This is a genomic window from Mesorhizobium maamorense (assembly GCF_044998965.1).
Taxonomy (GTDB): domain Bacteria; phylum Pseudomonadota; class Alphaproteobacteria; order Rhizobiales; family Rhizobiaceae; genus Mesorhizobium.
The window spans coordinates 5,785,418-5,839,693 of the sequence record NZ_CP173356.1 but is presented as its reverse complement, the minus strand read 5'-3'; the positions used below and the strand labels follow the sequence as shown (position 1 = coordinate 5,839,693).

At 64.0% G+C, this 54,276-nt stretch carries 57 protein-coding genes and 1 pseudogene (2 of these 58 only partly in view); 29 read left to right on the top strand and 29 right to left on the bottom strand.

What is annotated here, in order from left to right; genetic code table 11:
* Positions 1–90, top strand: partial view of an ABC transporter ATP-binding protein gene (locus tag ACIU1A_RS29210; RefSeq protein WP_140897855.1) — the 3' end only. The gene continues 636 nt to the left of window position 1, outside the view; the window shows 90 of its 726 coding nt (coding positions 637–726); its start codon lies beyond the left edge, outside the window; its stop codon occupies positions 88–90.
* Entirely contained in the window at positions 87–809 is a 723-nt protein-coding gene (locus ACIU1A_RS29205) for an ABC transporter ATP-binding protein (RefSeq protein WP_140628679.1), read from the top strand. Before ACIU1A_RS29210 ends, ACIU1A_RS29205 begins: the two co-directional genes overlap by 4 nt.
* 49 nt (positions 810–858) lie before the next feature.
* On the opposite strand, the gene ACIU1A_RS29200 is transcribed toward ACIU1A_RS29205, so the two are convergent.
* Positions 859–2,241, bottom strand: a complete 1,383-nt coding sequence (locus ACIU1A_RS29200) for a sodium:proton antiporter (protein ID WP_404928031.1) — start codon at positions 2,239–2,241, stop codon at positions 859–861.
* A gap of 73 nt (positions 2,242–2,314) precedes the next feature.
* Positions 2,315–2,929: a bifunctional nicotinamidase/pyrazinamidase gene (gene pncA, locus ACIU1A_RS29195; RefSeq protein WP_404925906.1), complete on the bottom strand. Its 615-nt coding sequence runs from the start codon at positions 2,927–2,929 to the stop codon at positions 2,315–2,317.
* Positions 2,930–3,261: 332 nt separating this feature from the next.
* On the opposite strand from pncA, the gene ACIU1A_RS29190 reads away from it, so the two are divergent.
* Genes ACIU1A_RS29190 through ACIU1A_RS29165 form a run of 6 tightly spaced genes read left to right on the top strand, consistent with a single transcriptional unit; the run spans position 3,262 to position 10,395 of the window.
* Positions 3,262–4,122, top strand: a complete 861-nt coding sequence (locus ACIU1A_RS29190; protein WP_404925905.1) for an FAD binding domain-containing protein — start codon at positions 3,262–3,264, stop codon at positions 4,120–4,122.
* Positions 4,119–6,938, top strand: coding sequence for a molybdopterin-dependent oxidoreductase (locus tag ACIU1A_RS29185; RefSeq protein WP_404925904.1), 2,820 nt, complete (start codon positions 4,119–4,121; stop codon positions 6,936–6,938). Before ACIU1A_RS29190 ends, ACIU1A_RS29185 begins: the two co-directional genes overlap by 4 nt.
* Positions 6,935–8,476, top strand: coding sequence for a 6-hydroxynicotinate reductase (locus ACIU1A_RS29180; RefSeq protein ID WP_404925903.1), 1,542 nt, complete (start codon positions 6,935–6,937; stop codon positions 8,474–8,476). The genes ACIU1A_RS29185 and ACIU1A_RS29180 overlap by 4 nt, the downstream gene beginning before the upstream one ends.
* Positions 8,477–8,478: 2 nt before the next feature.
* The gene (locus tag ACIU1A_RS29175) at positions 8,479–9,360 is read left to right on the top strand and encodes a UPF0280 family protein (protein ID WP_404925902.1); all 882 of its coding nucleotides are present in this window, start codon (positions 8,479–8,481) and stop codon (positions 9,358–9,360) included.
* Positions 9,353–9,937 carry an amino acid synthesis family protein gene (locus ACIU1A_RS29170; protein WP_140662415.1) on the top strand — a complete coding sequence of 195 codons (585 nt, stop codon included), beginning with the start codon at positions 9,353–9,355 and terminating at the stop codon, positions 9,935–9,937. The genes ACIU1A_RS29175 and ACIU1A_RS29170 overlap by 8 nt, the downstream gene beginning before the upstream one ends.
* The gene (locus ACIU1A_RS29165; RefSeq protein WP_404925901.1) at positions 9,934–10,395 is read left to right on the top strand and encodes a MarR family winged helix-turn-helix transcriptional regulator; all 462 of its coding nucleotides are present in this window, start codon (positions 9,934–9,936) and stop codon (positions 10,393–10,395) included. The genes ACIU1A_RS29170 and ACIU1A_RS29165 overlap by 4 nt, the downstream gene beginning before the upstream one ends.
* Before the next feature lie 239 nt (positions 10,396–10,634).
* On the opposite strand, the gene ACIU1A_RS29160 is transcribed toward ACIU1A_RS29165, so the two are convergent.
* The 3 genes from ACIU1A_RS29160 to ACIU1A_RS29150 are packed head-to-tail and all read right to left on the bottom strand — an operon-like array spanning position 10,635 to position 14,490.
* Complete coding sequence (locus ACIU1A_RS29160) at positions 10,635–11,603, bottom strand: substrate-binding domain-containing protein (protein ID WP_140491405.1); 969 nt, start codon at positions 11,601–11,603, stop codon at positions 10,635–10,637.
* The gene (locus ACIU1A_RS29155) at positions 11,600–12,910 is read right to left on the bottom strand and encodes an ABC transporter permease (RefSeq protein WP_140554626.1); all 1,311 of its coding nucleotides are present in this window, start codon (positions 12,908–12,910) and stop codon (positions 11,600–11,602) included. Before ACIU1A_RS29155 ends, ACIU1A_RS29160 begins: the two co-directional genes overlap by 4 nt.
* Positions 12,907–14,490: a sugar ABC transporter ATP-binding protein gene (locus tag ACIU1A_RS29150; protein ID WP_140514447.1), complete on the bottom strand. Its 1,584-nt coding sequence runs from the start codon at positions 14,488–14,490 to the stop codon at positions 12,907–12,909. The genes ACIU1A_RS29155 and ACIU1A_RS29150 overlap by 4 nt, the downstream gene beginning before the upstream one ends.
* A gap of 220 nt (positions 14,491–14,710) precedes the next feature.
* On the opposite strand from ACIU1A_RS29150, the gene ACIU1A_RS29145 reads away from it, so the two are divergent.
* Positions 14,711–15,730, top strand: a complete 1,020-nt coding sequence (locus ACIU1A_RS29145; RefSeq protein WP_140491411.1) for a LacI family DNA-binding transcriptional regulator — start codon at positions 14,711–14,713, stop codon at positions 15,728–15,730.
* Positions 15,731–15,778: 48 nt separating this feature from the next.
* On the opposite strand, the gene ACIU1A_RS29140 is transcribed toward ACIU1A_RS29145, so the two are convergent.
* From ACIU1A_RS29140 to ACIU1A_RS29125, 4 genes are all read right to left on the bottom strand, one after another.
* A complete protein-coding gene (locus ACIU1A_RS29140; RefSeq protein WP_404925900.1) occupies positions 15,779–16,780 on the bottom strand; it encodes an LLM class flavin-dependent oxidoreductase in 1,002 nt (333 codons plus the stop codon).
* A 23-nt stretch (positions 16,781–16,803) separates the two neighbouring features.
* Entirely contained in the window at positions 16,804–17,052 is a 249-nt protein-coding gene (locus ACIU1A_RS29135; RefSeq protein WP_140524216.1) for a hypothetical protein, read from the bottom strand.
* A gap of 73 nt (positions 17,053–17,125) precedes the next feature.
* A complete protein-coding gene (locus ACIU1A_RS29130; RefSeq protein WP_404925899.1) occupies positions 17,126–18,292 on the bottom strand; it encodes an AI-2E family transporter in 1,167 nt (388 codons plus the stop codon).
* Positions 18,293–18,443: 151 nt separating this feature from the next.
* Positions 18,444–19,502 carry an LLM class flavin-dependent oxidoreductase gene (locus ACIU1A_RS29125; RefSeq protein ID WP_140563643.1) on the bottom strand — a complete coding sequence of 353 codons (1,059 nt, stop codon included), beginning with the start codon at positions 19,500–19,502 and terminating at the stop codon, positions 18,444–18,446.
* Between the two features lie 220 nt (positions 19,503–19,722).
* On the opposite strand from ACIU1A_RS29125, the gene ACIU1A_RS29120 reads away from it, so the two are divergent.
* Positions 19,723–20,151: a DUF6481 family protein gene (locus ACIU1A_RS29120; RefSeq protein WP_140551615.1), complete on the top strand. Its 429-nt coding sequence runs from the start codon at positions 19,723–19,725 to the stop codon at positions 20,149–20,151.
* 186 nt (positions 20,152–20,337) lie between these two features.
* Here the strand turns inward: ACIU1A_RS29120 and sugE are convergent, their stop codons facing one another.
* Together sugE and ACIU1A_RS29110 are read right to left on the bottom strand one after the other, a co-directional pair.
* A complete protein-coding gene (gene sugE / locus ACIU1A_RS29115; RefSeq protein WP_140524218.1) occupies positions 20,338–20,652 on the bottom strand; it encodes a quaternary ammonium compound efflux SMR transporter SugE in 315 nt (104 codons plus the stop codon).
* Between the two features lie 234 nt (positions 20,653–20,886).
* Positions 20,887–21,012, bottom strand: a complete 126-nt coding sequence (locus tag ACIU1A_RS29110; RefSeq protein ID WP_404925898.1) for a hypothetical protein — start codon at positions 21,010–21,012, stop codon at positions 20,887–20,889.
* 273 nt (positions 21,013–21,285) lie between these two features.
* Between ACIU1A_RS29110 and ACIU1A_RS29105 the strand changes: the two genes are divergently transcribed.
* Positions 21,286–22,239 (top strand): cation diffusion facilitator family transporter, encoded by a 954-nt coding sequence (locus tag ACIU1A_RS29105; RefSeq protein ID WP_140524219.1) that lies wholly within the window; start codon positions 21,286–21,288, stop codon positions 22,237–22,239.
* 123 nt (positions 22,240–22,362) lie between these two features.
* Complete coding sequence (locus tag ACIU1A_RS29100; protein ID WP_404925897.1) at positions 22,363–22,767, top strand: GFA family protein; 405 nt, start codon at positions 22,363–22,365, stop codon at positions 22,765–22,767.
* Between the two features lie 19 nt (positions 22,768–22,786).
* Here ACIU1A_RS29100 and ACIU1A_RS29095 read toward each other — a convergent pair whose 3' ends face one another.
* Positions 22,787–24,073, bottom strand: a complete 1,287-nt coding sequence (locus ACIU1A_RS29095) for a DNA recombination protein RmuC (protein WP_404925896.1) — start codon at positions 24,071–24,073, stop codon at positions 22,787–22,789.
* A 103-nt stretch (positions 24,074–24,176) separates the two neighbouring features.
* On the opposite strand from ACIU1A_RS29095, the gene def reads away from it, so the two are divergent.
* Genes def through truA form a run of 4 tightly spaced genes read left to right on the top strand, consistent with a single transcriptional unit; the run spans position 24,177 to position 26,919 of the window.
* Positions 24,177–24,707, top strand: coding sequence for a peptide deformylase (def, locus tag ACIU1A_RS29090; protein WP_056573548.1), 531 nt, complete (start codon positions 24,177–24,179; stop codon positions 24,705–24,707).
* Between the two features lie 6 nt (positions 24,708–24,713).
* Positions 24,714–25,649 carry a methionyl-tRNA formyltransferase gene (fmt, locus tag ACIU1A_RS29085; RefSeq protein ID WP_404925895.1) on the top strand — a complete coding sequence of 312 codons (936 nt, stop codon included), beginning with the start codon at positions 24,714–24,716 and terminating at the stop codon, positions 25,647–25,649.
* On the top strand, positions 25,646–26,152 hold the full coding sequence (locus ACIU1A_RS29080; protein WP_140514323.1) for a GNAT family N-acetyltransferase: 507 nt from the start codon (positions 25,646–25,648) through the stop codon (positions 26,150–26,152). Before fmt ends, ACIU1A_RS29080 begins: the two co-directional genes overlap by 4 nt.
* A gap of 17 nt (positions 26,153–26,169) precedes the next feature.
* The gene (gene truA, locus ACIU1A_RS29075) at positions 26,170–26,919 is read left to right on the top strand and encodes a tRNA pseudouridine(38-40) synthase TruA (protein WP_404925894.1); all 750 of its coding nucleotides are present in this window, start codon (positions 26,170–26,172) and stop codon (positions 26,917–26,919) included.
* Here truA and ACIU1A_RS29070 read toward each other — a convergent pair.
* Together ACIU1A_RS29070 and dapE are read right to left on the bottom strand one after the other, a co-directional pair.
* Positions 26,907–27,536 carry a transporter gene (locus tag ACIU1A_RS29070; RefSeq protein ID WP_140514320.1) on the bottom strand — a complete coding sequence of 210 codons (630 nt, stop codon included), beginning with the start codon at positions 27,534–27,536 and terminating at the stop codon, positions 26,907–26,909. The genes truA and ACIU1A_RS29070 overlap by 13 nt on opposite strands.
* 5 nt (positions 27,537–27,541) lie before the next feature.
* A complete protein-coding gene (gene dapE / locus ACIU1A_RS29065) occupies positions 27,542–28,735 on the bottom strand; it encodes a succinyl-diaminopimelate desuccinylase (protein ID WP_404925893.1) in 1,194 nt (397 codons plus the stop codon).
* A 129-nt stretch (positions 28,736–28,864) separates the two neighbouring features.
* Here dapE and ACIU1A_RS29060 point away from each other — a divergent pair, with 129 nt between their 5' ends.
* Positions 28,865–29,902, top strand: coding sequence for a 2-dehydropantoate 2-reductase (locus ACIU1A_RS29060; protein ID WP_404925892.1), 1,038 nt, complete (start codon positions 28,865–28,867; stop codon positions 29,900–29,902).
* Positions 29,903–29,975: 73 nt separating this feature from the next.
* Here the strand turns inward: ACIU1A_RS29060 and ACIU1A_RS29055 are convergent, their stop codons facing one another.
* The 3 genes from ACIU1A_RS29055 to dapD all read right to left on the bottom strand — a co-directional run bounded on the left by ACIU1A_RS29055 (position 29,976) and on the right by dapD (position 31,596).
* Positions 29,976–30,353 (bottom strand): DUF805 domain-containing protein, encoded by a 378-nt coding sequence (locus ACIU1A_RS29055; protein ID WP_224646216.1) that lies wholly within the window; start codon positions 30,351–30,353, stop codon positions 29,976–29,978.
* On the bottom strand, positions 30,346–30,669 hold the full coding sequence (locus tag ACIU1A_RS29050) for a DUF805 domain-containing protein (RefSeq protein ID WP_404925891.1): 324 nt from the start codon (positions 30,667–30,669) through the stop codon (positions 30,346–30,348). Before ACIU1A_RS29050 ends, ACIU1A_RS29055 begins: the two co-directional genes overlap by 8 nt.
* A gap of 72 nt (positions 30,670–30,741) precedes the next feature.
* Positions 30,742–31,596 (bottom strand): 2,3,4,5-tetrahydropyridine-2,6-dicarboxylate N-succinyltransferase, encoded by an 855-nt coding sequence (dapD, locus tag ACIU1A_RS29045; protein WP_404925890.1) that lies wholly within the window; start codon positions 31,594–31,596, stop codon positions 30,742–30,744.
* A 146-nt stretch (positions 31,597–31,742) separates the two neighbouring features.
* Between dapD and ACIU1A_RS29040 the strand changes: the two genes are divergently transcribed.
* Positions 31,743–32,588, top strand: a complete 846-nt coding sequence (locus ACIU1A_RS29040) for an LOG family protein (protein WP_404925889.1) — start codon at positions 31,743–31,745, stop codon at positions 32,586–32,588.
* A gap of 108 nt (positions 32,589–32,696) precedes the next feature.
* Here ACIU1A_RS29040 and ACIU1A_RS29035 read toward each other — a convergent pair whose 3' ends face one another.
* Entirely contained in the window at positions 32,697–33,407 is a 711-nt protein-coding gene (locus ACIU1A_RS29035) for a pyrimidine 5'-nucleotidase (protein ID WP_404925888.1), read from the bottom strand.
* Positions 33,408–33,568: 161 nt separating this feature from the next.
* Between ACIU1A_RS29035 and ACIU1A_RS29030 the strand changes: the two genes are divergently transcribed.
* From ACIU1A_RS29030 to ACIU1A_RS29020, 3 genes and pseudogenes are all read left to right on the top strand, one after another.
* On the top strand, positions 33,569–34,330 hold the full coding sequence (locus ACIU1A_RS29030; protein WP_404925887.1) for a GGDEF domain-containing protein: 762 nt from the start codon (positions 33,569–33,571) through the stop codon (positions 34,328–34,330).
* Positions 34,331–34,519: 189 nt separating this feature from the next.
* Positions 34,520–34,690, top strand: a complete 171-nt coding sequence (locus ACIU1A_RS29025) for a hypothetical protein (protein WP_181165184.1) — start codon at positions 34,520–34,522, stop codon at positions 34,688–34,690.
* Positions 34,687–36,127, top strand: a pseudogene (locus ACIU1A_RS29020) (GMC oxidoreductase). The gene ACIU1A_RS29025 and the pseudogene ACIU1A_RS29020 overlap by 4 nt, the downstream one beginning before the upstream one ends.
* A 131-nt stretch (positions 36,128–36,258) precedes the next feature.
* Here the strand turns inward: ACIU1A_RS29020 and ACIU1A_RS29015 are convergent.
* The 3 genes from ACIU1A_RS29015 to ACIU1A_RS29005 all read right to left on the bottom strand — a co-directional run bounded on the left by ACIU1A_RS29015 (position 36,259) and on the right by ACIU1A_RS29005 (position 39,480).
* A complete protein-coding gene (locus ACIU1A_RS29015) occupies positions 36,259–37,233 on the bottom strand; it encodes an amino acid ABC transporter permease (protein WP_404925886.1) in 975 nt (324 codons plus the stop codon).
* The gene (locus ACIU1A_RS29010; RefSeq protein WP_404925885.1) at positions 37,230–38,534 is read right to left on the bottom strand and encodes an NAD(P)/FAD-dependent oxidoreductase; all 1,305 of its coding nucleotides are present in this window, start codon (positions 38,532–38,534) and stop codon (positions 37,230–37,232) included. The genes ACIU1A_RS29015 and ACIU1A_RS29010 overlap by 4 nt, the downstream gene beginning before the upstream one ends.
* A gap of 181 nt (positions 38,535–38,715) precedes the next feature.
* Entirely contained in the window at positions 38,716–39,480 is a 765-nt protein-coding gene (locus tag ACIU1A_RS29005; protein ID WP_224519058.1) for a transporter substrate-binding domain-containing protein, read from the bottom strand.
* A 324-nt stretch (positions 39,481–39,804) separates the two neighbouring features.
* Between ACIU1A_RS29005 and ACIU1A_RS29000 the strand changes: the two genes are divergently transcribed.
* Positions 39,805–40,416 (top strand): Lrp/AsnC family transcriptional regulator, encoded by a 612-nt coding sequence (locus tag ACIU1A_RS29000; RefSeq protein ID WP_404928030.1) that lies wholly within the window; start codon positions 39,805–39,807, stop codon positions 40,414–40,416.
* Between the two features lie 41 nt (positions 40,417–40,457).
* On the opposite strand, the gene phhA is transcribed toward ACIU1A_RS29000, so the two are convergent.
* Positions 40,458–41,294: a phenylalanine 4-monooxygenase gene (gene phhA, locus ACIU1A_RS28995; protein WP_140559072.1), complete on the bottom strand. Its 837-nt coding sequence runs from the start codon at positions 41,292–41,294 to the stop codon at positions 40,458–40,460.
* A 137-nt stretch (positions 41,295–41,431) separates the two neighbouring features.
* Between phhA and ACIU1A_RS28990 the strand changes: the two genes are divergently transcribed.
* Both ACIU1A_RS28990 and ACIU1A_RS28985 read left to right on the top strand, forming a co-directional pair.
* Positions 41,432–41,908, top strand: coding sequence for an Lrp/AsnC family transcriptional regulator (locus ACIU1A_RS28990; protein ID WP_140491470.1), 477 nt, complete (start codon positions 41,432–41,434; stop codon positions 41,906–41,908).
* 323 nt (positions 41,909–42,231) lie between these two features.
* Positions 42,232–42,690 carry a RidA family protein gene (locus ACIU1A_RS28985; protein ID WP_140559074.1) on the top strand — a complete coding sequence of 153 codons (459 nt, stop codon included), beginning with the start codon at positions 42,232–42,234 and terminating at the stop codon, positions 42,688–42,690.
* Between the two features lie 25 nt (positions 42,691–42,715).
* On the opposite strand, the gene argB is transcribed toward ACIU1A_RS28985, so the two are convergent.
* Positions 42,716–43,609, bottom strand: coding sequence for an acetylglutamate kinase (gene argB / locus ACIU1A_RS28980; RefSeq protein WP_140491474.1), 894 nt, complete (start codon positions 43,607–43,609; stop codon positions 42,716–42,718).
* A gap of 166 nt (positions 43,610–43,775) precedes the next feature.
* Complete coding sequence (locus tag ACIU1A_RS28975; RefSeq protein WP_404925884.1) at positions 43,776–45,269, bottom strand: amidase; 1,494 nt, start codon at positions 45,267–45,269, stop codon at positions 43,776–43,778.
* A gap of 145 nt (positions 45,270–45,414) precedes the next feature.
* Between ACIU1A_RS28975 and ACIU1A_RS28970 the strand changes: the two genes are divergently transcribed.
* The 4 genes from ACIU1A_RS28970 (at position 45,415) to msrB (ending at position 48,131) form a co-directional block, all read left to right on the top strand.
* The gene (locus ACIU1A_RS28970) at positions 45,415–45,954 is read left to right on the top strand and encodes a sigma-70 family RNA polymerase sigma factor (RefSeq protein ID WP_140554637.1); all 540 of its coding nucleotides are present in this window, start codon (positions 45,415–45,417) and stop codon (positions 45,952–45,954) included.
* The gene (locus ACIU1A_RS28965) at positions 45,951–46,649 is read left to right on the top strand and encodes an anti-sigma factor domain-containing protein (RefSeq protein ID WP_404925883.1); all 699 of its coding nucleotides are present in this window, start codon (positions 45,951–45,953) and stop codon (positions 46,647–46,649) included. The genes ACIU1A_RS28970 and ACIU1A_RS28965 overlap by 4 nt, the downstream gene beginning before the upstream one ends.
* A 222-nt stretch (positions 46,650–46,871) precedes the next feature.
* Entirely contained in the window at positions 46,872–47,429 is a 558-nt protein-coding gene (locus ACIU1A_RS28960; RefSeq protein WP_140491483.1) for a fasciclin domain-containing protein, read from the top strand.
* A 198-nt stretch (positions 47,430–47,627) separates the two neighbouring features.
* The gene (msrB, locus tag ACIU1A_RS28955) at positions 47,628–48,131 is read left to right on the top strand and encodes a peptide-methionine (R)-S-oxide reductase MsrB (protein WP_140491485.1); all 504 of its coding nucleotides are present in this window, start codon (positions 47,628–47,630) and stop codon (positions 48,129–48,131) included.
* Between the two features lie 166 nt (positions 48,132–48,297).
* Here the strand turns inward: msrB and ACIU1A_RS28950 are convergent, their stop codons facing one another.
* Positions 48,298–49,890, bottom strand: a complete 1,593-nt coding sequence (locus tag ACIU1A_RS28950) for a DHA2 family efflux MFS transporter permease subunit (RefSeq protein ID WP_140491487.1) — start codon at positions 49,888–49,890, stop codon at positions 48,298–48,300.
* A 22-nt stretch (positions 49,891–49,912) separates the two neighbouring features.
* Positions 49,913–51,097, bottom strand: coding sequence for an HlyD family secretion protein (locus ACIU1A_RS28945; protein ID WP_404925882.1), 1,185 nt, complete (start codon positions 51,095–51,097; stop codon positions 49,913–49,915).
* Between the two features lie 127 nt (positions 51,098–51,224).
* Here ACIU1A_RS28945 and ACIU1A_RS28940 point away from each other — a divergent pair, with 127 nt between their 5' ends.
* Positions 51,225–51,959, top strand: a complete 735-nt coding sequence (locus ACIU1A_RS28940) for a TetR/AcrR family transcriptional regulator (RefSeq protein WP_140514299.1) — start codon at positions 51,225–51,227, stop codon at positions 51,957–51,959.
* 17 nt (positions 51,960–51,976) lie between these two features.
* Here the strand turns inward: ACIU1A_RS28940 and yihA are convergent, their stop codons facing one another.
* The 3 genes from yihA to yidC all read right to left on the bottom strand — a co-directional run.
* Positions 51,977–52,636 (bottom strand): ribosome biogenesis GTP-binding protein YihA/YsxC, encoded by a 660-nt coding sequence (gene yihA / locus ACIU1A_RS28935; protein WP_404925881.1) that lies wholly within the window; start codon positions 52,634–52,636, stop codon positions 51,977–51,979.
* The gene (locus ACIU1A_RS28930) at positions 52,633–53,271 is read right to left on the bottom strand and encodes a CatB-related O-acetyltransferase (RefSeq protein WP_404925880.1); all 639 of its coding nucleotides are present in this window, start codon (positions 53,269–53,271) and stop codon (positions 52,633–52,635) included. The genes yihA and ACIU1A_RS28930 overlap by 4 nt, the downstream gene beginning before the upstream one ends.
* 248 nt (positions 53,272–53,519) lie before the next feature.
* Positions 53,520–54,276 carry the 3' end of a membrane protein insertase YidC gene (gene yidC / locus ACIU1A_RS28925; RefSeq protein ID WP_140554640.1) on the bottom strand. It continues 1,064 nt past the right edge of the window, so the window shows 757 of its 1,821 coding nt (coding positions 1,065–1,821); its start codon lies off the right edge, out of view; its stop codon occupies positions 53,520–53,522.

The following is a 54,276-nucleotide window of genomic DNA, read 5'->3' as shown; positions in this document are numbered from 1 at the left end:
AACGCCGGCAAGATCCTGGCAGAGGGCACGCCGGAGGCGATCCGCGAAAATGCGGCGGTGCAGGAAGCCTATCTGGGGACCGCCCCATGACCGAGACGAGCAAGACGCAAGCGTTGCGGATCGCGGGACTGGACTGCTTCTATGGCGAAGTTCAGGTGCTCTATGGGCTCGACCTGGCGCTGAACAAGGGCGAGGTGCTGTGCCTGTTCGGCCGCAACGGCGCCGGCAAGACGACGACGCTGAAAGCCATCATGGGGCTGGTCCGGGCGAGTGCCGGTTCGATCAGCCTCGCAGGCCAGGAATTGACCGGTCTGGCCGCCCACGAGGTGCCTAAAGCCGGCATTGCCTATGTGCCGCAAGGCAGGCGGCTGTTCGCCGAAATGACGGTGGCGGAGAACATCGAGATCGGGCTGATGGCGCGCGGCAAGGGGAAGGCCGTGCGCGAAAACGTGCTCAACCTGTTCCCGCTGCTGCGTCAGCGGCTCAGGCAGCGCTCGGGCACCTTGTCGGGCGGCGAGCAGCAGATGCTGGCCATGGCACGCGCGCTCTGCCTGGAACCGCAGGTGCTACTGCTCGACGAGCCGACCGAAGGGCTGATGCCGTCGATGATCGCAAAAATCCGCGAGACGGTGGCCAAGCTGCGCGAACTGGGCGTTTCCACCATCCTGGTGGAGCAGCGGGTCGATGCCGTGCTGTCGGTCGCCGACCGCGTCGCCTTCATCGAGAATGGCCGCAACCGTGAGACGGTCGACGTAGAGGCGTTGCGCGCCGACCCGTCGGCGGTCAGGCGCTATGTCGGCGTAGGCTGAGGATTTGCCCTCCCCTTGTGGAAGGTAAGGGCCTGGCGTCCTCGCCGGCTCACCCGAAGAACAGGAAGCCCGCCATCAAGAACGTGGGGATCAGCACCGCGCCCGACCATGCCGTGTAGCCGAAAAAACCCGGCATGTTCACGCCGCGGTGCCGGGCAATGGCGTAGACCATGAAGTTCGGCGCGTTGCCGATATAGGTGTTGGCGCCCATGAACACCGCACCCGCCGAGATCGCCGCCAAGGTCGAAGCGAGCTCCGTCATCAGATGCCGGGGAGCGCCGCCGGCCAGCTCGAAGAACACCAGGTAGGTCGGAGCGTTATCCAGGAAGGACGACAGCGCTCCGGTCAGCCAGAAATAGGCGAGATCGTTGGGCATGCCCTGCGCTGACGTGACGAGCGCGACCAGCGGCGCCAGCGCGCCTTCGTGGCCGGCCCTCAGGATGGCGACCACGGGCACGATGCAGACGAAGATGCCGGCGAACAGTTTCGCCACTTCCGCGATCGGCCCCCAGTTGAAACCGTTCGCCTGCCGATACTCCTTGCGCGAGACGGCCAGCGAAACGAAGGCAAGCGCCAGGATGACGACATCGCGCACAAGGTTCTGCAACTCGAGGTCCACCCCCTGAATGGAAAGACTGATGCCGGGCTTCCATGTGGCCGAAAGCAGGATCGCACCGATCACGCCGGCCAGCAGCGGCAGGTTGGGCAGGCCGCGGATGCGCACTTTCGTGTCCGGCGTCGGGTCCTTGATCTTTGGCGCGCCCATTTCGCGGCGATGCAGCGTGGTGTCGATCGCCAGGAAGACGGCGAGCACGACGACGCTGACGAACAGGGTCTCGCGCCAGAGGTTGGCAGTGGTCCAGAAGAAATCGACGCCGCGCAGGAAGCCGACGAACAGCGGCGGGTCGCCGAGCGGCGTCAGCGAACCGCCGATGTTGGACACCAGGAAGATGAAGAAGATGATGACATGGGCGTTGAACGGCCGGTTGTCATTGGCGCGGATGAGCGGCCGGATAAGGATCATCGAGGCGCCGGTAGTGCCGATGACGGAAGCAAGCAGGGCGCCGATGAGCAGCAGCCCGGCATTGACCAATGGCGTGCCGTGGATGTTGCCGGCCACGAGAATGCCGCCCGAAATGGTGAACAGCGCGAACAGGAGAATGATGAACGACATGTATTCGGTGAGCAGCGCATGCAGCACCGCTTCCGTTGCCACCGTCGTGCCGAAGGCCGATGCGAGCGGCACCACCACGAGAGCCGCCCAAAATGCAGCAATCTTGCCGTAATGATGCTCCCACACATGGTTGAAAAGCAGCGGTCCCGTGGCGATCGAAAGCAACAGCCCGGCAAAGGGCAGCGCCCACCACAGCGACATCGTCCGGCCTGGCAGGCCGTGCTCTTCCGCGGCGAAGGCCGTTCCCGGTAACAGCATCGCGACAGCCACCACGGCACTTGCCGTCAAAGCCGTCGCCCCTATCGACCCCTTCTCTTCTCCCACGATGAGGTCAGTCCGCCGCGTGGTCTTCGAGCGTCACGCCTGCTTGGCGCATCCTTGCCAACATCGTCTCGACCGAACCGTTGAGGTCGATCCCGCGGCAGGCATCGAGCCTGACAGTGGCCCTGAACCCCTGCTTGACCGCGTCGAGCGCCGAGAAGGCGACGCAGAAATCGGTCGCCAGGCCGACCAGGGTCAGAGTGTCGATGCCGCGCTCCCTGAGATAGCCGGCAAGGCCGGTCGGCGTCGTGTGGTCGTTCTCGAAGAAGGCCGAATAGCTGTCAATATCAGGCCGAAATCCCTTGCGGATGACGAGCTCGGCCTTGGTCCAGGCAAGACCCGAGTGAAAATCCGAGCCGAGGCTGCCCTGGATGCAATGGTCCGGCCACAATGTCTGCTGGCCGTAGGGCATCTCGATGGTTTCAAAAGGCTGGGCGCCTGGATGGCTTGAGGCAAAGCTCGAATGGCCGGCTGGATGCCAGTCCTGCGTCAGCACGACATGATCGGTTCGCCGGATCAGGTCGTTGACCAGCGGCACGATCTCGTCGCCGCCGGTCACAGCCAACGCGCCGCCAGGGCAAAAGTCGTTCTGCAGGTCGATGACGACAAGCGCTTCTTCGGCCATGGGGTTCCTTCCTGTCGGTATCGGGCGCGGGCTCCCAGGGGGATCCCGGCGAAAGAAAGCCGCTGGCGCGACCGGAGGGAGAAACTTGACCAGATGGCGGGCCGCGTCAACCATTAGAGCGCCGGGCGCAACCCCGAACGCGCAAAGGGCGCCCCAGCACCTAGATTTTGCGGAGAACAAATGCGTGGCGGCGGCAGCCGTGCGGGTGCTGCGCAAACTCCGGCTTTGACAATTTCCGCCGACTTGATATCATTTGCATACGAATGAATTTAAGCCGGGCCCGGACGCCGGCAAGTTCCCTCGGAAAGGCCCTTTTTCTGGGAAGGCAAAGCGTGATCCGTTACGCGAAACCCACCACGGTCGACGAGGCGCTCGCCCTGCTTGGCGAAGCTTCGTGGCGCATCCTTGCCGGCGGCACCGACTTCTACCCGGCGCAAGGCAACAAGCCTTTCCGCGACAATGTGCTCGACATCAACGGGCTGGCCGCGCTGCGCGGCATTGCGGAAACGGAAACGCACTGGCAGATCGGGGCGCGCACCAGCTGGACCGATATCGTTCGCCATCCCTTGCCGCCGGCCTTCGATGCGCTGAAAGCGGCCGCGCGGGAGGTCGGGTCCGTTCAGATCCAGAATGTCGCCTCGATCGCCGGCAATCTCTGCAACGCTTCGCCGGCCGCGGATGGCGTGCCGGCGCTGCTGGTGCTCGACGCCGAGATAGAACTGCGCTCGGCGCAAGCGGTGCGCCACCTGCCGCTCCGGGAATTCGTCCTCGGCAATCGCCGCACGGACCTGCGGCCCGGCGAGATGGTAACCGCCATCCGCGTGCCGAAAGCGGCCGGCGCGGGTATGTCGGCTTTCGTCAAGCTCGGCGCGCGGCGCTATCTCGTCATCTCGATCGCCATGGTGGGGGCACGCCTGGTCGTGCAGGACGGCATCGTCGAGCAAGCGGCGGTCGCCGTCGGTTCCTGCTCGGCTGTTGCAAAGCGGCTCGGCGGGGTCGAGGCGGCCCTGCGCGGACTGGCGGCGGATCATGGGCTGGCCACAGCGGTCCTCGCCGCGCCGATGGAAGAGCTGTCGCCGATCGGCGACGTGCGCGGCAGCGCCGAATACCGGCAGGACGCGGCGCGCGAAATCGTTGTCCGCGCCGTGCTTGCGGCGGCGGGGCCGATGAGCGGTGACAGGGTGGCGGCATGAACAAAGCTCAGCCTCACATCAGCCAGGCTCGACCCGGCGGGGCCCTATCCGGCAGTGATGCAGTTGGCCTGGCACGCGCGGAGATCACCTTCGCGGTCAATGGCGCCGCCGTCTCGGTCAACGTGCCGCCGCTGCGCCGGCTGTCCTCGGTGCTGCGCGACGAATTGCTGCTGACCGGGACCAAGGTCGGCTGCGACGCCGGCGACTGCGGCGCCTGCACGGTGCTGGTCGATGGCGATCCGGTCTGCGCCTGCCTGATGCCTGCGGCGTCGGCCGCCGGAGCGTCGGTAACGACGGTTGAAGGGCTCGCCAATGGCCGGCTGTCGGCACTACAGGCCTCCTTCCTGGCGCATGGCGCGGCGCAGTGCGGCATCTGCACGCCGGGCCTACTGGTGGCGGCGACGGCCCTGCTAGAGAAGAAAGCCAGGCCGAGCGAGATCGAAGTGCAGGACGCGCTTGGTGGTGTCCTCTGCCGTTGCACCGGGTACCGGAAGATCGTCGCTGCTGTGATGGATGCCTCCGCCCAGGCTGCAAGCCTGGATTTCCGTCTGCCTCGGTCCGGTCACGCCATTGGTTCCTCCCCGATCCGGCTCGATGGCGTGCCGAAGGTGACCGGCAGTGAGAAATTCGGCGGCGATTCGTTCGCGGCCGATGCGCTGGCGGTGCTGGTAATCCGCTCGCCGCACTACCATGCCAGCTTCGCCTTCGGCGACCTCGATGGCTGGGCAAAAGCTCGTCCCGGCATCGCCGGTATCTTCACGGCGGCCGATATCCCGGGAAAGAACTGTTTCGGCGTCATCGGTCCGTTCGCCGACCAGCCGGCTCTCGCCGAAGGCTTGGCGCGGTTTCGCGGCGAGGCGGTGGCGCTTGTGGCCGGCGAGCGCGAGGCGATGCTCGATCTCGACCTGTCGGATTTTCCGGTGCGCTGGACCGAATTGCCACACCTGTTGCAGCCTTGCGAGGCACAGGCCGAAGGAGCGGCGCTGATCCATGCGAACCGTCCGGCCAACCTTCTGACCAAGGGCTTCGTCGAACGCGGCGATCCCGAGACGGCGCTTGCCGATGCCGCTGTCACCGTGACCGGTGCGATCGAGACGTCCTATGTCGAGCATGCCTATATCGAGCCGGAAGCCGGCCATGCCTATATGGATGGCGACACGCTGGTCGTCGTCGCCTGCACGCAGGCGCCCTATATGGACCGCGACGAGACGGCGAAGGTGCTGGGCCTGCCCGTCGACAAGGTGCGCATCGTGCCGACCGCGACTGGCGGCGGTTTTGGTTCCAAACTCGACGTGTCCCTGCAACCGCTGATCGGCCTGGTGGCGATGAAGACCGGGCGGGCGGTGGCGCTTGCCTACACGCGCAATGAATCGATGATGTCGACCACCAAGCGCCACCCCGCGCAGATGCAAGCGACCATCGGCGCCGACGCCGAGGGCCATGTCACCGGCATGATTTTCTCAGGCGATTTCAACACCGGGGCGTACGCGAGCTGGGGACCGACCGTCGCCAACCGTGTGCCGGTGCATGCCTCGGGTCCCTATGCCACCCCGAACTACCGCGCCGAAGGCCGCGCCATCCATACACATGGGCCGATTGCCGGCGCTTTCCGCGGCTTCGGCGTGCCGCAGGCGACCATCATGCAGGAGACCTTGTACGACGAGCTGGCCGGCAAGCTCGGCATCGACCGGCTCGACTTCCGCTTGAGAAACTGCCTTCGTAACGGATCCGAAACAGTTACCGGACAGAGGCTGGAATCGGGCGTCGGCATTGCCGAATGCCTCGATGCCCTGCGGCCGCATTGGGCGCGTGCAGTGGCTGACGTGGATGCCTTCAACAGTGCCAACACGGATAAAAAGCGCGGCGTCGGCATCGCCTCCTGCTGGTACGGCTGCGGCAACACCTCGCTGCCCAATCCATCGACCATCCGGGTCGGCATCGCGGCGTCAGGCGAGATCATCCTGCACCAGGGCGCCGTCGACATCGGCCAGGGCTCCAACACCGTCGTCACGCAGATCTGCGCCGACGCGCTCGGCCTGCCCCTGGAAAAGTTCCGGCTGAAAGGCGCCGACACCGCGATCACTCCCGATGCCGGCAAGACCTCGGCCTCGCGCCAGACCTTCGTCACCGGCAAGGCGGCCGAGAAGGCCGGCCGCGCCTTGCGCGAAAAAATCCTGCGCTTTGCCAATGTCTCGGAAAAAGCGTCGCTTCAGCTCGAAGGTCCGGCGATCGTCATCCGTGAGGGCGAGGCGGTCCGCCGTGTCGATCTTGGCACACTCGAAGCGGATATCCACGGCTTCGTCTTCCGCGCCGAGGAGACTTACGACCCGCCGACGCTGCCGCTCGACGCCAAGGGCCAGGGCAAGCCCTATGCGGTCTATGGTTACGGCGCGCAGATCGCCGAGCTCGAGGTGGACCTCAAGCTCGGCACGGTCAAGCTGGTCAAGATCACCGCCGCGCACGATGTCGGCAAGGCGATCAACCCGCTGCTGGCCGAGGGCCAGATCGAGGGCGGCATCGCGCAAGGCATCGGCATGGCGCTGATGGAAGAGTATATTCCCGGCCGCACCGAGAATTTGCACGATTATCTCATTCCGACCATCGGCGACGTGCCGCCGATCGAGACGATATTGATCGAGGTGCCAGACCCGGAGGGGCCGTTCGGCGCCAAGGGCCTGGGCGAACATGTGCTGATCCCGACCGCGCCGGCGATCCTCAACGCCATCCGCCATGCGACCGGCATTACGATCACAAAAGTTCCGGCAACGCCGACGCGCATCCGCGCCGCCATCCGCGAGAAGGAGGCATGCCAATGAGCGAGCTTGCCGAACGCTTCGAAACCCATGATCCCGGCGAGAAGCTGGTGGCGGAGAAGATCCGCTGCGATGCCTGCCCTGTGATGTGCTACATATCAGATGGCCGCACCGGCGCTTGCGACCGCTACGGCAATGCCGGCGGCCGGATCGTGCGCATGGACCCGCTGACCATTCTCGATCATACCGCCGAGATCGGCGGCGCTGTCGTGCCCTTGGTCGCCGAGGGCGAGGCCTGGGACGGCGAACTGGTCAACACCGGCCGCCGCTTCGTCACGGCGATCGGGGCAGGAACCACCTATCCCGACTACAAGCCGGCGCCCTTCATCGTCAGCCAGCAGGTCGAGGGCGTCGATCTCGTCACCGTCGTCACGGAGGGCATCTTCTCCTATTGCGGCGTCAAGGTGAAGATCGACACCGACCGTCATATCGGACCCGAAACGGCTGTCGTGCGGTCGCAAGGCGAGGCGATCGGTCATGTCACGACGGGCGAATATGGCTCGCAGATGCTGTCGCTGGGCGGCGTGCATCATCTGACCGGCGGCTCCAAGGCCGAAGGCCGCGCCACCTGCGATGCGCTGCTCGGTCTGTGCAACCGCAAGCCGGTGGAGCTGACCATCGACGGCGGCGCCACCATAACGGTCGAAGCCGGCAAACCGCCCGTCATCGACGGCAAGCAGGAACACCGCATGCGGGTCGGCTGCGGGTCGGCGACCATCGGCATGTTCGCCACGCAATGGCGCGGCCTGGTCGACGAGGTGGTGGTGGTCGACGACCACATAACCGGCGTCGTCTCGGAGCATCAGGCCGGCAAGGTGCTGGGCTGGCAGGACACGGGGATAAAGATCATCGGCCGCCGCTCGACCCCTGGCCGCTATTTCAAGGTCTCCGAGCCCGGCCCCGGCTGGGGCGGCACCAGCATATCCGACCCGCTGTCGATCCTGGGCGAATGGAACGCCAAGAAGGGCGCGCGCCCCGGCCTGTCGCTGCTGATGGTTTCGACCACCGGCGAGCAGTTCGCCTATTACGAACTCGACGACCAGTTGAAGCCAGTCGAAAAACCTTTTCCCGAGCGGTTGCAGAAATCCGTGGGACTGATCGAGGACAATTGCGAACCGGCGCTGTGCACCGTGCTGTTCATCGGCGGCGCCGGTGGTTCGCTGCGCGCCGGCGTCACCGAGAATCCCGTCAACCTGACGCGTTCCGTGCAGGGCCTGACCACTTATGTGACGGTCGGCGGCGCGCCGGTCTATGTCTGGCCGGGCGGCGGCATCACGCTGATGGTGGATGTGACGCGTGTGCCGGAAGGCGCCTTCGGCTATGTGCCGACGCCGGCGCTGGTGGCGCCCATCGAATTCACGCTGCTCCGCGACGACTATATCAGGCTCGGCGGCTACGAAGCCGAGATCCGCAGCGTCGAGGATGTCGTCGCCAAAGGCGGCGAGTACCTGAACGCGCGCCGGGGCGGCGGTGCGCCGGCCGGCAACCCGTGGCCGCCGCTGGCGCAGTTGTGGCGCACGCCCGCGAACGGGGCCGCGTGACGATGAACGGCCCGCAAGCGCATTGGCTCGGGGATGGCAGGCGGCTGCACCTCAACCACGGGCCGATCGACCTGATCGTCGAGGCCTTTGGGACACCAGGCGAATGCCGGCGAGCTTATGAGCAGGCCGTGGCGCGGTTCCAGACCATCCTGCCGGAACTGGTGGAGGAATTGCCCGAGTTGCGCCGGCCGGCCACGTTGCGCCCGCGCGCCTTCGCCGGCCCGACGGCGCGGCGCATGGAAGCGGCAGTTACGCCATTGGCGGACGACTTCATCACGCCGATGGCAGCCGTCGCCGGTTCGGTAGCCGACGAAATACTTGCCGCGCTGATTGCCGGGCGAAAACTCGATCGCGCCTATGTCAACAATGGCGGCGACAGCGCGCTTCATCTCGGTACCGGCCAGTCGATCACTCTTGCCATTGCCGGCACCGGCCATGGCCTTGCCGACCGCATCGTCATCCGCGCCGAGGACGGCGTGCAAGGCGTTGCCACCAGCGGCTGGCGCGGGCGCTCGTTTTCGCTCGGCATCGCCGACGCCGTCACCGTGCTGGCGAGGACCGGCGCCGAGGCCGATGCCGCGGCGACATTGATCGCCAATGCCGTCGACTTGGCCCACCATCCCGCTATTCGGCGTGTGCCCGCGCATGATCTGGCGCCGGATAACGACCTTGGCGACAGGCTGGTGACGCAAGAAGTCGGGCCGCTTTCTGCCGAAGAGATTGCCACGGCGCTGGACAGCGGACTTGCCGTCGCCGAAGATTTCCGCCGCAGGGGACTGATCGCCGCATCGGCGCTGTTCCTCGCCGGCCAGACCCGCATCGAGGGCTCCATGGCGCTTGCCGCGCCCGACAAAAGTCCAGGGAAGGAAGTTGCCCATGCCTGAGTTTCCGCTCCGCAAGATCGTGGTGCTGACCGAAGAGATCTTTCATGAGGGCGGGCCGGCGCCCAAGGTGCCGCGCCGCCGTGCCGCCGCCATGGCACTGGTGAAGAACCCGTTCGCCGGGCGCTATGTCGAGGAATTGCAGAGCGCCATGGACGATCTGAAGCCGCTTGGCCTCCTGCTCGCCGACCGACTGATCGCGGCATTGGGTGGCGACGTGAAGCAGATCGACGGCTATGGCAAAGGCGCCATCGTCGGCACATCGGGCGAGCTCGAGCATGGCGCGCTTTGGCATGTGCCGGGCGGCTACGCCATGCGCGAGCGGCTCGGCGACGCCAAGGCGATCGTGCCGTCGGCCAAGAAGGTCGGCGCCTTCGGCTCGCGGCTGGATGTGCCTCTCGGCCACATCAACGCCGCCTATGTGCGCAGCCATTTCGATGCGATGGAAGTCGGCGTCAGCGACGGACCGCGTCCCGACGAGATCCTGTTCTGCCTCGCCATGACCTGCGGTCCGCGCGTGCACAATCGCATGGGCGGCCTGGCCGCCGACGACATCAAGGCATGGGACGGGCTGCGGTGAGCGGCGAAGACAATCTGCTGAAGCTGGTCGAGGTCGAGGAGGCGGACGATCAGGACTACCACCTGCAGGAGCAGGTCGGCTTCATCCTGCGCAAGGCGCATCAGCGCCACGTCTCGATCTTCGCTGCCCATATCGGCGACCTGACGCCACCGCAATTCGCGGCATTGGCCAAGCTGCGCGATGTCGGCGAGACTTCGCAGAACCAGCTCGGCACGCTGATCGCCATGGATGCGGCGACGGTGAAGGGCGTGATCGACCGGCTGAAGGCGCGCGGCCTTGTCGAGCTTTCCAAGCACGAGGGCGACAAGAGGCGGCTGCTGGTCAATTTGACCGCCGAAGGGCGCGAGGCGATCGAACGCCTGATCCCGCTGGCGCGCGAGATTACCGAGGAAACCTTGGCACCGCTCACGGCCAAGGAGATCGCCACCTTCATGAGGCTGCTGGCGAAATTGGCGTAGGGGCCGACGACGAGGTCCTTTCCTCTCCCTCCGGAGGGGAACCACCTGGCCACCGCCGACGACGGATATTGAGAGGGGACCAGGGCGCAAGAATCTTCCTGCACCGCGCCAAGGGTCGACCCCACTCCGTCGAGCTTCGCTCGACACCTCTCCCCCGATCGACGGGGGAGAGGAAGGCGCTAAGCTGTCCTGGGACGAAGAACCTGGACCTTGGGCCGGCGCTTATCTCCGGCGAAATCTCAGAGGCCGTTGTCCTTCAGCACCTGGGCGGCGTTTTCCTTGGTGATCTTCTGCGTCGGCAAGGTGATGGTCTTTTCGACCTTCTCGCCATTGAGGAACTTGATCGCCTGCCGAAGGCCCTCGGCGCCCGGGGTGACATAGGTGAAGGTCGCCGTCAGCTCGCCCTTGTTCACCATCTGCACGCCTTCGTTGGGCAGGCCGTCGATGCCGATGAACTTGATGTCCTTCTCGCGGCCGACATCCTTGGCGGCAAGATAGGCGCCATAGGCCATCGGGTCGTTGTGGCCGTAGACGAGATCGATCTTCTCGTTGCTCTTCAGCGCGTTGGCCATCAGATTATAGGCCTGGTCCTGCTTCCAGTCGCCCGACTGCTGGTCGAGCAGGTACTTGATGCCCGGCTCCTTGTCGGTGAACTCATGGAAGCCGTCATGGCGGTCATGCGCCGGCTGGGTGCCCATGCCGCCCCAGATCTCGACGACATTGCCCGATGCCTTGCCCTTGCCGCCGAGCAGCTCGACGGCATATTCGCCGGCCGCGCGGCCGATCAGCTTGTTGTCGCCGCCGACGAACTGGGTGTAGTCCTTGGTGTCGACATTGCGGTCGAGCACGAAGACCGGGATCTTGGCGTCGATCGCCTGCTGCACGACGCCGGTCAGGCCGGCCGATTCCTTCGGCGACACCAAGAGCGCATCGACCTCCTGGCGGATCAGGTTCTCGACATCGGCAACCTGCTTCTCGGTCTTGTCCTCGCCGTCGGTGATGATCAGCTCGACCTCGGGGTGCTTGGCGGCCTCGGCCAGTATGTCCTTGTTGAACTGCGCGCGCCAAGGCTCGATGGTCGTCACCTGCGAGAAGCCGATCTTCCACTTCTTGTCCTGGGCCATGGCGTGGCCGGTGGAGAGCAGCGCGGTGGTGGTCAGCAATGCCGCGCCAAGGGCGGCAAGCTTCAGCGTGTCACGTCGTTTCATTTCTTGTTTCCTCCGAGATTGAGAGACCGGGTCTCTTGCGACGGCCGTTTTGCCGCGGCCGTTTCCTTGTGCGCCGCTCCGGGCAGGCGCAGATAGGCTAGGAGATCACCGGCATTGCGCTCCTGCACGAGCACTGTGCCGATGATGATCATCCCCTTCAGCACCAGCTGAAGGTTCGAATTGATGTTGTGGAGCTGCAATATGTTGGACAGCAGCCCGAAGATCAGCACGCCGCAGAATGTCCCCGTGAGGCTGCCGCGCCCACCCATCAGGCTGGTGCCGCCGATGACCACGGCGGCGATGGCGTCGAGCTCCAGGCCGGCGCCGGCATCGGGCTTGCCTTGCCGGTACTGCGCGACATAGAGCACCGCGGCAATGCCGGCGAGCAGGCCCGAAACGGCGTAGGTGACGATCTTGACCCGGCCGGCGGCGATGCCGGAAAGCCTGGCCGCCTCCTCATTGCCGCCGATGGCGTAGACATAGCGGCCGAACGGCGTGAAGCGCAGCACCGCGCCATAGATCAGGATGGCGCCGAGGAAGAACAGGCCGGGCATCGGAATGACGCCGAACACCATCGAGCGCAGCAGCTCGAAATCCTCGGTGGCGTTCGAGCCGGTATAGACCGGCAGCACAGCATTGTTCTGGCCGGCGGTCAGCCGGGCGATGCCCAACGCCGTCACCATCATCGCCAGGGTGACGATGAAGGGCTGCAGCCGCCCGGCAACGATGATGAAGCCGTTGAGCGCACCGAACAGCAGGCCCACGCATGGCGCGACCAGCAGCACGCCGAGGACGCCGAATTTGGGCTCGACCTGCGGCAGCAGGTACCACAGGGAAAGACAGCACAGGACCACGCCGACGATTGCCGGCGTGACCAGGCCGCGGGCGCGGTCCAGCCTTGCGTCGCGCGAGGCATCGGCGCCGGCGCGCGACTTTTCGATATTGAGGAAGATGAAGCGGGTGACGATGAAGCCGAGACAGAGCGCCACCACGGCGACGGTGGGCACGCCAAGCACCACTCCCGGCGTCACGCCCGGAACCGTCAGCAGCATGGCGCAGACCACCGAACAGATGGCCATCAGCGAACCGACGGAAAGATCGATGCCGCCGGTGATGATCACCGCCGTCATGCCGGTGGCGATCAGGCCGGTGGTCGACACCTGGCGCAGCACGTCGAGCAGATTGCCGTAGGACAGGAAGATGTTGTTGCCCTTGGAGCTGACCGGCGAGCCCAGCACGCCGATCAGGAAAATGGCGATCAGGCCCCAGTAGAGCTTGGTGCGGGACAGGAGTTTCAAGGCGGTCATGCGGCAGGTCTCGAAATCGTGCGGCGCGGCGCGGCGAGACGCATGATGGCCTCCTCGCTCGCCGCATCGCGGGAAAGGATGCCGGTCTGGCGGCCATCGGCCATCACCAGAATGCGGTCGGAGAGGTGCAGCAGTTCCGGCAATTCGGAGCTGATGACGGCAATGGCCAGCCCGTCGCGCGCAAGCTTGAAGATGAGATCGTAGATCTCGCGCTTGGCGCCGACGTCGATGCCGCGCGTCGGCTCGTCGAGAAGAAGCACGCGCGGCCGTGTCGCCAGCCATTTGCCGATGACGACCTTCTGCTGGTTGCCGCCCGACAGCGTGCCGGCTGGCTGGTCGATGTCCTCGCAGCGTATGCCGAGCGCCCGGACCGCGTGGCGCGCCAGCTCCTGTTCGCCGGCCAGCGAACGGATGCCGAAGCGCGCCAGCGATCCGACCAGCGGCAATGCGACGTTGTCTGTAATGGAGGCCTGGAGATGCAGGCCTTGCGTCTTGCGGTCCTCGGTCACCAGCGCAATGCCGAGGCGCCTGGCATCGCGCGGCGAGCGGATCTCGACCGGCGCGCCGTCGAGCCGGACCTCGCCGCCGGTGCGGCCATCGCTCGAGCCGAAGATCGCCTCCAGGATCTCGGTGCGCCCTGAACCCAGCAGCCCGCCAATGCCAAGGATCTCGCCTTCGGCGAGTTCGAAGTTGACGCCGTCGATCACGGTGCGCCAGCCATGGGCGTCGGGTTTCGTCAGCGACAGGTTCTCGACGGAAAGCACGACTTCGCCGCCGGAACGGCGCTCCTCTTCCGAGGAGGCCAGCAGGTCTCGCCCGACCATTGCCGAAATGATGGCGTTCTCGTCGAGCTCGCCCATGGGCCGCGTCAGCACGTGGCGTCCGTCGCGAAACACCGTGACCCTGCCCGCCAGGTGCATGACCTCGTCGATGCGGTGCGAGATGTAGACGATGGCGACGCCGCTGTCGGCAAGCTGGCGGATGATGCGGAACAGCCTCTGGCATTCGGCTGGAGAAAGCGCCGAGGTCGGCTCGTCCATGATCAGGATGCGCGCCGACATCGACAGCGCCTTGGCGATCTCGACCAGTTGCTGTTCGCCGACGCGCAAGGCGCCGACACGGGCTTCCGGGTCGAGCTCGATGCCCAGCCGCTGCAGAAGGGCGCTGGCGGCGCGGCTGCTCGCCTTGCGGTCGACGATCAGCCCGGCGATCAGCTTCTCGCGTCCGAGAAAGATGTTGTCGGCGACGCTGAGTTCGGGAACCAGATTGAGCTCCTGGTGGATGATGGCAATGCCGGCGGCCTCGGCGTCGCGCACGCCGGCGAAATTCGCGGCTACGCCGTCGACGCGAACCGTGCCTTCATAACCCGTGTAGACACCGGAAAGGATTTTCATCAGCGTCGACTTGCCGGCGCCGTTCTCGCCCATCAAGGCGTGGACTTCGCCGCGCCGCAGCTCGAAACCGACGTCGACCAAGGCGGCAATGCCGCCGAAGCTCTTGGATACGTGCTCAGCGCTTAGGACGACATCCGAACGATCCGCCGCAACATCCCGACGCGCGATGGAATTTCCGTGCTCCATGACAAAGGCGGCCTCCCTTCCGTCGTCGTCTGACCTCATGAACGCTATTCTAAACGTTTCGATCCTGTCAAGCTTCTATCTGGTTAAGCGAGATTGCCTCATTTCAATTCTTGCGAAAAACCGCGATGTTCCGTAGGTATGAGGTATAGTGAGGCGGCGAAACGTTTCGAAAATGGCAGGGCCAAGCAAGACAAGGCAGCGAAAATCGACGGCGCCGACCATGCTTCACGTGGCCGAAGCGGCGCGCGTGTCGGTCGCCACCGTTTCGGCGCTGATCAACGGCACGGCGACCGTCAGCCCGGAGCTCAGCCAGCGCATCGAGCAGGCGATCCGCGATATCGGCTACAAGCGCAATGCGATCGCCCGCAGCCTGAAAATGGGCACCACGCGCACCATCGGATTGACTGTCCCGCACATCACCAATCCGTTCTTCACCGATGTCGTGTCAGTCATCCAGCAGGCCTTCGACCGCGCCGGCTATGCGGTCATGCTGTGCTGCACGGACGAGGACCTCAACACCCAGGACGACCAGATCAGGCTGCTGCTCGACCGTATGGTCGACGGGCTGATCGTGGCGCGCGTCGGCGATGGGACGATCCTCAAGCGCATCGTCGACGACGCCAACGTGCCGGTCGTCCTGCTTGACCGCATCTGTGACGGCGTCGACACGGATGCCGTGGTGCTCGACAACCAGCGGGCCGTGTTCGACGCCATCACCTACCTGATCCATCTCGGGCACCGGCGCATCGGCTACATCACCGGAACGTCGGATATCTCACCGATGCATGATCGCATGGCCGGATATCGCGAAGCGCTTCAGGCAGCCGGCCTGCCGGTCGCCGAAGAGCTGGTACGTTCCGGCAATTTTCACGAGATCGACGGCTATAACGCGGCCATGCAGTTGTTGTCGCTGCACGACAGGCCGAGCGCGATCTTCTCCGCCAACAATCCGATGGTGATCGGCACCATGAAGGCAATCCGCGATATCGGCCTGTCCTGCCCGGAAGATGTTTCAATCGCCTGTTTCGACGATTTTCCGTGGTCGGACGTGTTTGTCCCGCAACTGACCACGGTGGCACAGCCGGTGCAGGCGATCGGCGAACAGGCGGCCAATTTGCTGCTCGACCGCCTTGCCGGAAATCGCGACGCGCCGCCGCGCAAGCTGGTGCTCAAGGGCCGGCTGATGATCCGCAATTCATGCCGACCGCTGGGAGCGGTGGCGCAGAGTGTGAGTGCGTAGAGCGGTTCAGTGGTTGAATCGCTATCGGCAAGCGCCGAGCTGGAAATCTCACGCCGCTTGCGACAGCGATTTGTGGGCGTCGGCCAGGATTTCGAAGGACCTCACCCGAGCCGCATGATCGAATATCTGCGCGGTGACCATCAATTCGTCGGCGCCGGTGCGGCGAACGAAGGCGTCGATGCCTTGCCGCACCGTTTCCGGCGAGCCGACGACGGCGCAGGACAGCGCCTGGCCGAGCATGGACTTGGCCATCGGATCGAGGTCGCGGTCATAATTCTCGACCGGTGGCGGCAATTTTCCGGGGCGGCCGGTGCGCAGATTGACGAAAGCCTGTTGCAGCGAGGTGAACAGCAGCCGCGCCTCAGTGTCGGTCGGCGCGGCAAAGACGTTGAGGCCGAGCATGACATAGGGCTTGTCGAGCTGTTCCGACGGCTGGAAACGCGAGCGGTAGATTTCCAGCGCCTGGTCTAGCTCGGCCGGCGCGAAATGCGAAGCGAAGGCGTAGGGCAGGCCGAGCATGGCGGCAAGCTGCGCGCCATACAGGCTGGAGCCGAGGATCCAGACCGGCACGGTCTGGCCTTCGCCCGGCACGGCCCGCAGCCGCTGGCCCTCTTCCGCCGGCGGGAAATAGCCCATCAGCTCGACGACGTCCTGCGGGAAATTGTCGGCACCGGCCTCGAGATTGCGGCGCAAGGCGCGCGCCGTGTTCATGTCCGTGCCGGGCGCCCTGCCGAGACCGAGATCGATGCGGCCGGGGAACAAGGCGGCCAGCGTGCCGAACTGCTCGGCGATGACCAGCGGCGAGTGATTGGGCAACATGATGCCGCCGGCGCCGACGCGAATGGTCTTGGTGCCGCCCGCGACATGGGCAATGACGACCGAGGTGGCGGCACTTGCGATGCCCGGCATGTTATGATGCTCGGCCAGCCAATAGCGCTTGTAGCCCAGCCGCTCGGCATGGCGGGCAAGATCGAGCGAATTGGCCAGCGACTGCGAGGCATCGCTGCCTTCGACGATCGGCGACAGGTCGAGGACGGAAAGGGCTGCCATGTCAGGTCTCCACGAGGTTTATCTCAAGCACCCTGCCTCGAAGGCCGTGCGGTCGGGAATGAGGATGCCAAGCCGCCCCCGAGCGCATCGGCAAATCCGCTGGCCGCGGCCATGCGTTTCTGCTCGGCGGGGCTGCCGCGATGATGGACAGGAAATGCAAGCCCGGATCTGTCGACGCCAAATGTTGGCGACGCGCCCAGCCGCGCATCGCGCAAGCCGGCATGGCCGATGCGAGCGAAACAGTCGTCGAGGTCGAAGGAAGCATCGCTCATGGGAAGGGCACCGGCCATTGGACCGGCCGGATATAGGCATTCGAGCCAGGCGCCGCAAACCAGACGCGCGGCTTTATGCCGGAGCCTTACCTTCCTCGGTGGCCTCATCTTCCACCGCCGAGAGATGTTGTGCCGCCAGGAAGTTGCCGACATGGCTCAGACCATCGAAGTGATCGCAGAACACCTTGATGAGGACCAGCAGCGGCACCGCCATCAGCGCGCCGACAAAGCCCCATAGCCATGACCAGAAGGCAATGGCGATGAAGATCGCCACGGCGTTGATCTCGAGCCGCCGGCCGACAACCATCGGCGTTACGAATTGGCCTTCGACGATGTCGCACAAAAGCAGGAAGGCAGGCGCCAACAACGCATAGGAGATCGTGTCGAAGCTGATCAGCGCGATGATCGTGACCACGATGAGCGTGATCATGGCGCCGACATAGGGCAGAAAATTAAGCAGAGCGGCCGTGGCGCCCCAGACGAGCGGGTTGGGCATGCCGAGTGCCCACAGACCAAGGCCAATGATCGTGCCGAGGCCGATATTGATGATGGTGACGGTGAGCAGATAGTGCGAGATTTCCCGTTCCACGTCGTAAACGACCCGCAGCGCCCGCTTCTTCTCGGTGAGGCTGGCGAAGGACTGGATGATCTTTTCATAGAACATCGTGCCTGAAGCGAGCAGGAACAGCGACAGCACGAAGATGATGGTCAGGCTTGTTCCCGCCGAAAGAATGTTCGAGGCCGCCGACGACAGGAAGCCAGACTGGGCTACCGCGACTTTCTGTATGCCCGGCTCCTGCGACGTCTCGGTGAGGCCTTCGATCTGATGTGTAACCTCCATGATCCTCTCGAGCGGAGGTCGCAAATGCGCCAGCCGCTCGGTCAGCCGCTGGCCGATCGACGAAGTGTTGTTGATGAGATCGATCACCGGGCCGCTCAGCAGGTAGCCGGCGCTGGCGAAGAGGCAGAGGGACAGAAGCACCAGAAGCGTCGCCGAAATCACCTCGGGTATGCCGCGCTTGCGCAGAAGCCTGACGATCGGCGTCAGCGTCAATGCCAGCAGAAAGGCCAGTATGACCGGCATGAAGAAGGCACGGGCGAAATAGAGCGCGTAGATGGCCATGAAGATGAAGATGCCGACGAGCAGCGAGCGTATCAGATGCGTGTCGGCGCGGGCGGCGAGGCGCGCCTCTTCTGCTTCGGAAACGCCCGCGACCGAAGCGGTGGGGTCAGCTTTCATCACGGTCCCTCGGCGGCGCACCGCAATTGGCGCAACCGCTGAGAAAACGCCCCTGCCGGTCCAAGGTTCCGTGAGCCGGCGTTGACGGCGAGCCCACGAGGCCCGCCGTCGCGGTTATTGTTCCCGCGCAATTTTTCGCGGAAGTGCAATACTACGCGGCAGGCGCCGGGGCCGGGACGGCGTCAGCCGTTTCCTTGCGCACGATCGGCGCCACCCTGGTGCCGTAGAGTTCAATCGCCTTCATGATCTTGGCATGCGGCATGATGCCGATCGCCATCTGCAGCAGGAAGCGGTCGTTGCCGAAGATCTTGTGCTGGGCGACGATCTTCTCGGCCACCTGCTCGGGATTGCCGACGAACAAGGCGCCGCCCGGGCCGCGTGACTGGTCGAAATGCGCCCGCGAGGTCGGCCCCCAGCCGCGCTCGCGGCCGATGCGGTTCATCACCTCGGCCTGTGGGCCATAGAAATCGTCGGCCGCCTTCTCGGTCGTGTCGGCGATGAAGCCGTGGACGTTGATGCTAGTGGCAAGACCCTTCGGATCGGCGCCCGCGCGCCTGGCGGCCTCGCGGTAGAGGTCAAACAGCGGCGCGAACCGCGCCGGCTCGCCGCCGATGATGGCGAGCGCCAGCGGCAGGCCGAGCGCGCCCGCGCGGGCGGCGGACTGCGGCGTGCCGCCGATGGCGATCCAGATCGGCAGTTTTTCCTGCAAGGGGCGTGGGTAGACGCCGCGATCGTTGATCGGCGCGCGCAGATTGCCCGACCAGGTGATCTTCACCTGATCGCGGATGGCGAGCAGCAGGTCGAGCTTTTCGGCGAACAGCTCGTCATAATCCTCAAGATTGTAGCCGAACAGCGGAAAGGACTCGATGAACGAGCCGCGCCCGGCCATGATTTCGGCCCGGCCGCCGGAAAGAAGGTCGAGCGTGGCGAATTGCTGGAAGACGCGGACCGGATCGTCCGAGGACAGGACAGTGACGGCGCTGGTCAGTTTTATGCGTTTGGTGTGCTCGGCCGCCGCGGCCAGAGCCACGACAGGCGCGGACGCGGCATAGTCCGGCCGGTGATGCTCGCCGAGGCCGAAAACGTCGAGGCCGACCTGATCGGCCAGTTCGATCTCCTCGATCAGGTTGCGCAGCCGCTCGTGCGGGCCGATTGCGCCGGGGCCCGGCTGCGGGCTGACGTCGGCGAAAGTGTAGAGACCGAGTTCCATCTGGTGTCATCCTGGCGTTTGATTTTCGCGCTAGAGGTAGCGATCAGCCCGTATCACCACCAGAGGGTCTGACTGCGAACAGTGCGTGTCCGTTTCGGCCGCGAAGGCGTCTCCCGGCTGCAACAGCACGGAATTTCATGGCTGGCATACCGTTTTGGCGCTTGAACTCCCGGTTTTCGCGCGTATGTAAGCGTCGCGAATTGACTTCAGGGAAGTGGACTTGGCTATCTACAGGGAAAAAGACATTTTCGAGCGGCGCAACGCCGCGAACGAGGCAAAGAAGGCGCTTCTGGAGCGCTTCAAGTCGAAGCCGGCGGCGGACGATCCCGCAGTGCTGGCGCGACAGGCCGAACGCAAGGCTATCCTTGCGGCGCGTGAGATACGCGAGGCCGAGAAGGCGAGGCTGAAGCAGGAAAGGCTGGCACGCGAGGCAATCGAGAAGGCCGAGCGCGAGGCCGCAGCCGAAGCCGCGCGGATCGCGGCCGAAGAGGCGGCGCAGGCGGAAGCCAGGATTCGGGAAGCCGAAGAGGCCGAGCGTATCGCGCGTCTGCTGGCCGACGAGGCCGAGCGCAAGGCGAAGCGCGACGCGCGCTATGCGGCGCGCAAGGCGCGCACCGGCAGGACACCGCCAGGCTTTACCGGCCGCTAGCCTCAGACCGCCGGAGCAATCTGCTTCGAGGATCAGGGTCGCTGCGAAGCGGCCCTGCATGCGTTTGTCCGCGCGCCAATTCATGCGATTGCCGACGCCGTTCGTGATACGACTTTCGCGGAATTGCTCTGTTTGCTTCGACGCAATTCCGGACGGAAAACCGCTTCGCACCTTTCCTGGATTGCTTTACGCCGCGAATTTCAGCCCCATAATGCCACAGACGATGAGTGCGATGCAGGCGAGCCTGATCACGGTCGCCGGCTCGCCGAGCAGCCAGATACCGAGCAGCGCCGTGCCGACCGTGCCGATGCCGGTCCACACCGCATAGGCGGTGCCGACGGGCAGCGCTTTCAGCGCCAGTCCAAGCAGCGAGAGACTGACGATCATCGAGGCGACCGTGAGCACGGTCGGGACGAGCCGGGTGAATCCGTCGGTGTATTTGAGGCCGATTGCCCAGCCGATCTCGAACAGGCCGGCGAAAAACAGAAAAATCCATGACATGGGGAACGCTCCATCCAAGCATCGCACCAATGTCCGTTTCAAGACGATGCAATGCGCGATCGACCGAGCACCGCGGCAGCCGATGCCCTATCAGACAGTGGGCGGGTCGTCCCGACCGGATTTCAGGAGATGTGGGGTCGTCCCCGCACCAGATATAGGGTGTCTTAACGCCCGATCAACAAACTGCCGGCGGTGTTCCGAACGCCGCCGGCGAACTCCATCCGAGGCACGCGACTATTTTTCCTTGAGCCTCGTTGCCTTGACCGGCGGCGTCTTGAGCGTGGGAGCAGCGGCCGGCTTCTTGGCGTCCTTCTTTGGCTTGCGGGCCTCCTTGCCTGCCTTCATCGCACCTTTTGCCATGATTCGTTCCTCCAGTTGCGGGAAGTGAAGTGAAACAAGAGAAATGCCTCTAGGCAAGGGCCGTTCGCGGTCACGGCCGCGAAAACCGGCAACCTGTTTCGGCGGCCTTATGAATCCGAACCGGCGCGCAGCGACTTGAACGGACGGGGTGTTGGTGCGTCGCGATGGCCGCGGAATTTCGGCGGGCCCGCAGCATGATCTCAAGGAAATCGGCTCCCACTTTTCCTGCAATTACTCTAGACTTCGCGTGTCGGACAGGACGACAGGGAAGCAATGGCGGGGCATGGCGGCTCTCGAACGGTCATTTACGCGGCGCTCGCCGGCAATCTCGCGATCGCGCTGACCAAATTCGTCGCAGCCTTCTTCACCGGCAGTTCGGCGATGTTTTCGGAAGGCGTGCATTCGCTGGTCGATACCGGCAATGGCAGCCTGCTGCTTTATGGCATGCATCGCGCCGCACGCCCGGCCACCCGCGCGCATCCGCTCGGCCATGGCCGCGAGCTCTACTTCTGGAGCTTCATCGTGGCGCTTCTCGTCTTCGCGCTCGGCGCCGGCGTATCGTTCTACGAAGGCGTGACGCACATCATTGCGCCCGAACCGGCCGCCAATGTCAGGGTCAACTATATCGTGCTCGGCCTGTCGTTTCTGTTCGAGGGCAGTTCATGGCTGGTGGCGCTGAGGGAATTCCGCCGGCAGAAGGGCCAGCAGGGCTGGCTGCAGGCCGTGCAATCGAGCAAGGATCCAAGCGTCTACACAGTGCTATTCGAGGACAGTGCCGCGCTTCTCGGCCTGATCGTCGCCTTTGCCGGCATATTGGCGGCGGAGATTTTCGAGATGCCGGAACTGGACGGCGCCGCCTCGATCGGCATTGCGCTGATCCTGGGTGCGACCGCGGCCTTCCTGGCGCGCGAGAGCAAGGGGCTGCTCATCGGCGAGCCTGCTTCGCCCGCGGTGCAGAAAGAAGTGCTGGCGATCGCGCAGCAGGATCCGGCGGTGCAGCGGGCGAACGGCGTCCTGACGGTCCACCTGGGGCCGGAAGAAATCGTTGCCGGCCTGAGCATCGAATTCGAGGACCATCTGTCCGCGCCGGAAATCGAAGCCTGCGTCGAGCGCCTCGAAGCGCGGCTAAGGAAGGAAATGCCCGAGATCACCCGGCTGTTCGTCAAGCCGCAGACGACAGGCACCTGGGAACAGCGGCGCAAGCTGATCGAATCGGCATCCGAGTAGAGTTTTGAGCAGGTCTCGAAACCACATTCCACTCCTCGGGATTATGTCTTGGACCAGCGTCGCGTCGTTGCCTTGCGACGCTGCGCCGCTAAAATCAGCCGATCGAGTTTTGGAGGACTGATTATGAAGATCGACGGCGGCTGTCATTGTGGTGCCATCACCTATGAGGCGGAGGTCGAACCGGAAAAGACCTCGATCTGCCATTGTACCGATTGCCAACAGTTGACCGGTACGGCCTTTCGCGTCACCGTTCCGGCGCCTGAAGATCACTACCGGGTCACAAAGGGTACACCGAAGGTCTACATCAAGACCGTGGCAAGCGGCGCCAAGCGCGTCCAGGCCTTTTGCGCCGACTGCGGTTCGCACCTTTACGCCACGTCGGTCGGAGATGGCCCAAAGGTCTACGGCATTCGAGTGGGAACCGCGCGGCAACGCCAGGATTTGATTCCGACACTGCAAAAATGGCACCGCTCGGCGCTTCACTGGCTACCTGAATTTCACGGCATGACCACAGTGGAGGAGCAGTAGCGCCGTCCGGTGCGGCGCCTCATTCGTCGCCTTCGACGACCCTCAGCCTGAGCTGGCCGGTCTTTGAATCGGCAACGCGTGGGGAATCGACAACGCGCGGGCCGGGTTCCGGCTTCGCAGGGGCTGGTGACGCCATGTCAGGGTGGGCATCGCCTCCGGGCTGCGCCCCAAACTCCAGAGCTTCGATCTTCTGGCCGCGTTTGGTCACCTTCGACGTCGAGACGAGGATGTCGTCTATATCCTTGGCCGACTGGGCAAAATGGCCCTGCAATTTGCGCACCCGCTCGTCGACGCGCGAAACGTCCTCCATCAGCCGGATCACCTCGCCCTGGATCAGGTGTGCCTGCTCGCGCATACGGGCATCCTTCAGGATCGCCTGGATGACCTGGATCGACAGCATCAGGAGCGACGGCGAGACGATGACGACGCGGGCGCGGTGCGCCTTCTGCACCACCGCCTCGAAATTTTCGTGGATCTCGGCAAACACCGATTCCGACGGCACGAACATGAAGGCGGTATCCTGCGTCTCGCCCTGGATCAGATATTTATCCGCGATATCGCGGACATGCACCTCGATGTCGCGGCGGAAGGCCTGCGACGCGACCTTCTGCTGTTCGGCGCCTTCGGCGGCGCGGATGGCGTTCCAGGCTTCCAGCGGAAACTTGGCGTCGACGGCAAGCGCCGGCGCGCCGTTGGGCATCTTCACCAGGCAATCGGGACGGCTGCCGTTGGACAAGGTCGCCTGGAACTCGTAGGCGCCGTGCGGCAGACCGTCGGCGACGATCGCTTCCATGCGCGACTGGCCGAAGGCGCCGCGCGTCTGCTTATTGGAGAGGATCGCCTGCAATTGCACGACCTGGCCGGCGAGCGACTGGATGTTGCCTTGCGCGGTGTCGATGACGGCCAGCCGCTCCTGCAATTTGGCCAGGCTCTCATGAGTGGATTTGGTTTGCTCGGTCATGGTCTGGCCGAGGCGGCCGGTCATGGCATCGAGGCGCTGGCCGATCGATTGCGTCAGTTCCGCCTGCCGCGCGCCGAAGACTTCCGCGATGGCGCCCATGCGGCCCTGCATCTCGGCTTGGCTTTGCAATATGCCGGCCATCCGCGCCTCGGCGTCGCGGGCATGGTCGGCGGCTTCGGCAGCGGCCACGGCGCGCGCCTTGGCCGAGCGCCACAGCGCGACGACAAGCGCCACGAACAGGCCAAGAAACACAAAGGCCCCGAACGCCAGCGCATGGCCGAGCGTGATCGTGGTCGCGCCAAGCCGGGCGACAGGTTCCGAAAGGATGGATGTCAGGTCGTTCATGCACACAGCATAGACGATTCGGCCGGCCAGCACAGATCAAAACGTGAACGATCCCCCGGCGTACCGGTTGACGCCCTTTATTCAAGGTCTTAGGTGAGACGCCATGCCGATCAAGCCGCTCATCATTCTTCCCGACCCCATCCTGCGCCAGGTTTCCAAGCCGGTGGAGCGCGTCGACGCGCCCTTGCGCAAACTGGCCGACGACATGCTGGCGACCATGTATGACGCGCCCGGCATCGGGCTGGCCGCGATCCAGATCGGCGAGCCGCTGCGCATGCTGGTGATCGACCTCGCCAAGGAGGACGAGACGCCGGCGCCGCATGTCTTCATCAATCCCGAAATCCTGGAAAGCGCCGACCAGCGCTCCGTCTACGAGGAAGGTTGCCTGTCGATTCCCGACTATTATGCCGAGGTCGAACGCCCGGCTTCCGTGCGGGTCAAGTATCTCGACCGCGATGGCAAGCTGCAGGAAATGGAGGCCGAGGGGCTGATGGCAACCTGCCTGCAGCATGAGATCGACCATCTCAACGGCGTGCTGTTCATCGACCACATTTCGAAGCTGAAGCGCGACATGGTGGTGAAGAAGTTCAAGAAGCTGGCCAAGGACAAGGCTCCGGGCAAGCTGGTGGGATAGGGGACAATGCCCCTTCGCGTCATTTTCATGGGGACGCCGGAGTTTTCCGTGCCGACATTGCGCGCGATTGCCGATGCCGGACATGAGGTCGCGGCCGTCTACACGCAGCCGCCGCGAGCCGCCGGCCGGCGCGGCCTTGAGCTGACGCCGTCGCCGGTACAGCGCGAGGCGGAACGGCTGGGCATCGAGACGCGCACGCCGACGTCGCTCAAGGGCGAGGCCGAACAGGCAGCTTTTCGCGCGCTGCAAGCCGATATCGGCGTGGTCGTGGCTTACGGCCTGCTGCTGCCCAGGGCGGTGCTTGAGGCGCCGCGACTGGGCTGCATCAACGGCCATGCCTCGCTGTTGCCGCGGTGGCGCGGTGCGGCGCCCATCCAACGGGCGATTATGGCGGGCGATAGCGAAACCGGCATGATGGTCATGCGCATGGAAGAAGGCCTCGACACCGGCCCGGTGGGGCTGGTTGAAAAATGCGTCATCGAACCCGATATGACCGCCGGCGATCTGCATGATCGATTGATGAGCGTCAGCGCCGCACTGATCGTGGAAGCGCTGGCGCGGCTGGAAAGGAATGGCCTAGCCTTCACCGCCCAAGCGGTTGAGGGGGTGACCTATGCCAAAAAGATCGGTAAATCCGAGACGCACGTGGATTGGACGCGACCCGCGGCCGAAGTCCACAATAATATTCGCGGCCTGTCGCCCTTCCCCGGCGCCTGGTGCGAGGTTGAAATTGGTGGCCGGGTGGAACGGCTGAAACTGCTTCGCTCGACGCTTGCGCAAGGCATGGGCGAACCGGGAGGAATTCTCGACGACCGCCTGACGGTCGCCTGCGGAGCGGGCGCGATCCGGCTGGTCGAAGTTCAACGGGCGGGCGGAAGGCCCGCCGCCGCGCAAGAATTCCTGCGCGGGACCAAGATCGAAAAAGGAATGAAATTGTCATGAGCATGATGTCGATACGCGCGGCGACGCCGCGGGATCGCGAGGCCATCCGCCTCGTCGAGGAACACGCTTTCGGCCAGCAGGCGGAGGCCGGGCTGGTTGACGCGCTGGTTTCCGGCGGCGACGCCGTTGTCGAACTGGTGGCGGAAGAAGACGGGCAGGTGGTTGGCCACATCCTGTTTTCGCGGCTTTTCGCCCGCACCGGCGGCAAGGATTTCCCGGCGGTGGCACTGGCGCCGCTGGCGGTGGAGCCCTCCTTTCACGGCACCGGCATTGGCGGCGCGCTGATCCGCGAGGCTCACATTCGCCTGCGCGACGCCGGCGAGATGCTGGCCGTGGTGCTGGGCGACCCCACCTACTACGGCCGTTTCGGCTACAGCCACGCGCGCGCCGAAGGATTCGAGAGTGAATACCAGGGCGAGGCGCTGCAGGCGCTGGCCTGGGGCGACGCTCCCGAAACCGGCCGGCTGGTCTACGCCTCAGCCTTCACCGCACTCGCCGCCTAGTCGTATAGCCGCCCGGCATGCCGCGTTTTCGCCTCGACATCGAATATGACGGCAGCCTGTTTGCCGGCTGGCAGCACCAGGCGGACCAGCCTTCGGTGCAGCAGGCGATCGAGCAGGCGATCGAAAAATTCTGCGGCCAACAGGTCCGCTTGCGCGCTGCCGGCCGTACCGATGCGGGCGTGCATGCGACGGCCCAGGTGGCGCATGTCGACCTGGCTAAGGCCTGGCCGGACGACAAGGTGCGCGACGCCGTCAACGCGCATCTGCAGGCCGCCGGCAACCGCATCGCGATCTTGAAAGCAACGACCGTCGTCGACGGCTTCGATGCCCGCTTCTCGGCCATCGGCCGTCACTACCTCTACCGCATCCTCAACCGGCGCGCGCCCTCGGCGCTGGAAAAGGGCAAGGTATGGTGGGTGCCGAAGCAGCTCGACGCCACTGCCATGCACGAAGCCGCCAAAGTGCTGCTTGGACGGCACGATTTCACCACCTTCCGTTCCACGCAATGCCAGGCCGAGAGCCCGGTGCGCACGCTCGACCGTCTTGACGTCAGCCGTTCGGGCGACATGATCGAAGTCAGAGCCTCGGCGCGTTCCTTCCTGCACAACCAGGTGCGCTCGATGGTCGGCTCGCTCAAGCGCGTCGGCGAAGACGCCTGGACGGCCGGCGATCTCAAGGCGGCGCTCGAGGCGCACGACCGCGCCGCCTGCGGTCAGGTGGCGCCGCCCGACGGGCTTTTTCTGGTCGGCGTCGATTATCCCGGATAGAGTCCCGAAAGGCTCTGAGCTCCGGTGTCCGGAACCGTGATGCCAAGCAGTGCCTGCAGCCCGAACAGCACGATCAGCGAAGCGATGAACATGCCAACGAAGACAGCGGTCCCGATTGCGGCACCCCTGCCGATGGTCGCGTTGGTCATGCGCCAGGTCAGCACCATCGACAGCGCGAACAACAGCAGCGACACAAGGCTGGAGATCTGGCTCGCCGAGGTCAGGAAAAGCCTGATCAGCGCGGACGGCAGCATCAGCCAGGCCGTGATGGCCGAAGCCCAGTTCGAGGCCACGACATAGTGCACGAAGCGGCCGCCGATGCCGGCGCGCGGCGCGACCAGAGCGAGTGCGACCAGAGGCAGCACCCAGGAACCGATATCGACTGTCGCCAGCCGCAACAGCATGCTGAAGCGGCCCGCGAAGGCATCGGGATCGCCGATCTCGTTGGCGATGCCGACCCAGCCGACGATCAATGCCGGCGCCGCGACGACGATGGCGAAAAAGGAATTCCAGAAACCATCGGCAGACAGGTCGAGCAGACGCAGGCCATCGGCCCTGCCGAGCATCAGTCGCCAGGCGCCGGTCAGCGAAACTTGGGTCTCGTCCGCCGAAAGCATGCTGCTCAGTCCTGTCCGAACCAGTCTTCGATGAAGCGCTGATAGATTTGCGTCAGCGTCTCGAGATCGGCAAGGGCGACGCGCTCGTCGACCATGTGCATGGTCTTGCCGACCAGGCCGAATTCGACCACCGGGCAATAGTCCTTGATGAAGCGCGCATCCGACGTGCCGCCGGAGGTGGACAGCGCCGGTTCTCTGCCGACCACCGCCTTGACCGAGCCGCTCAATGTCTCGATCAGCCTGTCGTCGCGGGTCAGGAAGACATGGCTCGGCCGGTCGCGCCAGACGAGTTCGTAGTCGACCGGCATCTCCTTGCCGGGCCGGTATTTCTTGCGGCCCGCCGCCTGGTCGAGACGGTTGTGGATTTCGGCCTGTATGGTCTCGGCGGTCCAGCTGTCGTTGAAGCGGATGTTGAAGGTGGCGGTTGCCTTGGCTGGAATGACGTTGGTGGCCGGGTTGCCTACGTCGATGGATGTCACCTCCAGATTGGTCGGCTGGAAATCCTTCGTGCCCTCATCGAAGACGGGATGCAGCAAAGCATCGACCAGGCTCATCAACCCGCGTACCGGATTGTCGGCAAGCAAGGGATAAGCGACATGGCCTTGGCGGCCATTGACGGTGATGTCGCCCGACAGCGAGCCGCGCCGGCCGATTTTTATCATGTCGCCGAGCGCAGCCGGGTTGGTCGGCTCGCCGACGATCGATGCGTCCCATTTCTCGCCCCTGGAAGCCGCCCATTCGAGCAGCTTCGTGGTACCGTTGATGGCCGGGCCTTCCTCGTCGCCGGTGATCAGCAGCGAGACCGAGCCCTTCGGGCCGCCATTCGCCTCGACATGGCGCGCTACCGCGGCGATGAAACAGGCGATGCCGCCCTTCATGTCGACCGCACCCCGGCCATACATCTCGCCATTGGCGATCTCGGCGCCGAAGGGCGGATGCGTCCAGGCGGCTTCGTCGCCGACCGGCACCACGTCGGTGTGTCCGGCGAACATCAGATGAGGGCCATTGCCGGAGCGCCTGGCATAAAGGTTCTCGATATCGGGCGTGCCGTCTTCCGAAAACACCGGGCGATCGACGAGGAAGCCGAGCGGTTCCAGCATCGTCTGCAACGCGGTCAGCGCACCGCCTTCGGCCGGCGTCACGGAGGCGCAACGGATGAGGGCGGCGAGGTTTGCGGCGGGATCGGTCGGCAGCGTCATGGCAAAAGCGATAGTCGAAAGCTGAAGGCCTGTCACGGCCAGACGTAGGGGCCAGTCCTATGACCGGCGATACCGCCGACATTATGGTTTTCATGTCGTATAGTCGTGGGCCCCGTGCGGAGCGACAGGATGGCAAACGGGGGCAAGAGAATCGTCATTGCCGGCGCCGGCAGCATCGGCTGCTATGCCGGCGGCTGTCTGGCGCTCGCCGGGCGCAAGGTCATCCTGCTGGCCCGGCCGCGCGTCGAGGCGGCTCTGCGGCAAGGCGGATTGCGGATCAGCGACCTTGAGGGCCGCGATCGAGGCCTCGAGCCGCAAGCGCTTGCCGTCACCACCGAACCAGCCGCTGCCTTGCCGCAGGCGGGCGTGATCCTGGTCACCGTCAAGAGCGGCGCGACGCGGGAGATGGCTGCGCTCATCGCCGCCCACGCCCCGCCGGACGCCGTGGTGGTGAGCCTGCAGAACGGCATCGACAATGCCGACAGGCTGCGCGCCGGTGTCGGCGGGCGACCAGTGCTGGCCGGCATGGTGCCGTTCAATGTCGTGCAATCGGCCGACGGCGAATTACCGCTGCGTGTCCACCGCGCCAGCGACGGCAAGGTCATGATCGAGGACAGCGATGCCGGTCTGATCAGCCTTATCGGCGTCGAAGGGTTCCGGGTTGAAGTCCATGCCGACATGAAAGCCGTGCTGTGGGGCAAGCTTTTGATGAATTTGAACAATGCGCTGGTGGCGCTTTCGGGCCTGCCGCTGGCGAGCGAGCTTGCCGACCGGCGCTGGCGGCTGATCCTGGCAAGACAGATCGACGAGGCACTCCAGGCCATGAAGGCGTCGGGCATCGAGCCGGCGCGGATCGCCGGCTTGCGGCCGGCGCTGTTGCCGATAGTGCTCCGCCTCCCCGATTGGCTATTCAGGCTGCTGGCGCGGCGGATGCTGGCCATCGACCCGGAGGCGCGTTCCTCCATGTGGGACGATCTGCAGCGCGGCCGGCCGACGGAGATCGGCGATTTGCAAGGCGCCGTTCTTCGCCTGGCGCAAGAAGCGGGCACGCCGGCGCCGACGGTCCGACGAATCATCGCCCTGGTGCGTGAAGCGGAAGCGGCCGGCCGCGGATCGCCCGGTTTCGGCGCGGATCAGGTCGCCGCGCCTGAAGCGCGTCGCGTCTGAATGAATTCAGGCGACGCGGATCAGGCCTTCATTTTCATGCATACCGTCAGTAGCGCATCGCGATGATGGGCGCTCAGGGTTCGGCCGGTGCATTGGTGCGCTTGCCATAGCGGTTGGGTCCGGGCTTGCCCGGAAACAGGCAAAGCACGACGAAGGCGACGATCGAGACGACCGGCACGAACAGGATCAACGCCGCGATGCCGGGCTTGTCGAGGTCGTGCAGCCGCTTCACCGCCAGTGCGATGTTCGACCACAGCGAGGCGATGAAGGCGATGAAGAAGACGAACGACCACATGTTGCTCTCGGGCGAGCCTTCCGGCACCAGCGTGAAACGATAGAGCGGGAAGGCCTGGATGATGGCCACGAGCAGCCCACCAAGAAAATAGGCCGCGCGGCTGACGCGGCCCGATGTCTTGAAGAAAAGCCAAGTAAGGTTGGATCTGTCAGGCAAGCGGGTCCCGTCCATATTGATTGACACCCTGGGCGCCTTCGAGAACGCCGAGACCGATCAGCGTCCACCAGCCCGACTTGTCGCGGTCGTGCCAGCGTTTTCCATAGAGAGCAATCGCGAAATAGATCGACGCCAGCGCGACGAGCATGCCGATGATGCCGATCCTGCCGCCGCCTGCGGTCGTGAAGCGCGTGCCGAGAATCGCATCGAGAATGAAGGCAACAATACCGATGACGATGAATATATCGATGCCGGCCCAGAACTTGGCGTGATCGATGCGGCCGTCGAAGCTCGTCAGCAGAGATTTCCAGTCCATGTCACCCCTCCATGCTGAACCGGCGCGACCGATCGTCGCGCCCGCGGAAGGTGCGCCCGCTTTCCAAAAAGATCAATCGCGCAGCAATTCGTTGATCGACGTCTTGGACCGGGTTTTGGCATCGACCCGCTTGACGATGACCGCGCAATAGAGACTTGGACCCGGCTCATTGTTCGGAAACGGCTTGCCAGGCAGCGAACCGGCTACGACGACGGAATTCGGCGGCACATCGCCGTAGAAAATCTCGCCTGTGGCGCGGTCGACGATCTTGGTCGACTGGCCAATGAAGACGCCCATGCCGAGCACCGAGCCCTCGCGCACGATGCAGCCTTCGACCACTTCCGAGCGCGCGCCGATGAAGCAATTGTCCTCGATGATGGTGGGACCGGCCTGCATCGGCTCCAGCACGCCGCCGATGCCGACGCCGCCCGACAGGTGCACATTCTTGCCGATCTGGGCGCAGGAGCCCACCGAAGCCCAGGTATCGACCATGGTGCCCGAATCGACATAGGCGCCGACATTGACGAAGGACGGCATCAGCACGGCGCCCGGCGCGACATAGGCCGAGCGGCGCACGACCGACGACGGCACGGCGCGGAAACCGGCCTTCTCGAAATCGACGGCGCTCCAGCCGTCGAACTTCGACGGCACCTTGTCCCACCACACGGCCTGGCCGGGACCGCCCTTGATGATCTCCATCGGGTTCAGCCGGAAGGACAAAAGGACGGCTTTCTTCAGCCATTGGTTGACATGCCACTGGCCATCGGCCTGGCGCTCGGCAACGCGGGCGGTGCCGCGGTCGAGCAGATCGAGCGCCGACTGGATGGCATCGCGTGTCTCGCCTCTGGTCGCCGTCGAAATCGCGTCACGTTCCTCGAAGGCCTTGTCGATGGTCTTTTCGAGGCTCGCCAGATCCGGCTTCGACATGAATTCGCTCCATTACCAGGCTGTTAAGGGGCTGAGCCTTAACCTGTTTTGAAAATCGCGCGGACCCTATGTGAAGGCAGAGTAGGGGTCAATCGCGACCGCGCCATGGGACGGCGCAAGTGAATGAAATGGACGGACCTGACATCATGACACCCATGGAAAAGGCGGGCTGGACGCCGCTGCCGCATTCGGACGAGGATCTGGAGCGGGCCAGGAGCGTGCCGGACACGCCGCAGACGCGCGCCGAGACCTACCGCCTGGCGTGGAACGATCCCGCCTTCATGACGCGGCGCGAATTGCGCGCGGTCAGGCTTCAGCTCGAACTCCTGAAGCCGGAGATGATCCTGGCCGAGCGCGGTATCCGCTCGACCGTGGTCCTGTTCGGGGGCGCGCGGCTGCCTGAACCCGGCGGCGAGGCCTGGGCGGCCAAAAACGAGACGCAGAAGAAGAACCTTGAGGAAAACAGCAAATATTACGAGGAAGCGCGCAAATTCGCCCGCCTCTGCTCGCAGCAATCGGCCAGTTCATATTACCGCGAATATGTCGTGGTGACCGGCGGCGGGCCCGGCGTGATGGAGGCCGGCAATCGCGGCGCCGACGATGTCGGCGCGCCCTCCATCGGCCTTAACATCGTTCTGCCGCACGAGCAGGCGCCCAACGCCTATGTGACGCCGGAACTCTGTTTCAACTTCCACTATTTCGCCATCCGCAAGATGCATTTCGTCATGCGCGCCAAGGCTGTCGCGGTGTTTCCCGGCGGCTTCGGCACGATGGACGAATTCTTCGAGACGCTGACGCTGATCCAGACCGGGCGCATGGAGCGCGTGCCGGTGATCCTGTTCGGCAAATCCTTCTGGAAACGGGCGATCGATCTCGACTTCCTCGCCGAGCAAGGCACGATCAGTCCCGGCGACCAGGACATCATCGATTTCGTCGACACCGCCGACGAGGCCTGGGGCATCGTCAGCCGGTTCTATAAGTTAGGGGAGTAAGGGAATAGGGCAGTAAGGCAGTATATCTAGAATCAAGGGCTGAGAGCGCCCCTCATCTTCCTACTGCCCTACTGCCCTACTGCCCTACTGCCCTACTGCCCTACTGCCCTACTGCCTTATCCCCACGACTATCTCCGTCAGAAACCCGGCCAAATCGTCGGTGACGAAGTCGACATCATCTTCCTGCGCCGGATCGCGCTCCCAGATTTCGGAGAATGTCGGCTCGAAATTGCGCGGCACCACCAGGACCGTCGTCATGCCCAGTGACTTCGGCACGGACAGGTTGCGCGCGAGATCCTCGAACATCACCGCATTGTGGCCGGTGACGGCGTGAAGTTCGGCGAATTTCTCGTAGGTCTGGCGCGCAGGCTTGGGGTTGAGCCCGGCAGCGACGATATCGAAGATGTCGTCGAAATGATCAAGGATGCCAAGCTGGCGCGCAGTGCGCTCGGCATGCCTGCGGTCGCCGTTGGTGAAGATGAACTTGCGGCCGGGAAGCTGGCGAATGGCGGTGCCGAGGACGGGATCCGGCACCAGCCAGGAATAGTCGATGTCGTGGACCTTCTCGAGGAAATCGTCGGGGTCTATGCCATGGCGCGTCATCAGCCCGTTCAGTGTCGTGCCATATTCCCGATAAAGTTCCTTTTGCAGCTTGCGCGCGTCCTCGCGCGGCAGCGACAGCAGTTCCCCGACATAGGCGGTCATCTTGACGTCGATCTGCGAGAACAGATTCGAATGGTGCGGATAGAGCGTGTTGTCCAGGTCGAACACCCAGTCGGTGACATGGGCGAAGCGAGCGGGTTCGGGGTGTGTAGCCATGCGCCCCTTATGGCACGAAACGGACAATCTTGAAGGGGCTTTATCCACAACTTCTACGGGCCGAAAGTAGCAGAAACAGTCTCACCATTCAAATTTTAGGCATCCTGGAAAGGTGGCCTTCAGGGCTTGCTGGCACAGAGGCGGTCCAGTGGGAGCCAGCGATGAGCAGTATAATTCTGAAGTCCGCCACCATTGCTTTCGTCTCTGTCGCGGTTTCGCTCCTTCTGACCCTGATCATCGTCCCCGCCATGGGATTCCCGGTCAACCGCATGATCTGGCTGACCTCGACATTGTGTCCGCTGGTCCTTGCATGGGCGGCCTGCGCAAGCACGTTCTGGCACAGCGACAGGCTGAAGTCGGCGCATCGCGACCTTGCCCGCACCCATGCCCAGCTTGCCGCAGCGCATCGCCGGCTGGCGGAAAAGGCCAGCCGCGACGACATGACGGGCATGCTCAACCGGGAAAGCTTCTTTGCCGTGCTCAACGGATCCCGGCACAAGCCCGATCGCGGCGCCTTGCTGATCATCGATGCCGACCATTTCAAGATGATCAATGACAGCTTCGGCCATCTGACCGGCGACGACGCGCTGCTGCTGATCGCCAGCGCAATCAAGCGCGGGGTGCGGGACGGCGACGTCCTCGGCCGCATCGGCGGCGAGGAGTTCGGCGCATTGCTGGCCGGAGCCACGGAACGGGAAGCCAAGCGCGTCGCCGAGCACATCCGCCGCGAGGTCGAGCTGATCCGCTTCCGGCCCGTGGACGAGCGGACCATTCCGCTGACCGTCAGCATCGGCGGAACCCTCTGCGACGAAAGCGCCAGCGTGTCGGAGCTGATGCGGGCCGCCGACCGGCGCCTCTACCAGGCCAAACATCGGGGACGCAACCTGGTGATCCTCGACACCGACATCTCCGAGGCGGCCTGAACGGGCCGATCCAGCATATCGGCCTGTTAAGGAGTCTCTAACCCTGTTTGCACTCGGCTGCGCATTGTTCCGGCTTGCAACCAGTTTTGGCACGCTTCTGGCTTCGATGATGAAGCATGTGCCGTTCAGGGACCATGCCTGGATGTTCAGGGAACATGCCTGGATAGAGACCCCGTCGAGAGACCTGTCATGAGTTTCCTTATCAAGAAGATATCGCGCCGAATGATCATGCAGACGCTGATCGCGGTGCCTGCCCTGTCGCTGTTCCGCAAATTGCCCGATGCGGGTTCTTCCGAAGCCGCCCCCGATGAGATCGTCGAGGTCAATGGCTGGATCCTGAAGCGGAGCGACCTGGCATGATCTTCGACAGTTATGAGGCGTTTCGCGCCGCGAATTTCACGCCCAGGGTCTGCGTTCTCGGCTCCGGCCCGGCCGGCACCACGATCGCCAGAAAGCTTGGTGCCGCCGGCATACCGGTCGTGGTGCTGGAGGCCGGCGGCAGAGAGTTCAGCGACACCTCGCAGGATTTCTACCGCGGCACCACAGTCGGCGATTTCTATTTCGATCTCGATATCACCCGGCTGCGGTTCATGGGCGGCAGCTCGAACCACTGGGCCGGCTGGTGCCGCGTGCTCGACAAACAGGATTTCGAGCCGAAGGCGTGGGTGCCGGACACGGGCTGGCCGATCCGGCGCAGCGACATCGAACCGTATCTGAGCGAAGTGCGCGACATCCTGGAACTGCCAGATTTCCGGCCGGACGCGCCGATCTCGGACGACATCCGCTGGGTGCAGCTGATCAAGAGCGGTGCGGTGCGCTTCGCTGAAAAATACGCCGACGAGCTCGACAAGAGCAGGAACATCGCTGTCGTGCTCAACACCTGCGCCACCGAGCTTGCCGGCGACGGCAGACGCGTGACCGGCGCCAGGCTGTGGTCGCAGGGGCAGGATGCCGGCTTCTTCAGCGCCGATTATTTCATCGTCTGTACCGGGGGGCTGGAGAATTCGCGGCTGCTTTTATGGTCGAACCAGCGCTCCAATGGCGGCGTCGTGCCGAATGCGACGGCACTTGGCCGCTACTGGATGGAACACCCGACCTTCCAGGGCGGCAACGCCATCCTGTCCGACTATGGCGCATTCGAGGTCGATGCGGTGAACGAGGCCTTCTTCTCGCCGATGCCGGCCGCGATGGAGCGGCTGCGGATCATGAATTTCGGCATCAGGCTGATCGAGACGCCCTATCCCGGCGTCAAGGACCTGATCGCGGATCTCGCCTGTACGGCGCCCAACATGGCGGAGTGGCTATCGGGCAGGCTCAACCAGGAACCTGCGCTGCGCGGCCCAACTCTATGTAGCCTGGGAGCAGGCGCCGCTGGCCTCGAACCAGGTCGAGCTGTCGAAGACCGTGGTCGACCACGCCGGCGTGCCGCGCATCGAGCTGCACTGGAAGAAATCGGACCTGGAACGCCGCACGCTGCTCGAAGGGCTGAGGCTTTTCGGGACGACGCTAGCCCAGAAGAACCTGGGCCGGGTGCGTATAGCCGACTGGATTTCGAGTGGCGGCGACTACCCAACGGACGAGGAGACGGCCGGTCACCATCACATGGGCGGCACGCGCATGGGCACCGATGTCGCCAAGAGCGTCGTGGATGCCAATTGCAAGGTGCACGGGATGGACAATCTCTATGTCGGCGGCTCCTCGGTGTTCTGCACCTCGGGCCAATGCAACCCGACGACGACGATCACGGCGTTGGCCTGCCGGCTCGGCGAGCATCTCGGCAAGGTGGTCACCGCCTGATCGTTCCGCAGCCCCGCGAAATCACCTCATCCCGGCAAGGCCGCGTCACATGATGGCGCGGCCGCCGGAGCGGCTCAAAGGCCGTGGAGATGCGCACCAGCACGGCGGCGACGCAGCTTTCCGGAATTGTCCTACGCCCGCCGCTCCGACCGGCCAAAACGCCGTTCGAGATAGGCCTGGCCGAACTCCAGCGTGATTGACAGGATCCAGTAGATCATCGAGGCGGTGATCAACATCTCGATATGGCGGAACTCCGTCTGGCCCATGGTGCGGGCGAGATACATGATCTCCCAGACGCCGACGACCGACACCAGGGACGAGTCCTTCAGCATGGCGATGAACTGGTTGCCGGTCGGCGGGATGATGACGCGCATGGCCTGCGGCAGGATGACCAGCGCCATGGTCTGGCCGGGGCTCAGTCCAAGCGCGGTGGCGCCTTCGCTCTGTCCGCGCGGAATGCTTTCGATGCCGGCGCGGAAGATCTCGGTCATGTAGGCGCCATAACACAGCGACAACGCCAGAATGCCGGCCGGCACCGCGCCGATCACGTAACCGACCTGCGGCAGGCCGAGATAGATGATGTAGATCTGCATCAGCAAAGGAAGGCCGCGGAACAACGAGGTGTAGAAAGTGGCCAGCCCGTACACAATGCCGTTTCCGGTCAGTTTGGCGATCGCGCCGACAAGTGCGATGGCTGTCGCGATCAGGATCGAGATCGCCGAAATGTAGAGCGTGGTGGTGACGCCCTGGGTGATCAGGAAGCCGATCTTCCTGGCGATGAAGGCAAGCGACAGGTCGAAGGAATAGAAGAACAGCATCAGGAGTACGAACAGTTCGATCCAGACGCCGACGATCTGCTGCCGTCGGGTCAAAAGCAGCAGCAGCTTGCAATTCACCAGCACAATGAGCGCGATCAGCACCGCGGAAAGCGCGCGCGACAGGGCAGGGTTGGCCTGCAGCCAGCCGGATGCAACTGGAATCATCGAGCCGATCCAGCTTGACTTGATGCCCATCGCGTAAAGGCCGGCGGCCAACAGCGCCAGCACGAGCGCCGCCGCTGCGCGGCGGGTGATCCCCGGATAGAAGAGCATCAGCCTGCCGATCATGCCGTCACCTTGTCTTTCGTGGCGGCATGACGTTCTCGCCACCAGTCCTGCGCCTGCAATTTCCAGTAGGTGAGCTGCGCGGCCGCCAGGCCGGCGGCGCCGCCGGCCCAGCTCAATCCGAATGGCGCGAACTGCCGGTACCGGTCCGAAACGCCCAGAATGCCTTCCGCAACGATTTTTCCGGCGATGGCCGTGGTGTTGAGACCATGGCCGCCGAAAGCCGTGCAATACCAGACACCCGGCTGCAATTCGCCGATCTGGGGCATCAGGTGACGGGCATAGGACATCAATCCGGACCAGGCCAGTTCGGTCTTGAGGTCCGCAAGCTGCGGATAGGTACCGATCATCTCGCGGCGCAATTCGCGCGCCAGCGCGTAGGCGGAAGCGGCGCGCGTGGTGATGCGCCCGCCCCACAAAAGGCGATTGCCGCCATCGACCAGCCGATAATAGTCGCCGGCCCGCCGGTTGTCGCCGACTGCGTCCGTGGTCGCAACGGCTTGCGCGATCAGGCGCGGCGCCGGCTCGGAAACCATCACATAGGTCGCGATGGGCAGGAAGGCGCGGTAGAGCTGACTGAATACCGGGCCGGTGTAGCCGCCGGTAGCCAGCACGACGCGCGGTGCCCGAAGCGTGCCCTCTCGCGTGCGCAGCATCTTTTGCGGCCCCGACAGATCACATTGCACGACTTCGGAGCTCTCATGGATGCTGCCGCCAAGCCGCTCGATCTCATCGGCCACGGAACGCAGATAATTAAGCGGATGGATGTGAAAGGCTTTCGGGTCGCGCAGGCCCTGATAGTAGCGAGCCGATTTAAGCACCGAACGGACGTCTTCTCTGCGCAGATATTGAAGCTCGTATCCGTGGTCGCGCGCCGTCTGGTCGGCATAGGCCTTGAGCGCGTCGCCATCGTCGTAGCGCAGGACGCTGACCAGCCCCTCGCGCGGCATGGCGGCCGATATGTCGAGCGCCTCGATGGTATGACGCACGAATTCGACGCCCTCGATCGACAGCCGGTGCAGTTGCCGCGCGGCCTCCTTGCCGACGCGTGCGGCAATGGTGTCGCCGCCGGTGGCGAAGCCAGGCGTGACGAAGCCGCCATTGCGGCCGGAGGCGCCGAAACCGACGACCTGGGCCTCCAGCACGGCGACGCGCAGCCCGGAGCGCGACAGCTGCAGCGCCGTGGTCAGGCCGGCCAGTCCCCCGCCGACGATGGCCACGTCACGGTGCGCCTCGCCGCGGAGCCGGGGCCTGATCTTCCGGTCGATCATGGTGCGGGCGTAATAGGTGTCCGGATAGGCCATCGGCGACTTTCAACTGCATCCCGCTCATAGTCAGGAAAAGCGCGTAGCGCTTTTCCCCGGGAAATTGCGCAAGAACAAAGGTTTAGAGAGGGGTGGCGATTGTTTCAAACGCTGAACCGCTCCAGCATTTGACGCGTGTTGCCCGCCGGCAGCCGAGCGGCAGCCGGCGAGCAATCCAACGTCATTTGGCGCTGTAGTCCTTGCCGTACCATTTCGTGGTCAGCGCGGCGAGCGTGCCGTCCTTCTTCAGCTCGGCGATGATGCCCGAAACCTTTGCGGTCCACTCGGGATCGTTCTTCTCGGCAATGACGACGAGCGGTTCCCGGAAGGCATATTCCCCTTCGAGGATCTTCACGGGATAGCCGTTCTTGATGGCGTTCTGCGCCGTCTGCTCCGGCGCGATCACGGCATTCAGGCGAACACCGTCGCCAAGCCGCAGATCATCGAAGGGAAGCATGGAATCGGCGAAGGTGCGGATCTCGCCGGGCTCCAGCTTGTATTCGACGGGAGGCAAGCCGGGCGCGTCGATCTCAAGCTTGCGGCGGATGAAATCCTCCGAGGTGGTGGCCGTCTCGACGCCGATCACCTTGCCGTTGAGATCGGCGACCGACTTCGCGGTGCTGTCCTTGTGCACGACGTAGACATAGGGGCTGTAGTAATAGATGCCGACAAAATCGATCACCTTGGAACGAGCCTTGGTCGGTGTGACCGAGCCGACGCCGAGGTCGTAGCGCCCTTGCCAGCGACCGCCGGTCAGCGTCGCCCAGTCAGGCGTCTCGAACGAGACCTCGACCCCCAGCCGTTTGCCGATCTCGCGCGAGACATCGATGTCGAAGCCGGCGAGCTCGTTGCTGTCATTGAGAAAGCTTTGCGGCGGCCAGGCGGCGTTGGTGGCGACGACCATCGCCTTCTTCGACGTGACGCGATCCAAAGTTTCTCCGGCCATGGCCGCCGTCGTGATCGCGAATGTCGCGACGGCAAGAATGGCGAAATCGAGCAGTTTTTTCAAAGTTATCCTCCCTTATGGATGCAGCTGAAATGACGGTACCTGCGTCGGGCACCAGTGGTTGTTTCGATCGGCCTCGTCCGCGACGTCTCCGCGGCGTACCGTGGCGTTCGGCTTGCGGATGCAAGTCCAACGCGGCTCGGTGTCGATTTGCGTCCATCGCAGCCGAAGCTGTTCCCCCTCATGGACTGGCGTTTGTGACAGTTGACACTCAGGTCGCGAAAAGCAGGGTTCCACCCGGCGAAATGCCGGATAGTGGCAGCCATGCAGTCATTACGTGCCGTGAGGCGGCAAAATGCCGGATATTTGCGCCTTGCGCAGCCTGCACCGGCGGTTCCTGAGGATTGTCGCGGCGGTGGTTCAGCCGATAGGATCGCGCCGAGCGATTGGACGGGTTCCAGGGCGGATCGAAGGAGAGGATTGATTGTGGAATTGACCGAAAAAGATCGCCAGTTGCTCGCGCTGATGCAGAAGAACGCGCGTGAGCCGGTCGCATCACTGGCGCGTCAGCTCGGCGTATCCCGGACTGCCTTGCAGGAGCGCATACAAAAGCTCGAGGCGGGCGGGGTCATCGAAGGCTACGCGGTGCGGCTGACCAAGGACGCGGCTCAGAATTCCGTCCACTGTTTCACCTTCGCCGCCCTGAACAACAAGAGCTACCCGGACGTCTCCAGGAAGATCAAGGCTATGCCTTCGATCCAGGCGGTCTACGCCATAACCGGCGAGTGGGACCTGATCATCCATGTCGCGGCCGAGACGCTCGAGAAGCTGAACCGGGAAGTGAATGCGCTGAATGAAATCAGCGGCATCGTCAAAACGGCATCGCATGTGGTGATGGAGACGAAGTTCAACCGCAACATCTATGCCGCACTATAGGAAGGGCGAGTTTTCGCTCGCCCCTGCCCACCCAAATCCGGCTACACAGTCGCCGGGTCGAGTGCGGGCTCGCCCATGCGGCGAGCGACGATCGCCGCGAAATCGGCGGTCTGGAATGTGTCGCGCAGCGCGTCGAAGGACGGCAGCACGAAATAGACGCGCTGGAACTTGTCGATTTCGTAGCCCGTGCGCATCACCGTTTCCAGGTCGAAAGACGCATGGTGCGCATCCTTGCTTTCGACCGCGAACTGCAACTCCGTGAAGGATGACATCAGGCCGGCGCCGAAGGCCTTCAGCGGCTGACCACTTTCCTGCATGAGGCCGTATTCGGCCGTGTACCAGTAGAGCCGGCTGATCATTTCGTCGCCGCCCAGCGCGATGATGTCGCCGGCCTTCTGGCCATACATCTGCATGAAGTCGGCGAAGACCGGCTGCGACAGCACAGGCACATGTCCGAAGAAATCATGGAACATGTCGGGTTCGACGATGTAGTCGAGCTCCTGCTGCGTCCGCAGCCAGTTGGTGACGGGGAAACGGCGGCTGGCGAGATGGTCGAAGAAGGGCGCGGCCGGGATGAGCCCTGGCACGGCGACGATCTCCCAGCCAGTCAGCTTACGCAACTTGGCACTGACTTCGTCGAAGTCCGGGATGCGGTCGAGCAGGCCGAGCTTGTCGACGCCGTCGAGATAGGAATGGTGGGCGAGCTTGCGCGTCAGTTTCGTCTGGCGGTCGCACAGTGTGCGCCAGACCGCCTGTTCCTCGGCGCTGTAGTCATAGCCTTGCGCCACGGTGAAATCGGCACGGCAGACCGAGTAGTCGCCGCGCAACCCTTGAGCCGCGCAGTCGCGGGCATATTCGGCAACGCTCATCGTCGTCATGGTTTTCTCCTCGCCAATCTTGAATTCCGGATGTGCCCGAAGTTAACCGGATTTGCGGAGGCAAATCGGTTTTGGTGATGGCCGGAATGAGGATTTTTGGATAACATCCACTCGGAATATGCCATAGCGGAGTGAAAATGCCTCAATTCGACGATTTCGAGATCAAGATGCTCGATATCCTCCAGCGCGACGGACGCAAGCCGGTCTCCGAACTGGCGCAGGAGATCGGCCTGTCGACGACACCTTGCGCGCGGCGCTTCGAGGCGCTGCAGGAGGCCGGCATCATCAAGGGCTTTGCCGCCGTGCTCAGCCGCCGTGCCGTCGGCCTGACGGTCGAGGTGTTCATCCAGGTGCGGCTGGTCAGCCACAGCGACGGTTCGCCCGAGAGTTTCATCGCCGCGGTCCAGCGCATGGACGAGGTATCATCCTGCTGGACGATGACCGGCGACCACGACTTCCTGCTGCATGTCATGGTGCCGTCGGTCGACGAACTCAACGCCTTCGTCATGCACCGGCTGATGCGGCTCGACGGTGTGCGCGACGTCCACACGCAGCTCGTGCTGCAGAACATCAAGGGACCCGGCCACGTGCCGCTCGGACATCTGCGGCGGTGATGGCGCCGGCCAGCATGGGCGGATCACCCATGAAGAGGTCCCGCCATGAAGCTCGTTCTCCATGCGCTGGTATACGCAGATGGACGGCGGCTCTGGTCCGCGAGTCTAGGGATTTCTGACGCGCGATGGCCGGATGAAAGATGGCCGATTTCCGGAGCGCGCCACAGGACGCGGAAGAGCAATCGATGGTGTTCGAACGGACGGCATGGAAACCTGCCGTGCTCGCGGCCATGCATTCGCACCGCGCCTGACTTTTTCACGCTGGCCGTTATCAGGCTGCGCGCTACTTCCTGGAAGCAGAGGGTGTCCGGCAGGAGGAAGCGATGGAGCTTGTCACCCATAAAAAGATGAAAGAGGGCCGGCTGATGCCTTGGGGAAAAGGCACCGTCGTCAGCGGCGCCAGGGGCTATGTCTTTCTCGCCGGCAATACGGGCACGGCCGAAGATTACGACCCGTCGACGGGCAAAGGTGGCGCCGTCGGGGACGCGGCGACGCAATGGCGCTCCATTTTGACGACCATCAAATCGGACCTGGAGGAGCTTGGCAGCTCGCTCGAGCATCTCGTCAAGATCACCCAATATGTCAAAGGACCATTTCCGGACGGCGGCGTTCTGAGTTCCCCCAATTTCCGGCTGGACGTCATGGACGAATTCTTCGCCGCGCACTGCCCGAAGCACTGCAGCTACAACAATCCGCCGCCATCGGAGGTAATCGGGGTTGCCGCACTTGCGCATCCCGATCTCGTCATCGAGATCGTGGCGATCGCCGCTCTACCGGACTAGCGTCCGGCGCGACAGCCCACAAATGTCAGGGCACGATCAGCGTGCCGGCGCCGTGCTCGGTGAACAGTTCAAGCAGCACCGAATGCGGCGTCTTGCCGTTGAGGATGACGACGCCTTCGACGCCGCGCTCGATCGCCTCGATGCAGGTCTCGACCTTCGGGATCATGCCGCCCGACACCGTGCCGTCCTTGATCAGCGCCTTGGCCTCGGCGACCGTCAGCTCGTCGATCAGCTTCTTGTCCTTGTCGAGCACGCCCGGCACATCGGTGAGGAACAGAAGACGCGAGGCCTTGCAGGCGCCGGCGATGGCGCCGGCAAAGGTATCGGCATTGATGTTGTAGGTGTGTCCGTCGCGGCCGGGCGCCACCGGCGCCAGCACCGGGATCATCTCGGAGCGCGCCAGAAGGTCGAGCAGCGTGCGATCGACCTCGACCGGCTCGCCGACGAAGCCGAGATCGAGCACGCGCTCGATGTTGGAGTCCGGGTCGATCATGGTCTTGCGCGCCTTTTCGGCGAACACCATGTTGCCGTCCTTGCCGCACAGGCCGATCGCCCATTCGCCCTCGGCGTTGATGAGCGCGACGATCTCCTTGTTGATAGAGCCCGCCAGCACCATCTCGACGATCTCGACCGTCTTCTGGTCGGTGACGCGCAGGCCGCCCTCGAATTTGGATTCAATGCCCATCTTGTTGAGCATGGCGCCGATCTGCGGCCCGCCGCCATGGACGACGATCGGGTTGACGCCGGACTGTTTCAACAGCGCGATGTCGCGCGCGAAGGCTTTGCCGAGTTCGCTGTCGCCCATGGCGTGGCCGCCATATTTCACCACCACCGTCTTGTTCTCGTAGCGCTGCATGTAGGGCAGCGCCCGCGACAGCAGGGCGGCCTGCATTTCGGCGGTGGCGGCGATGTCCGTCATCGGCGTGGTTCCCTGGCTTTTGATTTCATGCCTGTCGTTGCCCCAAAGTCGCTGCGCATTTTTGGCGACATGCATCAGGTAAAGACGGCGGCGTCTTAGCGGGAATTGACGCGGGCCGCAAACGGCTTTGCTGTCATATTCGGGCGGCTCACGACCTCGTCATCACTTAAGGCACCATAAGCGGCGCCCTGCGGCCAAGCCAACCGGAGATCTTCTCCATCTGCGCGGCCAGGGACAAAAGCGTCTCCTCGTCACCGGGGCGGCCCGCGGCCTGGACGCCGAGCGGCAGGCCGGCTTCGGTGACGTGGATGGGCAACGCAATGGAGGGCTGGCCGCTGACATTCTGGATCGCCGGCCAGTGGGTGAACCACAGGCTCTTGTCCATCAGCTGGCCGAACAGCGGTTCGATCCTGAGCAGCGCCGTGAGGCGAAGCTTGTCGAGCATATTTTCGATGAGCTCGTCGGCGCCCTTCGGGTCCATCGCGCCGCAAGCGAGCGGCGGGTGGGCGATAACAGGCATCAGCACGGCGTCGTAACGCGCCGTCTCCGCAATCAGTTGCCGCGAGGCGGCATGCAGCCGCTGCAAGCCGGCATAGGTCTCGCCGGCCGAGACCATTTCGCCCAATCGGCCGAGCACCCGCGTCGCGCGCTCGATGTCGCCGGTGACGGTGCGGCCGATGCGCACCGCCTCGGCCCGCAACATGCCTGCGACAGCCGAGGCAACCGTTCTGCAGAAATCGGCGAAGAAGTCGCGACCGATGGAGGGCAAATCGATTTCCTCGACGCTGTGGCCGCCCTCGCGGGCGAGCGCCACCGCGGTATCGAGCGCTTTCAGCGTCTCGGCCGAAATCGGCAGGCCGAGCGGAGAGTTCCGGTACATTGCGAGCTTGAGCTTGCCGGGATCGCGCGCGGCAGCCGCGGCGAACGCACCCTTCGGCGGCGGCGCGGCATAGGGCGCGAGCGGGTCGGGGCCATGGGTGAGGTCAAGCAGCAGGGCGCAATCTCGCACCGAGCGGGTGACGGCATGGTCGACCACCATGCCGTACCAGCTTTCGCTCACCGATGGCGACAGCGGAACGCGGCCGCGCGAGGTCTTGAGGCCGACCAGCCCGGTGCAGGCAGAAGGCACGCGGATCGAGCCGCCGCCATCGGAGGCATGCGCCACCGGCACGACGCCGGCGGCGACCAGTGCCGCAGCGCCGCCGGACGAGCCGCCGCTGGTGTGGCCGGTGTTCCAGGGATTGCGGGTGATGCCGAAGGCTTTTGATTCGGTCATCAGCCGCAGCCCGTGTTCGGGCGATGTCGAGGTGACGATGGGTATCAGTCCGGCGGCGAGATAGCGTTCGGTCAGCACCGAACTGACCTCGGGCATCCAGGCGGGGATGCGGCTGCCGCCATGCGACGGCACGCCCTTGATGGCGATGCCGAGATCCTTGACGGCGAAGGGCACGCCGGCCAGCGGTAGGGAATGATCGATGCCCTTCGCCCGGCTGCGCGCCGCATCGTAGAGTGTCTCGGCCGTGGCATTGATTTCAGGCCGGCTGGCCTCGGCGCGCGCGATCGCCGCGTCGACCAGTTCGACCGGCGAAACCTCGCCCTTGCGCACCAACGTGGCAAGGCCGGTGGCGTCTTCTTCCCACAGCACTCGTTCGACCGACATGCGCACTCCCCCGATCCAGGCAAGGTAACCAGCGGCCAATCCGTTGGCAATCGAGCGATGAACGAGTGCGGCGCGGTGCGGAAAGCTTTGGGTGCACGGAAATTTGCGCCGTTGCAAATACATCGCAATCCCCTAATTTGCCGACATGACGCCACAGGAGATCAGCAATCTGATTGTCCGGACTTCGATGAAGGACCGGGCTTCGTTCGATCTGCTGTACCGGCAGACCAGCGCGAAACTTTTCGGTGTCTGCCTTCGTGTATTGAAGGACCGGGGAGATGCCGAAGAGGCGCTTCAGGAAGTCTTCGTCAAGATATGGACGAAGGCGGACCGTTTCGCCGTCTCGGATCTAAGCCCGATTTCCTGGCTGGTGGCCATCGCGCGCAACCATGCGATCGATCGTATCAGGGCGCGGCGGGAACCTGCCGCCTACATCGATGCCGCGCTCGATGTGGCCGATCCGGCGCCGGGACCGGAGGCCATGACCGTGGCAGGTGGCGAGTCCGAGCGCATCCACCGTTGTCTCGAGGAATTGGAAAAGGGCCGGGCAGCGGCTGTCCGGGGCGCCTATCTGAACGGCGAGAGCTATGCCGAACTGGCGGAGCGCCACGGCGTGCCGCTGAACACGATGCGAACCTGGCTGCGACGCAGCCTGCTGAAGCTCAGAGAGTGTCTGGAAAGATGACGCTGGTAGACGACGACGGACCGGAACGTGGAGGCGACGACCTGTTCGCCGCCGAATACGTGCTTGGCGTCCTGACAGCGGAAGAACGCCAGATCGCGTCCCGCCGCATCGATGGCGACGCCGCATTCGCTCGGCTTGTCGATGCCTGGGAGGCCCATTTTTCGCCCTTGGCCGTCGCCTATCCCGGGACAGAACCTCCGATCAGGGTCAAGGAGGCGATCGGTCGCCGGCTGTTCGCCTCGCAGCCTCGCGCCGGCCTATGGTCGAGCCTTGCCTTCTGGCGCGGCCTTGCCGCCGCCGCCATCGCGGCGCTGGCGATCTACATCGCCTTGCCTTTCATCAACCCGCCGCTCCAACAACCACAGCTTGTCGCCTCGCTGGCCGCCGAAGGCAGCGACGTCAGATACCTCGTCGTCTATGACGCGGCGCATCATGAAGTCGGCCTGTCGCACGTTTCCGGTGAGCGGGCCTCCGGCAAGGACTTCGAACTGTGGGTGATCGTGGGCAAGAACGCGCCGGTTTCGATGGGCGTCATCCCGGCCGGGAAGGCTGCGCATGTGGCGGTTTCGCCGGCCGTGCAGCAGAAACTTGCGCAGGGCGCCGTGCTGGCGGTCAGCCTCGAGCCTTCAGGCGGTTCGCCGACCGGCCAGCCGACGGGACCGGTGGTCGCGGCAGGCGACCTGAAGAGCATCTGATGGCTCCCCGCCCGGACCGTCGCCTTACAAAATAGTGAAGTCTATTTTTGCAAGGATAACTGCGGACCAAATTCCCGCGGTTGGATCAGCCTATCCACCAAAATCACTGGACCTCATTCGGAAGAAAAGAATTCTTTCATAGAAAGCGAAACTAAGTTTTTCATGGCCCGTATCTCCTCGCGTTCCCAATGATGGGGAAAACAACCCGAGGAGACTTACATCATGCGTAAATTCGCCACCCTTTTGCTCGCCGGTACGATCGGCCTCTCAGCGCTCGGCACCATCGCCTATGCCGCCAATCCGATGGTCGGGGGCGCACCCATGTACGCCAAGAAGAACATCATCGAGAACGCCGTCAATTCGAAGGACCACACGACGCTGGTCGCTGCCGTCAAGGCAGCGGGCCTGGTCGACACGCTGCAGGGCGCCGGGCCCTTCACCGTCTTCGCTCCCACCAACGAGGCCTTTGCAGCACTTCCGGCCGGCACGGTCGAAACGCTGCTCAAGCCCGAGAACAAGGACAAGCTGACCAAGGTCCTGACCTGCCATGTGATCGCGGCGAAAGCGATGGCCGCCGACGTCGCCAAGATGGCCAAGGCCGATGGCGGCGCGCATGTAGTCAAGACCGCCGGCGGCTGCGAGCTGACGCTCAAGGCCGATAAGGGCAAGGTCACCGTCACGGACGAGAACGGCAATGTCGCCCATGTGACGATTGCCGACGTCAGGCAGTCCAATGGCGTCATCCACGTCATCGACAAGGTTCTTTTGCCGAAGATGTAACATACGGCTCGCTGCCGGCGAACAGGCAGCAAGGCTCTCCTGCCGGTGCGCGACTTCGTACACGCGTTGCGCCGGCAGGCGTCCGCTCCGCACTGTGGCTCCATCCAGGAGGCTGGTGCGGGTAACGTTCGGCCCTCAACGGCTTTTGATTTTCAGCCGAGCGTTGAATGTGGCAAACAGATAGCAGGAGGATTGGCCATGAACCGTCGCGACTTTCTCTTGAGCGGCGCCGCCGCCATCGGCGTGGTCGCCGGCACGGCATCTCTGCTGCGCATGGGCGGATCGCAGGATGCACGTGCGGCGGAGACCTTCGAAGTCACCAAGACCGATGCCGAATGGCGCGCGATCCTGTCTCCCGCGGCCTTCGACGTGCTGCGCAAGGAAGGCACCGAATATCCCGGCACCAGCCCATTGCTCAACGAGCACCGCAAGGGCGTCTTCGCCTGCGCCGGCTGCGACCTGCCGGTTTACTCCTCCGAGACGAAGTTCGATTCCGGCACCGGCTGGCCGAGTTTCTGGCAGGAGATCGCCAACGCCGTCGGCAAGACGCAGGACCGGTCGCTCGGCATGACTCGCACCGAAGTCCACTGCCGCCGCTGCGGCGGCCATCTGGGCCATGTCTTCGACGACGGCCCGCCGCCGACCGGGCTGCGTCACTGCATCAACGGCGTGGCGCTGAGCTTCAAGCCCGCCACCGCCTGAGACCATGCGGCCGCGATATGAAAAAACTCCGGGCTTGCGACCCGGACTTTTTAGCGGTCAGTCATTTCGGGCGTGGACTGGAGGAGCTTCCCGAAACGGCTGCCCGTGTTTCCTTGCTTCCAGCGCGATTCAGGACGCAAATCGTTTCTCCGGTATTGCCCTGGTGTCAGTGCCCGCCGCCACCACCGCCGGCGGCCGCCGGTTTGCGGATCATCATGGTGAACAGGCCAAGCGTCGCGAACAGCACCGTCAGCATGTAGAACACGTCCATGAAGGACAGCAGCGCCGCCTGCTGCTGGACCATGCCCGACAATTTCGAGATCGCCGCGCTGGCCGCATCCAGGCCGGCGGTCTGCTCGAAATTGAGCGTCATGTTCTGAAGCTTCTGCTGCGCGGCCGCACTTCCCCACTGCACGTGCTCGGAGAGCCTTGCATAGTGGAAGGCGTTGCGGTCGATCAGCACCGTGTTGATCAGGGCGAGGCCGACGGCACCGCCGAGATTGCGGGTCAGGTTGAACAGGCCCGATGCATTCTTCAGCCGCTCGGGCGGCAGCGTGCCGAGCGCGATGTTGTTGATCGGCACCATGCACAGCATCATCGAACAGCCGCGCAGGATCTGCGGGATGAGCAGCTCGTAGAAATCCCAGTCGGCGGTCAAATGCGTCATCCACCATGTTCCGGTGGCAAAGCCGAAGAAGCCGATCATCATCATCAGGCGCGGGTCCATCTTGTTCGACAGGATGCCCGAGACCGGTGCGGTGAAGAACATCGCCAGGCCGCTGACGAACAGCGCCTCGCCGATCATCATGGAATCGTAGCCGCGGATGCGTCCGAGGAACACGGGGTAGAGATAGGTGAGACCGTAAAGCCCGATGCCGATGACGAAGGAGAACAGCGAGCCGAAGGCGAAGTTGATATTGCTGAACGCCTTGAGATCGACGATCGGCTCCTCGGCGGTGAACACCCGCCAGAAGAACAGCACCGCGCCGAAGGTCATGACGACGGCACAGATGAACACCGCCTGATCCTGCAGCCAATCATTGTTCGGGCCTTCCTCGAGCACATATTCCATGCAGCCGAGGAACGCCGCCATGCCGGCAAGGCCCCACCAGTCGAACTTCGAGAACAGCTTGAGGTTGGGCTTGTCGAAGTCGATCAGCGACCAGGCCGCCGTCGTCACCAGAATGCCGGGCACGACATTGACGAGGAACAGCCAGTGCCAGGACATTGCGTGGCTGATATAGCCGCCGACGGTCGGACCGATGGTGGGCGCCAGGGTGGCCACCAGGCCGATCATCGGCGACACGACGGCACGGCGCGACGGCGGGAAGATGGTGAAGGCGGCCGCAAAGACGCTGGGGATCATGCCGCCGCCGATAAAACCCTGGATGGCGCGGTAAACGATCATCTGGTCGATGTTGGTGGCGGTCGCGGCGAGCGCGCTTGCAGCGGTAAAACCCGCCGCCGAAATTGTGAACAGAACACGCGTCGACAGCATCCGGCTGAGAAAGCCGGACAGGGGGATCATGACCACCTCGGCGATCAGATAGGCCGTCTGCACCCAAGGGATCTCGTCGGAACTGGCGCTCAGGCCAGCCTGGATCTCGGCCAGCGAGGCCGAGACGATCTGGATGTCCAGGATGGCCATGAACATGCCGAACACCATCGCCAGGAAGGCTATGACGCGCCGCGTCGAGATGGTGTCAGGCACAGCCGGCCTCGCCGGCGGCGCTCCTGCGGTCAGGGTTGCGGTGGCCATGGCGTTGCTCCCCGGAGCGCGCTCAGTTGATCGCGGCCGGCGCGGTGCGGCTGTCGACGGCGACAACGACGCTTAAGCCGGCGCGCAGTCTGCCGCTCTTCAGCGCATCGGCCGGCACGTCGATGCGGACCGGGACGCGCTGCACCACTTTGGTGAAATTGCCGGTGGCATTTTCCGGCGGCAGCAGCGAGAACACGGCACCCGAGGCCGGCGCCAGCGAGGAAACAGTGCCCTCGATGGGCTCGCCGTCGATGGCATCGACCGAAATCCTGACCTTTTCGCCGGGCACCAGCCGGGCAAGCTGGGTCTCCTTGAAGTTGGCGACGATGTAGAGCTTGTTCATCGGCACGATGACGGCGAGCTTCTGGCCGGGGCTGACGAGGTCGCCCTGCTCGACGGAACGGTTGCCGACAACGCCGTCATAGGGCGCCTTGAGCACCGTGAAGGACAGGTCGCGCGCGGCCTTGTCGCGGCTGAGCTGCAAGGATGCCAGCGTGCTTGCCGATTCAGCACGCTGCGCCTCCAGCACGCCGATATTGGCCTGTGCTGCGGCGATCTGCGCGTCGGCGCCGACGAGAGCGGCGTTGGCCTGGTCGAGCGCCGTCTGGGCGTCGTCGAGTTGCGCCTGAGTACCGACATGGGTCTTGAGCAGTTGCGCGGCGCGCTGCTGGGCGCGCGCGGCATTGGCCGCCGCGGCCTGGTCGGCGGTCTTGGCGGCCTGCGCCTGCTGCAAGGAGGCCTGCGCCGCCTTGGTCTGCGCATCGATGCGATCGAGCGTCCTGGCCAGCGTGGCGATCTGCGCCTCGGCCTGGGCGACCGCTATTTTATAGTCGCCGTCATCGACCGTCAGCAGGGGATCGCCGGCCTTGACCTGCTGGTTCTCGCTGACCTTGACCTGATCGACATAGCCGGAGATCTTGGGCGAAATGAAAGCCATGTCGGCCTGGACATAGGCGTCGTCGGTCGAAATCATGAAACGGCCGGTGGTCCAGTAATCGTAGCCGTACCATGCGCCGGCGCCGAGCAAGGCGACGCCGATGATCGGCAGCAGGAAGGAGCGCACGGAACGCTTTTTCTTCGGCGGAGTTTCCGCCAGGGGCGGCGCTGCGACTGGCTGGACGGGAACTTCCGGTGCTTCCGTCGCCGGAGCAACCTTGGCGTTGGGGAAAGGACGGACTTCGGCGGTGGACGGCGCGTTCGAGGACATGACATCTCTCTAAATTATAATACTGAACCGTTCGGTTCGATCCGGCCGTTGACATAGCGCCTAAAGAGGACCATATCAAGAGGCAATCGAACCGCTTGGTTCGAATTATTTTCGAGGTGTGACTTTAATGGCCGACACAACGCCCGACGTCGAAAACGACAATTGCGGCGACCTGCTGGACGGCTTGCGCCGCGGCCGCCCGGCAGCCGGACAGGATCCGGTCAAGCGCAGCCAGATCATCGATGGCGCCCGCCGGGTCTTCATCGACAAGGGCTTCGAGGCGGCCTCGATGAACGACATCACGCGGGAAGCCGGCGTGTCGAAAGGCACCATCTATGTCTACTTCGCAAACAAGGAAGAGCTGTTCGAGGCGCTGATCGAGGAAGAGCGCGGCACGATCTTCAAGAACATGTATGACGTGCTCGACCGTGCCGACGACCTGCGCGAGACGCTGGTGAAATTCGGCAAGGTCCTGTCCATGAAGATCACCTCGGCCAAGGTCATCCAGGCCCAGCGCACGGTGATCGGCGCCTCCGACAGGATACCCGACATGGGCGCGCGGTTTTACGAACGCGGCCCCAAACGCGGCCACGACAAGGTCGTGACCTTCCTCAATGCCGCCATCGACCGTGGCCTGCTCAAGATCGACGATGTCGACCTTGCCGCCTATCAGTTCACAGAACTCTGCCTGGCCGGTCTTTTCCGGCAGTGCATCTTCGCCTATCGCGCCAAGGCTCCGAACCAGGACGAAATCGACCATATCGTCAGGTCGGGCGTCGACATGTTCCTGAAGGCCTATGGCACCGAAATGCTTGCCGCGGAGGAAAGCCACAAGATGATCGCCCTGGAGGCGAAGGCTTAACCCGGCTTTTTGTGCCGCTAGCCGCCATTGGCCGCGAGCACGATCGCGGCGCGCAGCTCCTCCAGGCCCTCGGCCTTTTCCGATGACGTCGCCAGCACGAAAGGAAACGCCGCCGGTCGCTTCTTGATCTTGGCAAGCGTCTCCTCAATCAGCCGCGGCACGCCGGCGGCCTTGATCTTGTCGGTCTTGGTCAGCACGAGCTGGTACGAAACCGCCGCCTTGTCGAGCAGCGACAGCACCTCGTCGTCCTTGGCCTTGATGCCGTGGCGGGCGTCGATCAGCACATAAACCCGCTTCAGCGTGACACGGCCCTTGAGATAGTCGAAGACCAGCTTCGTCCAATCGTCGACCTTTTCCTTGGGCGCGGTGGCATAGCCGTAGCCCGGCATGTCGACCAATGCCATTGGCGGCAGGTCGGCGCCCTCCCCCGAAAATCCGTCCGGCACGAAATAATTGAGTTCCTGCGTGCGCCCCGGCGTGTTGGAGGTGCGCGCCAGGCCCTTCTGGTTGACCAGAGCGTTGATCAGCGACGACTTGCCGACGTTGGAGCGGCCGGCAAAGGCGATTTCCGGCGGCCCTTCCGGCGGCAGGAACTTCATGGCGGGCACACCGCGGATGAAGATCCACCCGCGGGTAAACAGGTCCGTGCCGATCGTGGTGCTGTATTGAGCGTTCAAGCTGCTGTCTCCAGAAGAGAAATATCGGCGCCCCTGATGGCATCGAGGTTGCGGCTGATCTTGTCCACCGGCCAATCCCACCAAGCCACCGCCAGCAGCCGCCGGATCGTCCTGTCGTCGAAACGCATCTTGACGACCTTGGCCGCGTTGCCGGCGACGATGGCATAGGGCCGCACGTCGTGCGTGACCACGGACTTCGCCGCGACGATGGCGCCATGGCCGATTTGCACCCCCGGCAGGATCACTGCCTCCATGCCGATCCAGACATCGTTGCCGACCACCGTGTCGCCGCGCACCTCCTTCGACCATGTGGCGGGGTCGAAACCCTTTTCCCAGCCATGGCCGAAAATGTTGAACGGATAGGTCGAAAAACCGGACATGGCGTGGTTGGCGCCGTTCATGATGAAGCGGGCACCTTCGGCGATGGCGCAGAACTTGCCGATGATCAGCCTGTCGCCGATGAAGGCATAGTGGTGCAGCACGCATTTCTCGGCGAATTTGTCCGGCCCTTCCGGATCGTCATAATAGGTGAAGTCGCCGATCTCGATGTTGGGCGCGCTCACCAGCGCCTTGAGGAAGCCGACGCGCGTGTGCATCGGGATCGGGTGCTTGATGTCGGGATTGGGTCCGGTCATGGCGGTTCGTCCGGGAATTGGCTGGCGGACGCGTCCCGCGTCGGCGCACACCTCGTCAAAGTAGCGTAATCCGCCGTATAGCACCAATCGCCCCGGGAGCGAGTCTTCGATGGTGGACAAGCGCATTTGCCGGATCGGACGGTGCCGCGCGTTTGCAGTTTCGCCCATCGCGGGCGGACGTGGACCGATGCCGGCGCACAAGAAAAAGCCCGGGCAACCGGGCTTTTTGAAATCGTGAGCCGGCGCCTCTATTCCGCTGGCGACGGTTTCTTGCGGAACAGCGCTAGCAGATTGTCCCACAGTTCGATCTTGGCGCCTTGGCGCTTCATGATCACGCCTTGCTGAAGGATCGACAGCGTGTTGTTCCAGGCCCAGTAGATGACGAGGCCTGCCGGGAAACCAGCCATCATGAAGGTGAAGATGACGGGCATCCAGGTGAAGATGGCGGCCTGCGTCGGATCCGGCGGCGTCGGGTTCATGCGCATCTGCAGGAACATGGTGACGCCCATGATCAGCGGCCAGACGCCGATCATCAGCATGTGCGGAAGCGTGATCGGAACGAGGCCGAACAGGTTGAAGATCGACGTCGGATCGGGCGCGGCCAGATCCTGGATCCAGCCGAAGAACGGCGCATGGCGCATCTCGATGGTGATGTAGAGCACCTTGTAGAGCGAGAAGAAGACCGGGATCTGCAATGCCACCGGCCAGCAGCCGGCGAGCGGATTGATCTTCTCGGTCTTGTACAGCTCCATCATCGCCTGCTGCTGCTTCATCTTGTCGTCCGCGTATTTCTCGCGGATCTCGAGCATCTTGGGCTGCACCTTCTTCATGTTCGCCATCGACGCGTAGGACTTATTGGCGAGCGGGAAGAAGATGGCCTTGACGATGACGGTGGTGGCGAGGATCGCCAGGCCGAAATTGCCGAGGAATTTGTAGAGCGTGTCGATGAGCCAGAACATCGGCTTGGTGATGAAGTGGAACCAACCCCAGTCGATCAGCAGGTCG

Excerpts from the sequence above, each read along its gene's own strand:
- ACIU1A_RS29205 (WP_140628679.1), top strand. The coding sequence starts at position 87 with ATGACCGAGACGAGCAAGACGCAAGCGTTGCGGATCGCGGGACTGGAC.
- ACIU1A_RS29200 (WP_404928031.1), bottom strand. The coding sequence starts at position 2,241 with ATGCTGTTACCGGGAACGGCCTTCGCCGCGGAAGAGCACGGCCTGCCA.
- pncA (WP_404925906.1), bottom strand. The coding sequence starts at position 2,929 with ATGGCCGAAGAAGCGCTTGTCGTCATCGACCTGCAGAACGACTTTTGC.
- ACIU1A_RS29185 (WP_404925904.1), top strand. The coding sequence starts at position 4,119 with ATGAACAAAGCTCAGCCTCACATCAGCCAGGCTCGACCCGGCGGGGCC.
- ACIU1A_RS29180 (WP_404925903.1), top strand. The coding sequence starts at position 6,935 with ATGAGCGAGCTTGCCGAACGCTTCGAAACCCATGATCCCGGCGAGAAG.
- ACIU1A_RS29175 (WP_404925902.1), top strand. The coding sequence starts at position 8,479 with ATGAACGGCCCGCAAGCGCATTGGCTCGGGGATGGCAGGCGGCTGCAC.
- ACIU1A_RS29170 (WP_140662415.1), top strand. The coding sequence starts at position 9,353 with ATGCCTGAGTTTCCGCTCCGCAAGATCGTGGTGCTGACCGAAGAGATC.
- ACIU1A_RS29160 (WP_140491405.1), bottom strand. The coding sequence starts at position 11,603 with ATGAAACGACGTGACACGCTGAAGCTTGCCGCCCTTGGCGCGGCATTG.
- ACIU1A_RS29155 (WP_140554626.1), bottom strand. The coding sequence starts at position 12,910 with ATGACCGCCTTGAAACTCCTGTCCCGCACCAAGCTCTACTGGGGCCTG.
- ACIU1A_RS29150 (WP_140514447.1), bottom strand. The coding sequence starts at position 14,490 with ATGGAGCACGGAAATTCCATCGCGCGTCGGGATGTTGCGGCGGATCGT.
- ACIU1A_RS29145 (WP_140491411.1), top strand. The coding sequence starts at position 14,711 with ATGCTTCACGTGGCCGAAGCGGCGCGCGTGTCGGTCGCCACCGTTTCG.
- ACIU1A_RS29140 (WP_404925900.1), bottom strand. The coding sequence starts at position 16,780 with ATGGCAGCCCTTTCCGTCCTCGACCTGTCGCCGATCGTCGAAGGCAGC.
- ACIU1A_RS29135 (WP_140524216.1), bottom strand. The coding sequence starts at position 17,052 with ATGAGCGATGCTTCCTTCGACCTCGACGACTGTTTCGCTCGCATCGGC.
- ACIU1A_RS29130 (WP_404925899.1), bottom strand. The coding sequence starts at position 18,292 with ATGAAAGCTGACCCCACCGCTTCGGTCGCGGGCGTTTCCGAAGCAGAA.
- ACIU1A_RS29125 (WP_140563643.1), bottom strand. The coding sequence starts at position 19,502 with ATGGAACTCGGTCTCTACACTTTCGCCGACGTCAGCCCGCAGCCGGGC.
- sugE (WP_140524218.1), bottom strand. The coding sequence starts at position 20,652 with ATGTCATGGATTTTTCTGTTTTTCGCCGGCCTGTTCGAGATCGGCTGG.
- ACIU1A_RS29110 (WP_404925898.1), bottom strand. The coding sequence starts at position 21,012 with ATGGCAAAAGGTGCGATGAAGGCAGGCAAGGAGGCCCGCAAGCCAAAG.
- ACIU1A_RS29105 (WP_140524219.1), top strand. The coding sequence starts at position 21,286 with ATGGCGGGGCATGGCGGCTCTCGAACGGTCATTTACGCGGCGCTCGCC.
- ACIU1A_RS29100 (WP_404925897.1), top strand. The coding sequence starts at position 22,363 with ATGAAGATCGACGGCGGCTGTCATTGTGGTGCCATCACCTATGAGGCG.
- ACIU1A_RS29095 (WP_404925896.1), bottom strand. The coding sequence starts at position 24,073 with ATGAACGACCTGACATCCATCCTTTCGGAACCTGTCGCCCGGCTTGGC.
- def (WP_056573548.1), top strand. The coding sequence starts at position 24,177 with ATGCCGATCAAGCCGCTCATCATTCTTCCCGACCCCATCCTGCGCCAG.
- fmt (WP_404925895.1), top strand. The coding sequence starts at position 24,714 with ATGCCCCTTCGCGTCATTTTCATGGGGACGCCGGAGTTTTCCGTGCCG.
- ACIU1A_RS29080 (WP_140514323.1), top strand. The coding sequence starts at position 25,646 with ATGAGCATGATGTCGATACGCGCGGCGACGCCGCGGGATCGCGAGGCC.
- truA (WP_404925894.1), top strand. The coding sequence starts at position 26,170 with ATGCCGCGTTTTCGCCTCGACATCGAATATGACGGCAGCCTGTTTGCC.
- ACIU1A_RS29070 (WP_140514320.1), bottom strand. The coding sequence starts at position 27,536 with ATGCTTTCGGCGGACGAGACCCAAGTTTCGCTGACCGGCGCCTGGCGA.
- dapE (WP_404925893.1), bottom strand. The coding sequence starts at position 28,735 with ATGACGCTGCCGACCGATCCCGCCGCAAACCTCGCCGCCCTCATCCGT.
- ACIU1A_RS29060 (WP_404925892.1), top strand. The coding sequence starts at position 28,865 with ATGGCAAACGGGGGCAAGAGAATCGTCATTGCCGGCGCCGGCAGCATC.
- ACIU1A_RS29050 (WP_404925891.1), bottom strand. The coding sequence starts at position 30,669 with ATGGACTGGAAATCTCTGCTGACGAGCTTCGACGGCCGCATCGATCAC.
- dapD (WP_404925890.1), bottom strand. The coding sequence starts at position 31,596 with ATGTCGAAGCCGGATCTGGCGAGCCTCGAAAAGACCATCGACAAGGCC.
- ACIU1A_RS29040 (WP_404925889.1), top strand. The coding sequence starts at position 31,743 with ATGACACCCATGGAAAAGGCGGGCTGGACGCCGCTGCCGCATTCGGAC.
- ACIU1A_RS29035 (WP_404925888.1), bottom strand. The coding sequence starts at position 33,407 with ATGGCTACACACCCCGAACCCGCTCGCTTCGCCCATGTCACCGACTGG.
- ACIU1A_RS29030 (WP_404925887.1), top strand. The coding sequence starts at position 33,569 with ATGAGCAGTATAATTCTGAAGTCCGCCACCATTGCTTTCGTCTCTGTC.
- ACIU1A_RS29025 (WP_181165184.1), top strand. The coding sequence starts at position 34,520 with ATGAGTTTCCTTATCAAGAAGATATCGCGCCGAATGATCATGCAGACG.
- ACIU1A_RS29015 (WP_404925886.1), bottom strand. The coding sequence starts at position 37,233 with ATGATCGGCAGGCTGATGCTCTTCTATCCGGGGATCACCCGCCGCGCA.
- ACIU1A_RS29010 (WP_404925885.1), bottom strand. The coding sequence starts at position 38,534 with ATGGCCTATCCGGACACCTATTACGCCCGCACCATGATCGACCGGAAG.
- ACIU1A_RS29005 (WP_224519058.1), bottom strand. The coding sequence starts at position 39,480 with ATGGCCGGAGAAACTTTGGATCGCGTCACGTCGAAGAAGGCGATGGTC.
- ACIU1A_RS29000 (WP_404928030.1), top strand. The coding sequence starts at position 39,805 with ATGCAGTCATTACGTGCCGTGAGGCGGCAAAATGCCGGATATTTGCGC.
- phhA (WP_140559072.1), bottom strand. The coding sequence starts at position 41,294 with ATGACGACGATGAGCGTTGCCGAATATGCCCGCGACTGCGCGGCTCAA.
- ACIU1A_RS28990 (WP_140491470.1), top strand. The coding sequence starts at position 41,432 with ATGCCTCAATTCGACGATTTCGAGATCAAGATGCTCGATATCCTCCAG.
- ACIU1A_RS28985 (WP_140559074.1), top strand. The coding sequence starts at position 42,232 with ATGGAGCTTGTCACCCATAAAAAGATGAAAGAGGGCCGGCTGATGCCT.
- argB (WP_140491474.1), bottom strand. The coding sequence starts at position 43,609 with ATGACGGACATCGCCGCCACCGCCGAAATGCAGGCCGCCCTGCTGTCG.
- ACIU1A_RS28975 (WP_404925884.1), bottom strand. The coding sequence starts at position 45,269 with ATGTCGGTCGAACGAGTGCTGTGGGAAGAAGACGCCACCGGCCTTGCC.
- ACIU1A_RS28970 (WP_140554637.1), top strand. The coding sequence starts at position 45,415 with ATGACGCCACAGGAGATCAGCAATCTGATTGTCCGGACTTCGATGAAG.
- ACIU1A_RS28965 (WP_404925883.1), top strand. The coding sequence starts at position 45,951 with ATGACGCTGGTAGACGACGACGGACCGGAACGTGGAGGCGACGACCTG.
- ACIU1A_RS28960 (WP_140491483.1), top strand. The coding sequence starts at position 46,872 with ATGCGTAAATTCGCCACCCTTTTGCTCGCCGGTACGATCGGCCTCTCA.
- msrB (WP_140491485.1), top strand. The coding sequence starts at position 47,628 with ATGAACCGTCGCGACTTTCTCTTGAGCGGCGCCGCCGCCATCGGCGTG.
- ACIU1A_RS28950 (WP_140491487.1), bottom strand. The coding sequence starts at position 49,890 with ATGGCCACCGCAACCCTGACCGCAGGAGCGCCGCCGGCGAGGCCGGCT.
- ACIU1A_RS28945 (WP_404925882.1), bottom strand. The coding sequence starts at position 51,097 with ATGTCCTCGAACGCGCCGTCCACCGCCGAAGTCCGTCCTTTCCCCAAC.
- ACIU1A_RS28940 (WP_140514299.1), top strand. The coding sequence starts at position 51,225 with ATGGCCGACACAACGCCCGACGTCGAAAACGACAATTGCGGCGACCTG.
- ACIU1A_RS28930 (WP_404925880.1), bottom strand. The coding sequence starts at position 53,271 with ATGACCGGACCCAATCCCGACATCAAGCACCCGATCCCGATGCACACG.